This window comes from Wenjunlia tyrosinilytica (genome assembly GCF_014646055.1).
GTDB lineage: Bacteria > Actinomycetota > Actinomycetes > Streptomycetales > Streptomycetaceae > Wenjunlia > Wenjunlia tyrosinilytica.
On sequence record NZ_BMMS01000024.1, the window covers coordinates 57672 to 114994 of the forward strand.

Annotated in this window: 48 protein-coding genes, 1 tRNA gene and 1 pseudogene (2 of these 50 cut by a window edge); 19 read left to right on the forward strand and 31 right to left on the reverse strand. The window is 72.4% G+C overall.

What is annotated here, in order from left to right; genetic code table 11:
• The 3 genes in view from IEY86_RS25145 to IEY86_RS25155 are tightly spaced (at most 27 nt apart) and all read right to left on the reverse strand, a layout consistent with a single transcriptional unit that may run on beyond the window.
• On the reverse strand, nt 1-120 hold the start of the coding sequence (locus tag IEY86_RS25145; RefSeq protein ID WP_189134116.1) for a hypothetical protein. 657 nt of this gene lie to the left of the window's left edge; only the first 120 of its 777 coding nucleotides appear in the window; the start codon lies at nt 118-120; its stop codon lies off the left edge, out of view.
• Between the two features lie 10 nt (nt 121-130).
• Nucleotides 131-655, reverse strand: coding sequence for a phage tail protein (locus tag IEY86_RS25150; protein ID WP_189134117.1), 525 nt, complete (start codon nt 653-655; stop codon nt 131-133).
• Nucleotides 656-682: 27 nt separating this feature from the next.
• A complete protein-coding gene (locus tag IEY86_RS25155) occupies nt 683-2530 on the reverse strand; it encodes a phage tail sheath C-terminal domain-containing protein (protein ID WP_189134118.1) in 1848 nt (615 codons plus the stop codon).
• Nucleotides 2531-3005: 475 nt separating this feature from the next.
• Between IEY86_RS25155 and IEY86_RS25160 the strand changes: the two genes are divergently transcribed.
• On the forward strand, nt 3006-4337 hold the full coding sequence (locus IEY86_RS25160; RefSeq protein ID WP_189134119.1) for a M14 family metallopeptidase: 1332 nt from the start codon (nt 3006-3008) through the stop codon (nt 4335-4337).
• 110 nt (nt 4338-4447) lie between these two features.
• Here the strand turns inward: IEY86_RS25160 and IEY86_RS25165 are convergent, their stop codons facing one another.
• A complete protein-coding gene (locus IEY86_RS25165) occupies nt 4448-5632 on the reverse strand; it encodes a cytochrome P450 family protein (RefSeq protein ID WP_189134120.1) in 1185 nt (394 codons plus the stop codon).
• A 34-nt stretch (nt 5633-5666) separates the two neighbouring features.
• Here IEY86_RS25165 and IEY86_RS25170 point away from each other — a divergent pair, with 34 nt between their 5' ends.
• The 5 genes from IEY86_RS25170 (at nt 5667) to IEY86_RS25185 (ending at nt 9360) form a co-directional block, all read left to right on the forward strand.
• Complete coding sequence (locus IEY86_RS25170; RefSeq protein WP_189134121.1) at nt 5667-6632, forward strand: FAD-dependent oxidoreductase; 966 nt, start codon at nt 5667-5669, stop codon at nt 6630-6632.
• Between the two features lie 115 nt (nt 6633-6747).
• The gene (locus tag IEY86_RS25175) at nt 6748-7719 is read left to right on the forward strand and encodes a DUF389 domain-containing protein (RefSeq protein ID WP_189134122.1); all 972 of its coding nucleotides are present in this window, start codon (nt 6748-6750) and stop codon (nt 7717-7719) included.
• A gap of 86 nt (nt 7720-7805) precedes the next feature.
• Nucleotides 7806-7928 (forward strand): hypothetical protein, encoded by a 123-nt coding sequence (locus tag IEY86_RS37610; protein ID WP_265805462.1) that lies wholly within the window; start codon nt 7806-7808, stop codon nt 7926-7928.
• 208 nt (nt 7929-8136) lie between these two features.
• A complete protein-coding gene (locus tag IEY86_RS25180; RefSeq protein ID WP_189134123.1) occupies nt 8137-8943 on the forward strand; it encodes a TNT domain-containing protein in 807 nt (268 codons plus the stop codon).
• A 45-nt stretch (nt 8944-8988) separates the two neighbouring features.
• Nucleotides 8989-9360, forward strand: coding sequence for a hypothetical protein (locus tag IEY86_RS25185; protein ID WP_189134124.1), 372 nt, complete (start codon nt 8989-8991; stop codon nt 9358-9360).
• A 584-nt stretch (nt 9361-9944) separates the two neighbouring features.
• On the opposite strand, the pseudogene IEY86_RS25190 reads toward IEY86_RS25185, so the two are convergent.
• A pseudogene (locus IEY86_RS25190) lies at nt 9945-10243 on the reverse strand (Scr1 family TA system antitoxin-like transcriptional regulator); the annotation flags it as partial.
• A gap of 455 nt (nt 10244-10698) precedes the next feature.
• Nucleotides 10699-10786, reverse strand: a tRNA-Leu gene (locus IEY86_RS25195).
• Between the two features lie 129 nt (nt 10787-10915).
• Between IEY86_RS25195 and IEY86_RS25200 the strand changes: the two genes are divergently transcribed.
• Together IEY86_RS25200 and IEY86_RS25205 are read left to right on the forward strand one after the other, a co-directional pair.
• Complete coding sequence (locus tag IEY86_RS25200) at nt 10916-12247, forward strand: DUF2254 domain-containing protein (RefSeq protein WP_189134125.1); 1332 nt, start codon at nt 10916-10918, stop codon at nt 12245-12247.
• Between the two features lie 313 nt (nt 12248-12560).
• Complete coding sequence (locus tag IEY86_RS25205; protein WP_189134126.1) at nt 12561-14384, forward strand: AMP-dependent synthetase/ligase; 1824 nt, start codon at nt 12561-12563, stop codon at nt 14382-14384.
• Between the two features lie 153 nt (nt 14385-14537).
• Here the strand turns inward: IEY86_RS25205 and IEY86_RS25210 are convergent, their stop codons facing one another.
• The 6 genes from IEY86_RS25210 to IEY86_RS25235 all read right to left on the reverse strand — a co-directional run bounded on the left by IEY86_RS25210 (nt 14538) and on the right by IEY86_RS25235 (nt 21899).
• Entirely contained in the window at nt 14538-15029 is a 492-nt protein-coding gene (locus IEY86_RS25210; protein ID WP_189134127.1) for an AMIN-like domain-containing (lipo)protein, read from the reverse strand.
• Nucleotides 15030-15192: 163 nt separating this feature from the next.
• Nucleotides 15193-16956, reverse strand: coding sequence for an L-arabinonate dehydratase (gene araD / locus IEY86_RS25215; RefSeq protein ID WP_189134128.1), 1764 nt, complete (start codon nt 16954-16956; stop codon nt 15193-15195).
• Nucleotides 16953-17861, reverse strand: a complete 909-nt coding sequence (locus IEY86_RS25220) for a dihydrodipicolinate synthase family protein (RefSeq protein ID WP_189134129.1) — start codon at nt 17859-17861, stop codon at nt 16953-16955. The genes araD and IEY86_RS25220 overlap by 4 nt, the downstream gene beginning before the upstream one ends.
• A complete protein-coding gene (locus IEY86_RS25225) occupies nt 17858-18631 on the reverse strand; it encodes a GntR family transcriptional regulator (protein ID WP_189134130.1) in 774 nt (257 codons plus the stop codon). The genes IEY86_RS25220 and IEY86_RS25225 overlap by 4 nt, the downstream gene beginning before the upstream one ends.
• A gap of 107 nt (nt 18632-18738) precedes the next feature.
• The gene (locus IEY86_RS25230; protein WP_229698736.1) at nt 18739-19749 is read right to left on the reverse strand and encodes a LacI family DNA-binding transcriptional regulator; all 1011 of its coding nucleotides are present in this window, start codon (nt 19747-19749) and stop codon (nt 18739-18741) included.
• A gap of 65 nt (nt 19750-19814) precedes the next feature.
• On the reverse strand, nt 19815-21899 hold the full coding sequence (locus IEY86_RS25235) for a phage holin family protein (protein WP_229698737.1): 2085 nt from the start codon (nt 21897-21899) through the stop codon (nt 19815-19817).
• Between the two features lie 340 nt (nt 21900-22239).
• On the opposite strand from IEY86_RS25235, the gene IEY86_RS25240 reads away from it, so the two are divergent.
• Both IEY86_RS25240 and IEY86_RS25245 read left to right on the forward strand, forming a co-directional pair.
• Entirely contained in the window at nt 22240-23028 is a 789-nt protein-coding gene (locus tag IEY86_RS25240) for an MBL fold metallo-hydrolase (protein WP_189134132.1), read from the forward strand.
• Between the two features lie 5 nt (nt 23029-23033).
• Entirely contained in the window at nt 23034-23636 is a 603-nt protein-coding gene (locus tag IEY86_RS25245; RefSeq protein WP_189134193.1) for a DedA family protein, read from the forward strand.
• 256 nt (nt 23637-23892) lie between these two features.
• Here IEY86_RS25245 and IEY86_RS25250 read toward each other — a convergent pair whose 3' ends face one another.
• From IEY86_RS25250 to IEY86_RS25285, 9 genes are all read right to left on the reverse strand, one after another.
• Nucleotides 23893-24891 (reverse strand): MBL fold metallo-hydrolase, encoded by a 999-nt coding sequence (locus tag IEY86_RS25250; protein WP_189134133.1) that lies wholly within the window; start codon nt 24889-24891, stop codon nt 23893-23895.
• Between the two features lie 146 nt (nt 24892-25037).
• Entirely contained in the window at nt 25038-26288 is a 1251-nt protein-coding gene (locus tag IEY86_RS25255; protein WP_189134134.1) for an aminotransferase class I/II-fold pyridoxal phosphate-dependent enzyme, read from the reverse strand.
• A 507-nt stretch (nt 26289-26795) separates the two neighbouring features.
• A complete protein-coding gene (locus IEY86_RS25260; RefSeq protein ID WP_189134135.1) occupies nt 26796-28928 on the reverse strand; it encodes a DUF5107 domain-containing protein in 2133 nt (710 codons plus the stop codon).
• A gap of 108 nt (nt 28929-29036) precedes the next feature.
• Nucleotides 29037-30098, reverse strand: a complete 1062-nt coding sequence (locus IEY86_RS25265) for a methyltransferase (RefSeq protein WP_189134136.1) — start codon at nt 30096-30098, stop codon at nt 29037-29039.
• Between the two features lie 92 nt (nt 30099-30190).
• Nucleotides 30191-30895, reverse strand: a complete 705-nt coding sequence (locus IEY86_RS25270) for a 4'-phosphopantetheinyl transferase family protein (RefSeq protein ID WP_189134137.1) — start codon at nt 30893-30895, stop codon at nt 30191-30193.
• Nucleotides 30892-32370, reverse strand: coding sequence for a glycosyltransferase 87 family protein (locus IEY86_RS25275; protein ID WP_373287088.1), 1479 nt, complete (start codon nt 32368-32370; stop codon nt 30892-30894). Before IEY86_RS25275 ends, IEY86_RS25270 begins: the two co-directional genes overlap by 4 nt.
• Nucleotides 32367-33179, reverse strand: coding sequence for a class I SAM-dependent methyltransferase (locus IEY86_RS25280; RefSeq protein WP_229698739.1), 813 nt, complete (start codon nt 33177-33179; stop codon nt 32367-32369). Before IEY86_RS25280 ends, IEY86_RS25275 begins: the two co-directional genes overlap by 4 nt.
• A complete protein-coding gene (locus tag IEY86_RS36745; RefSeq protein ID WP_229698740.1) occupies nt 33176-33808 on the reverse strand; it encodes a TIGR04282 family arsenosugar biosynthesis glycosyltransferase in 633 nt (210 codons plus the stop codon). The genes IEY86_RS25280 and IEY86_RS36745 overlap by 4 nt, the downstream gene beginning before the upstream one ends.
• Nucleotides 33805-34488: a glycosyltransferase family 2 protein gene (locus IEY86_RS25285; protein WP_373287089.1), complete on the reverse strand. Its 684-nt coding sequence runs from the start codon at nt 34486-34488 to the stop codon at nt 33805-33807. Before IEY86_RS25285 ends, IEY86_RS36745 begins: the two co-directional genes overlap by 4 nt.
• A gap of 114 nt (nt 34489-34602) precedes the next feature.
• Here IEY86_RS25285 and IEY86_RS25290 point away from each other — a divergent pair, with 114 nt between their 5' ends.
• Nucleotides 34603-35349, forward strand: a complete 747-nt coding sequence (locus IEY86_RS25290) for a response regulator transcription factor (RefSeq protein WP_189134139.1) — start codon at nt 34603-34605, stop codon at nt 35347-35349.
• Nucleotides 35346-36458 (forward strand): sensor histidine kinase, encoded by a 1113-nt coding sequence (locus tag IEY86_RS25295; protein ID WP_189134140.1) that lies wholly within the window; start codon nt 35346-35348, stop codon nt 36456-36458. The genes IEY86_RS25290 and IEY86_RS25295 overlap by 4 nt, the downstream gene beginning before the upstream one ends.
• Here the strand turns inward: IEY86_RS25295 and IEY86_RS25300 are convergent.
• Nucleotides 36433-37488 (reverse strand): NAD-dependent epimerase/dehydratase family protein, encoded by a 1056-nt coding sequence (locus IEY86_RS25300; protein ID WP_189134141.1) that lies wholly within the window; start codon nt 37486-37488, stop codon nt 36433-36435. The two genes, IEY86_RS25295 and IEY86_RS25300, sit on opposite strands and share 26 nt — an antisense overlap.
• A 191-nt stretch (nt 37489-37679) precedes the next feature.
• Between IEY86_RS25300 and IEY86_RS25305 the strand changes: the two genes are divergently transcribed.
• From IEY86_RS25305 to IEY86_RS25315, 3 genes are all read left to right on the forward strand, one after another.
• Complete coding sequence (locus IEY86_RS25305) at nt 37680-38096, forward strand: hypothetical protein (RefSeq protein WP_189134142.1); 417 nt, start codon at nt 37680-37682, stop codon at nt 38094-38096.
• 119 nt (nt 38097-38215) lie between these two features.
• On the forward strand, nt 38216-39040 hold the full coding sequence (locus tag IEY86_RS25310; protein WP_189134143.1) for a GNAT family N-acetyltransferase: 825 nt from the start codon (nt 38216-38218) through the stop codon (nt 39038-39040).
• Nucleotides 39037-39903 (forward strand): lysophospholipid acyltransferase family protein, encoded by an 867-nt coding sequence (locus IEY86_RS25315; RefSeq protein ID WP_189134144.1) that lies wholly within the window; start codon nt 39037-39039, stop codon nt 39901-39903. The genes IEY86_RS25310 and IEY86_RS25315 overlap by 4 nt, the downstream gene beginning before the upstream one ends.
• Here IEY86_RS25315 and IEY86_RS25320 read toward each other — a convergent pair.
• The 9 genes from IEY86_RS25320 to IEY86_RS25360 form a co-directional block, all read right to left on the reverse strand.
• Nucleotides 39850-40779, reverse strand: a complete 930-nt coding sequence (locus tag IEY86_RS25320; protein ID WP_189134145.1) for a S66 peptidase family protein — start codon at nt 40777-40779, stop codon at nt 39850-39852. The two genes, IEY86_RS25315 and IEY86_RS25320, sit on opposite strands and share 54 nt — an antisense overlap.
• A gap of 111 nt (nt 40780-40890) precedes the next feature.
• The gene (locus IEY86_RS25325) at nt 40891-41760 is read right to left on the reverse strand and encodes an IPT/TIG domain-containing protein (RefSeq protein WP_229698741.1); all 870 of its coding nucleotides are present in this window, start codon (nt 41758-41760) and stop codon (nt 40891-40893) included.
• Nucleotides 41761-42000: 240 nt separating this feature from the next.
• On the reverse strand, nt 42001-43980 hold the full coding sequence (locus IEY86_RS25330; protein ID WP_189134146.1) for an LpqB family beta-propeller domain-containing protein: 1980 nt from the start codon (nt 43978-43980) through the stop codon (nt 42001-42003).
• A 14-nt stretch (nt 43981-43994) separates the two neighbouring features.
• Nucleotides 43995-45314 carry a M20/M25/M40 family metallo-hydrolase gene (locus IEY86_RS25335; RefSeq protein ID WP_189134147.1) on the reverse strand — a complete coding sequence of 440 codons (1320 nt, stop codon included), beginning with the start codon at nt 45312-45314 and terminating at the stop codon, nt 43995-43997.
• A complete protein-coding gene (locus IEY86_RS25340) occupies nt 45307-46140 on the reverse strand; it encodes a M55 family metallopeptidase (RefSeq protein WP_189134148.1) in 834 nt (277 codons plus the stop codon). The genes IEY86_RS25335 and IEY86_RS25340 overlap by 8 nt, the downstream gene beginning before the upstream one ends.
• A 69-nt stretch (nt 46141-46209) precedes the next feature.
• Nucleotides 46210-47718, reverse strand: coding sequence for a diacylglycerol/lipid kinase family protein (locus tag IEY86_RS25345; protein ID WP_189134149.1), 1509 nt, complete (start codon nt 47716-47718; stop codon nt 46210-46212).
• Nucleotides 47719-47757: 39 nt separating this feature from the next.
• Nucleotides 47758-50238, reverse strand: coding sequence for a SpoIIE family protein phosphatase (locus IEY86_RS25350; RefSeq protein ID WP_189134150.1), 2481 nt, complete (start codon nt 50236-50238; stop codon nt 47758-47760).
• A 172-nt stretch (nt 50239-50410) separates the two neighbouring features.
• Nucleotides 50411-52873 carry an MFS transporter gene (locus IEY86_RS25355; RefSeq protein WP_373287090.1) on the reverse strand — a complete coding sequence of 821 codons (2463 nt, stop codon included), beginning with the start codon at nt 52871-52873 and terminating at the stop codon, nt 50411-50413.
• Nucleotides 52874-53099: 226 nt separating this feature from the next.
• Nucleotides 53100-53543, reverse strand: coding sequence for an SRPBCC family protein (locus IEY86_RS25360; protein WP_189134151.1), 444 nt, complete (start codon nt 53541-53543; stop codon nt 53100-53102).
• A 125-nt stretch (nt 53544-53668) separates the two neighbouring features.
• Between IEY86_RS25360 and IEY86_RS25365 the strand changes: the two genes are divergently transcribed.
• The 4 genes from IEY86_RS25365 to IEY86_RS25380 form a co-directional block, all read left to right on the forward strand.
• The gene (locus tag IEY86_RS25365) at nt 53669-54670 is read left to right on the forward strand and encodes an ATP-binding cassette domain-containing protein (protein ID WP_229698742.1); all 1002 of its coding nucleotides are present in this window, start codon (nt 53669-53671) and stop codon (nt 54668-54670) included.
• Nucleotides 54667-55524, forward strand: a complete 858-nt coding sequence (locus IEY86_RS25370) for an ABC transporter permease (protein ID WP_189134152.1) — start codon at nt 54667-54669, stop codon at nt 55522-55524. Before IEY86_RS25365 ends, IEY86_RS25370 begins: the two co-directional genes overlap by 4 nt.
• Nucleotides 55525-55672: 148 nt before the next feature.
• Nucleotides 55673-56707: an Rv2578c family radical SAM protein gene (locus tag IEY86_RS25375; protein WP_189134153.1), complete on the forward strand. Its 1035-nt coding sequence runs from the start codon at nt 55673-55675 to the stop codon at nt 56705-56707.
• A gap of 584 nt (nt 56708-57291) precedes the next feature.
• Nucleotides 57292-57323: the 5' portion of a 3-hydroxyacyl-CoA dehydrogenase family protein gene (locus IEY86_RS25380; RefSeq protein WP_189134154.1), read on the forward strand. 1768 nt of this gene lie beyond the right edge of the window; the window shows 32 of its 1800 coding nt (coding positions 1-32); the start codon lies at nt 57292-57294; its stop codon lies off the right edge, out of view.

Sequence of the window (57323 nt, forward strand, 5' to 3'; positions counted from 1 at the left end):
CTCCTCGGTGCCGGCCTGCGGGCGGGCCACACCGTGCAGCAGGAGGGCCCGTTCGCCGTCGTCGGACGCGAGCCCGGCCTCCCACGCGGCGAGCAGCACCGCCGCCCCGAGGTGCTCCATCGGCCCGGCCTCACGCCGGCTGCTGGTACGAGGGCTCTTCCGGCTCGGGGACCTCGTAGTCCCGCTCCCAGCCCTCGCACTCGAGCTTCAGGCTCTGGATCGCCACCGCGTTGGCGTTGGCGTCCAGTTCGCCGACGATCTGGTATTCGCTGATCCACGTCCGGTAGAGCTTGTGCGAGACCGCGACCTGACCGGCTTCGTTGAGGACCTGGATGACGATGTCCTTGCGGAAGTCGGCGAGCGAGACCTCGGATCCGCGCCCCGCGCCGACCATCCAGACCTTGTTGGCCCACCGGTCGAACTCGGGGTCGTGGGTGACCCCGCGCTCGAGCGTGACGGCCTCGAACTCGGTGCGGCCCGGTGACTTGCGCGGCGAGCTGGCGTCGCCTCCGTTGCGGTGCTTGACCACTTCGGTGGTCCGCTTGAGTGGACTGATCTTGCTGACGCCTGCGACGACGCGCCCGTCCCAGACGACCAGGAACTTGAAGTTCTTGTACGGGTCGAACCGCTGCGCGTTGACCGTGAACTCGGCCATGGAGCTCCTATACCTCGATCCGTCCGGCTATACCTCGATCTGCCCGGCCATCTGCTCGATCTTGACGATCACGAACTCCGCGGGTTTCAGCGGTGCGAAGCCGACCACCACATTGACCACGCCCCGGTTGATGTCGTCCTGCGTGGTCGTGTCCTTGTCGCACTTGACGAAGTACGCCTCGCGCGCGGCGGTGCCCTGGAAGGCGCCCTGCAGGAACAGCGTGTGCAGGAAGGCGCCGATGTTGAGCCGGATCTGGCTCCACAGGCGCTCGTCGTTGGGTTCGAAGACGACCCACTTGGTGCCCCGGTACAGGCTCTCCTCGAGCATCAGCGCCAGGCGGCGGACGGGGACGTACTTCCATTGGGAGCTGAGCACGTCGGCTCCGGCCAGGGTGCGGGCGCCCCACACCACGGGTCCCACGACGGGGAAGGAGCGCAGGCAGTTCACCGCCACGGGGTTGAGCAGCCCGTTCTCCCGGTCGGTCATGGGGACGCTCAGCGCCCTTACTCCGCTGAGCCGGGTGTCGGTGCCCGCCGGTGCCTTCCACACCCCGCGTTCGCTGTCGGTGCGGGCCATGATCCCGGCGACCGCGCCCGACGGCGGGAAGGAGCGCAGCCGTCCGGTGAGCAGGTCGACCATCTCCAAGTGCGGGAAGTACAGGGCCGCGTGGGTGCCGGGCACGGAGTCGAACGCGGCACGGCCCACACGGGCGGCGTCGAGGTTCTCCCATGAGGCCGGGGCGTCGGCGATCAGGAACATCCGCTTGTCCTCGCACAGCGCGGCGGCGGCGGACAGCACGGTGGCGGCGTCGTCGACATTGCCGTAGCCGGCGACTTCCGGCAGGCACAGGAGGTTGATGTCCTGGACGTCGCGCAGTGCCTGGATGCCGGTCTTGTCGGCCTCGCTGCCGATCAGGTCCACGGGGCCGGGTGGCCCGGCGTCGACGCCCCCGGCGAGGGCGAAGGCGGGAGGCTGGGCGGAGTCCTCGAGGCCGAGCGGGCCGGCCGCGTCACCGCTGAAGTGGACGACGTCGGCCTCGTCGGTGGAACCGGCGACCACCTGGACGCGCCGGCCGAACGCGGTGACCCGGGTCCCGGCGAAGGCGCGCTTGCCGGGGGCGTCGGGCAGTGCCCTGAGCTTGCGTTCCATCAGGAGGGCGAGTTTGGCGACGGTCCCCGGCGGGTCTCCGTCCGTTTCCGGATCGAAGATCTTGAACGTGTGTTTGACGGCGCCGATTTTGACGTCGATCTCGGGGGTTAAATCGGGGAGTTGATCACCGAAGGGCTTTGAAACGGTGCCCACCGGATCCGGCCGTCCCCCTTGCGCCAGGGTTACCCGGACGAGGGAGGAGGCCGAGTCGACGAACGCTTTGACGTAGCGCGGGTGACCGGGATCCATGGACAGACCGGTGAACGATTCCCGTGATCCACCGGCGACATCGAACACCTGGAGATTGAATGTCTCCTTGGGCGTCGGGGTGTCGTGGTCGACGGCCACACGCAGCCCCGATCCCCAGGCGCCGGGCTCGCGGGCGGTGAGCGTGAGGACGTCGGCCGAGGCCTCCGTCTCACTGGACGTCAGGGTGCGGGAGGCGGATGTGCCGGTCCCGGCGGCCCCGACGCGCACGACGACCGCGATCGACCCGCCGTTGAGGAAGAACTGCTGGACGGCGTAGCTCACGGCACTGTCGGAGGCCAAGCCGCCGAAGCGGCGCTCGTAGTCCGCGAAGCTGGTGATGGTGACCGGCTGGTTGACCGGGCCCCGGCGGGTGTGTCCGAGGAAGGCCGCCACCGAGGTGGAGACCGCCGTGATGGTTCGGACGCTACTGGGGAGTTCTTCGATGTAGACGCCGGGATAGGTCGGTTGTACCGGCATTCCCCCTCCATTTCTTCCGGACGCACGTCAGGAGATATCGAGGGGAGAAGATCGAAGTCGGGCGGCCGACATATCCGCACACGCGGACGAAGCCACCGTCACTCCCCCGTCAGAAACCTCGCGACGCCCATGCCGCAAGGGACTCAAGCACCCGCTTGGGACTCCTGGTGCCTCTATGCATGCCCATCCTGAGCGCCACTTGACCATGCGTCAAGATTGCGAATGAAATATCCACGCATTCTTCAGAAGTGTCCCGATCCAAGATCCGCTCGGGTCATGGCAGCCATATTGGGCCATACGTATGAGGCATATACGCCATCGAATTCCAGTCCGAGTCGCACGTTCCGCACCGGAATCAAGCCTCAGCGGACGGAGGTATTGACGCGGCCATGCCAGGCGTTCATCATCGACGCGCGCCACGCACACGTGCGCCTCCGCCAAACCCGTCGCATCCGACACAATCCGGAGGATGTTCATGCGACTTCCCAGACGCGGCAGACGGGCATCGGCCACCGCCGCCCTGCTCGCGCTCGCTCTCGCCACCTCGTTCGTCGCCCAGGCGGACGCCGCACCCCCGACCGAGCCGCAGTCCAAGAGCTACGTGGTGGTCGGCCCCGACCGGAAGGCGGGCCCCGACACCCCGGCCGAACGGAGCTCGATCGCGCGCACCGGAGCGTCCGTCGACGAAGTGCGTGACGGCTCGGTCGTCATCACCGCCAACGCGGCCGAGGTGAAACGGGTCCGCGCGCTCGGCTACGCCGTCACCCCGCTGCCCGGCCCACCCACACGTTCGGGTGGCGCCGCGGCCACGCCGTTCGACTTCCCGCCCAGCGACTCCGGATACCACAACTACGCCGAGGCCACGGCGGACATCAACGCCGTCGTCGCCGCCCACCCCGCCATCATGAGCAAACGAGTGATCGGCAAGTCCTACCAGGGACGCGACATCGTCGCCGTCAAGATCAGCGACAACGTGGGCACGGACGAGAACGAGCCCGAGGTCCTGTTCACCCACCACCAGCACGCGCGCGAGCACCTGACCGTGGAGATGGCGCTCTACCTGCTCCACGAGTTCGGTGACAAGTACGCCACCGACAGCCGTATCGCCAACGTCGTCAACAGCCGCGAGATCTGGGTCGTCCCGGACCTCAACCCGGACGGCGGCGAGTACGACATCGCCACCGGCTCGTACCGCAGCTGGCGCAAGAACCGGCAGCCCACCACCGGCTCGTCGTACGTCGGTACGGACCTGAACCGCAACTGGAACTACAAGTGGGGCTGCTGCGGCGGCTCCTCCGGATCGCCTTCGAGCGAGACCTACCGCGGTTCGGGCCCCGAGTCGGCGACGGAGGTCAAGGTCGTCGCCGACTTCGTGCGCAGCCGGGTCGTCGGCGGCAAGCAGCAGATCAAGGCGGCCATCGACTTCCACACGTACAGCCAGCTGGTGCTCTGGCCGTTCGGCTACACCTACTCCGACACCGGCACCGGCATGACCAAGGACGAGCGGGACACCTATGCCACGCTCGGCAAGAAGATGGCGGCCAGCAACGGCTACACGCCCGAGCAGTCCAGCGACCTGTACATCACGGACGGCACCATCGACGACTGGACGTGGGGCGTCCACAGGATCTTCACGTACACCTTCGAGATGTATCCCGGCGAGAGCGGCGGCGGCGGCGGTTTCTACCCGCCCGACGAGGTGATCGGCAGGGAGACCGCCCGCAACCGCGAGGCGGTCCTGCAACTGCTGGAGACGGCGGACTGCATGTACCGGGTCATCGGCAAGGAGGCGCAGTACTGCTCGTAGGCGTGCCCCTGGGCATGGAGCCCCTGTGGCAGGTGCCCCCGTGGGCATGGAGCGGGGTGCCGCCGCCGGTCCCGGCGGCGGCACCCCGCCCTTCGCCGCGTGACGGTCGATCAGAAGGTGACAGGGAGTTCGATCAGCCCTCGCGCCCGGATCGACGGACGGCGGCGCAGTTCGTCGCGGGGCACACCCAGTGCCAGGTCCGGAAAGCGCCGCAGGAGCGTTCCGAGGGCGACCGCGGTCTCCAGCCGCGCCAGGGGAGCGCCCAGGCAGTAGTGGATCCCGTGGCCGAGTGAGAGGTGCCCGGCGCCGCCCGCGCGCTCGAAGTCCAGCCGGTCGGGGTCGTGGACACGGGCCGGGTCCCGGTTGGCTGAGGCGATGCAGAGCATGACGGTCTCCCCGGCGGGGACGGTGACACCGCCGATCTCCAGGTCCTCCAGCGGAAAGCGGCGGATGGCCAGCGCGCCCGGCGGGTCGAAGCGCGCTAGCTCCTCGACGGCGGCGGGCATCAGCGAGGGGTCCTCGCGCAGGGCGCGCGCTCGCTTGGGATCGTCGAGCAGGGCCACCGTGGCATTGCCGATGAGATGGACGACGTTCTCGTAGCCCGCGAAGTGGATCAGGAACGCCAACGAGGTGAGCTCGTCCTCGGTCAGCCGGTCGCCCTCGTCACGGGCCGCGATCATGGCGGAGAGCAGGTCGTCGCCGGGCTGCTCGCGCTTGCGGCGGATCAGCTCGACGTAGAAGCGGACCATGCTGCCGACGGCCTCTTTGGCCCGCTCGGGGCGGGTGGGGTCGGGCAGGAGCATGGCGTCGGTCCAGGCCCGGAAGTCCCGCCGGGCCTCCTGCGGCACACCGAGCAGGTCGCAGATGACGATGATGGGCAGCGGCCCGGCGTAGTCGGCGATCAGTTCGGCCCGTCCCTGCCCCTCGACGGCGTCCAGAAGTGAGTCCGCGACCCGCTGGACCGGCTCGCGCAGAGCCTCGACACGGCGGGCGGTGAACGCCTTCGAGACCAGGCGCCGCACACGGGTGTGATCGGGCGGGTCCATGTTGAGCAGGTTGGCGTCCAGGGCGGGCGGCAGGGAGAACCCGCGGTAGTTGCCGGGCAGCGCGTGCCGCTTGTCGAGCGAGAGTCTGGGGTCGGCGAGTGCCTGCTTGACGTCGTCGTAGCGGGTGACCAGCCAGGCGGGCGCTCCGTCGGGGCCGGTGATGCGCTGGACGGGCGCCTGCTCGCGCAACTCGGCGTAGACGGCGTACGGGTCGGCCAGAAGCCGGGCGTCATCGACTGTGTACGGCATGGCCCACAACCCTATGCCCCGGTAGGTTGCGGCCATGGAACGCGGTGTGATCGTCGTGGGCGCGGGCATCATCGGACTGACCACGGCTGTGGTCCTCGCCGAGGCGGGCACACCGGTGCGGGTGTGGAGCCGCGACCCCGTGGAGATGACCACGTCGGCGGCCGCCGGGGCCCTGTGGGAGCCCTACCGCGTCGAGCCGCAGGAGCTTGTGTTCGACTGGTCCCGGCGCTCGTTCCGCGTCCTGGAGGAGCTGGCGGCCAAGCCCGACGAGACCGGTGTGCGGATGGCCGACGGGATCCAGGCCCATCCGGAGGGCGAGGGCCCGCCCTTCTGGGCGGCCACCGTGCCGGGAATGCGCCGGGCCACCGCCGACGAGCTGCCGCCCGGCTGCGCGTCGGGCTACCGCGCCCGGATGCCGCTGGTGGACATGCCCACCCACCTCGGCCATCTCACCCGCCGTCTCGCCGCGGCGGGCGGCGAACTGGAACCGCGCGCCATCACCTCGTTCGACGAACCGGCGGCCGAGGCCGGTGTCGTGGTCAACTGCACCGGGCTGGGGGCCCGTGAACTCGTCCCCGATCCCGGGGTCAGGCCCGTTCAGGGCCAGATCGTGGTGGTGGAGAATCCCGGGCTCACCGAGTGGTTCGTCGACCCGGGCGGGGAGGGCGAGGACGCGCTGTACGCGTTGCCCCAGCCTTTCGGCGTGGTCCTGGGGGGCACGGCGCGCGAGGACGAATGGGGGACCGAGCCCGACCCGGAGATCGCCGCCGGCATCGTGCGCCGCGTCTGCCGCCTGGACCCGCGCCTGGCGCAGGCCCGGGTCCTGGGCCACCGGGTCGGCCTGCGTCCGTACCGGCACGCCGTTCGGATGGAGTCCGAACGGCGGCCCGACGGCACACTCCTGGTCCACAACTACGGCCACGGCGGCGCCGGGATCACGGTCTCCTGGGGGTGCGCGCGGGACGCGGCGGCGCTGGTGGCAAGGGACCGGGGTATCTGACCGCCGCGCGTTCGGGCCGGTGGCGGTACGCGCCCGTACGGCTCAAGCGCGGTTGCCGGGCTCGCGTGCCACGCCGTTAATGAAGGACCGGTCGGCCCGGCACACGGAGGTACGGATGGACATGATCCATCTGCGCGCGGTGTCTCCCCCGGACCTCACGGACCGGACCATGGAACTGCTGGCCGCGGAGCCCTGCGCCCTCAACCTGTTCCTCCAGCGGGGCAGCGTGCGCAATCCCGACGGTGACGCCATCGAGTGCGATGTGCTCACCGGAGCCGCGAACGACGTCCTGAGGAACCTTCGGGACCTGGGCCTGGACCACCGCGGCTCCCTGGTGCTGGAGCCCGTCGACGTGGCGTTCTCCGACCGCGCCGCCAAGGCCGGGGCCGAGGAACTGGGGACGGCCGGGCGGGCGCCCGTGTGGGAGCAGGTGGAGGCCCGCATCCGCACCGAGGGCAGATACGCCCCGAGCTTCTACCTCTACCTGGTCATCGCCGGGCTCATCGGCTCCGTCGGGATCATCACCAACTCCCAGATCCTCATCGTCGCCGCCATGGTGGTCGGACCCGAGTACGGGGCCATCACCAGCGTCGCCCTGGGGATCGACCACCGCGCCCGGCCGACGATCCGCCGGGGCCTTTCGGCGCTCCTCGTGGGGTTTGTGTCGGCCATCGTCGCCACCTTCCTCTTCGCCCTGCTCGTACGGGCCTTCGACCTTCAGCCGGAGGCGTTCCACCTGGGCATCAGGCCGGTGTCTAACCTGATCAACACACCCAACTTCTTCTCGGTCGTCGTCGCGGTCCTGGCGGGGGTCGTGGGCATCGTCTCGCTGACCGAGGCCAGGACGAGCGCGCTGCTCGGCGTCTTCATCTCGGTGACGACCATCCCCGCGGGGGCCGACATCGGGGTCTCCGTCGCCTTCGAGAGCTGGAGCGAGGCCCTGGGCTCGCTCCTCCAGCTCCTGCTCAACATCTTCGTCCTGATCTTCGTGGGCACCGGCACGCTCAGGTGCCAGCGGGCCATCTGGCGGCGTGTCAGCGAACGTCGGATCGCGGCCCGCCCGAGGCCGCGGATGCCCGGCTCCTGACGGCTCCTCGGCGAGGACCGCGCTCATGCGGCCGGACGTCCCGGAAGGCGCGGGAGCCGGCGCCGGACCGGGTGGTGCTCGGAGCCGTGCTGGCGCCGCAGCACGGCTACCCGTCCCACCTCGACGCCCGGGTGGAGTACTCCCTCGGCGCCCGGGGGCCGGAGGTCGCGCCGACCGCGCACAACCTCGGGGAGACCGCGGCCCCGTGACGTCACTCCGGGTCGGGCCATGGCCTCAACGTGAGGCCATCCGGGTGGAATTACATATCAACAGCTAATCCATACCCATCAGTCCTGGAACTCATGGACTGACGCGACGTCGGCGTCACCCCTTTCGGCCCCGGGATACCCATGGGCCGGCCTTTCCGCGACACCCGGTGCGCCGCAGCCGTGCCCGGGACCCCCTGGAAGGAGTTCCATGCGCCCGATGCGATGGTGGGCGACCTCGGTCGCCGCCGTGGGCCTGATCGGCTTCCTGCTCACCGGCTCCCCCGCCGTGGCCGACTCCGGCGCGGTGCACTCCGGAGCCACCGCTACCGCCCTCACGGCGCCGGCCGGGCCGGAAGGGAGCGACGACTCCGCGAGCCCGAGAGCCTCCGCGGCAGGCAGACCGGCACCCCCGGCACATACCGGAAGCCTCTCCTGCCTGGGCCTCGTACCCCCGCCGTACGCGTACCCCCAGCACTCGCCCTACCTGTGCGCCGACTGGCGGCTCGGCCCCACGCGCCTGCCCACCACCGGCGTGCTCGGAGGCATCCTCAGCGGCTACAACCGGCTCGGCGGCCTCACACCCGTAGAGTTCCTGAACAAGTGGTGGAACCCCGCACTGGACGCGGGCAGGGGCGACTGGCGCTACCCGCCGGACCGGGGTTTCGCGCGTGACTCCCAAGGCAACCTGATCGTGTCGCAGGTGGTCCTGCACCCCGGTCAGAAGATCGACAGGTTCGGCGACGAGGCGGGCACCTTCCTGGCCCCGGCCGGCACCAAGTACGGCCAGCGCTCCATCCCGCCGTCCAACCTCGACACCACCGACCCGCGGTACCCCTTCAACTACCACGTCTACAGGGTGCTCAAGGACTTCAAGGTCGACGCCGGCCCGGCGGCACCGGCGTTCGAGCAGCCGGGTGAGGGCATCCAGTACGTGCTGACCAACGCGGACTTCCCGGACGACTTCGTCAATGTGAGGTTCCTGGTGCTGAACGGGTACCTGGCACGACTGAACTAGCCCGACTGAACCAGACAGGCGCCGGACAGGCGGGCAGGGGCCGACATGGACCGGTACGAACTGCACAACGCCCTACGGGCCGCCGGTGTCGGGGCCGGCCGCTACGAGATCGAGGGCCTGAGCTCGGGACCGCACCCGGTCGACCACTACTTCCTGGCCGAACGCCCCGACGGCTGGGTGGTGGGCGTCCACGAACGCGGCCGCCGCGAAGTGATCAAGCGGTTCCCCACCGAGGACGGGGCCTGCCGCTACCTCTACACGGCCCTCACGGACGAAGGCCCACCACCCACCCCCCTCACCCCGGAGGAAACGGAGGAGCTGATCAGGAACAGCGACGCCATCCAGCGGCAGGCCAGAGAGCAAGTGAACCGCGCCCTCAAGGCCAAGCGGGAGCGGAACCCGGGCACGGAGCCCTGACACCCTCCCCGGAAGGTCACCCGGTACCCGAAGCGCCGTCGTGGAGACCTGGAGGAAGCTCCTGCCCGGCCCTGCAACTGCTGAGCCACGTAGAACGACGACACGGGGATGCGCGGGAGCAGCGACTCGATCAGGCCGCTCTGCTGGACGTCCGGCCCGAGGCATGGGCCGCGTTCGTCTCCCTCGCGGCAGAGCAGGACCCCGCGACCATATGACCCTCCGGCGTTGCCCCGTTGTCAACTGACAGCGGGGGCGCTCATGTCCGGGGTTCGCTCCGCAGGTGGCGGCCACTCGCCACGGCCAATCGCGGCATGCGGTCGAGCGGAGAAGTGGGCATGCGATTTGCGCATTGGGTGGAGGCGGTGCGGGTGATCAGTCGGCGAGCCTCCTCGTCCCGCCCCGCCGTCGGGTCGTCCGGGCCTCGACTCGGGCACCAGCCCATTAGCTGGCTGACCTGCGGAAACACGCCCTCTCGGCGCCGAGGCTGCGAGGGTCGGTCATGCTCACCTGCTGTTTCTGCCGGTTCCACGCCGCTGTTGGCCATGCGTTGGCCACGTGGCCAACCGTTCGAGAACCGCGCTCGCTCAGTCCAGGGATGCCAAGGCACCCGCCATCAGAGAACGTGCCGCAGCTCCCCGCGCGGCCCCCTGAGAGAGTCGGTCAAAGGCTCGGGCGTACAGCTCGACATGGCTGGGCTGCGTGAGGGTGGCGGCAGCGTCCAGCGTGTCCGCGTGCACTCTGGTGTCGTCGAAGATCGTGAACGTGGGCATGGGCCACATGGTCCGTTGCGTCGAAATGGGACGATGCCCACAGCGACGTTCTGGAGATCCATAACCCCGAGGAGATGGCCAAGCTGCGCCGCCATCGTCTCGACGCCGCAGAGCGGACATGAGTGCGTCGGCGAACGTCTTGACCATCGCGCGCAGCAGATCGGGACTCGCCGAAGCGAGGTTGTCTTGGCGAGGGCGTGCAGGGGCACACTGTCGGGTGCGGTCATCGTGCGGATCTCCTTCGAGCTTCGACATCTCGAAGATCAGCCGGTGGCCGTTCTTGTATCCGGACACTCACTCCGACGCCGGGGCGAACGCCCGGATCAGGTGGGAGCCCGTACACCACTTCTCAGGACGCAACCCGGCCAGCACCACTCGCCCGGCTAGACCATGACCCGCTACGGCCACTCTCGTAGGGACGGAGCGCGCCGCCTGGCCACTGCCAGGGCCAGCCGACTCACCCTGTCATCCCTGGTCCGACCTGGGGTTTCACTGCGCCGTTGGTCACGTGGTTGGTCACGCCACTGCCCAGAAAAGCAGAAAACCCCAGGTGAACTGGGGTCCCAGCTGGTGTCCGAGGGGGGACTTGAACCCCCACGCCCGATAAAGGGCACTAGCACCTCAAGCTAGCGCGTCTGCCATTCCGCCACCCGGACCGGGTCGCACCGCGGAGCCCGCGGCGACATGGACAACAATACCAAGGATCCGGGGTGGCTCTCACCTGCGTATCCGGGGAGCCGGCGGCTCCGTGCGGCGGGTCATGGGGCATGCACGTAAAGTGAAGTATGTCCCGGAATGAGTCATGGGAAGCGGGCGGAGCGAGGCGGCGGCCTCGGGCGTTGTCGCCGCTGCGGGAGCGGCTTCGCGACTCGTTCTGGTTCGCGCCCGTGGCCGGAATGGCGCTGGCCGCGGTCTTCGCCGCGGTGTGCACCGGGGCCGACGCGGCCGTCGTCACATGGCTGCAGGACCGGGGCGAGTACCAGCTGATCAGGGACCTCGCCAACTGGGGGCACGCCGGGAAGGCGATCATCAGCACGGTCAGCACCGCGATGCTGACCTTCATCGGTGTGGTCTTCTCCATCTCGCTCGTCGCCCTCCAGATGGCCGCCAGCCAGATGAGCCCCCGCGTCGTCCGGCTCTATGTGCGAAGCCGCATCACCAAGGCGACGTTCTCGGTGTTCCTGGCGACGTTCGTGTTCGCGCTGCTGGCGCAGACGGCCTACGAGGGCGAGACCGACCCGCGCCGGATCAGCTCGGTGACCGTCTTCTCCGGGCTCGGCGCCCTCGTGCTCGTACTGGGCAGCCTGGTGCTGTTCGTCGGCTATGTGCACTCCACGCTGCGGCTGATGAGGGTGACGTTCGTGATCGACCGGGTGACACGGGAGTCGTTCTCCGTGCTCGCCGAGCACATCGTGCAAGGGACGACGCAGACACCGGCCGAGCTGCCGGATCCGGTCGGGGAGATCGTGCACACCGGGGCGGCCGGGGTGCTGCGCAGCGTTGATGTGGCGCGGCTGACCCGGGTGGCCAGGAGGTACGGGACGGTGCTGCGCCTCGTCCCGAGGATCGGTGACTTCATCGTGCCGGGGACGCCGGTGCTCACCGCGCACGGAGGGCGGCTGCCGAAGGGGCACCGGCTCGGGTCCGCGCTGAACGTCGGGGTGGAGCGCACCTTCCACCAGGACCTGGGGTTCGGGCTGCGCCAGCTGTCCGACATCGCCCTGCGCGCCCTCTCCCCCGCCGTCAACGATCCGACGACGGCCGTGCAGGCGCTGGACCGCATTCACCAGTTCCTGGCCGCGCTGGCCGTGCGGCCGCTGGGCGAGGTGGACCACCGGGACAGGTCGGGGGCGCTGCGGCTGGTGCAGCCGCTGCCCGGCTGGGCGGACCTGGTGGACCTGGGGCTGACCGAAATCCGGCATGCCGGGGCGTCCCAGCCCCAGGTGACCCGGCGGCTGGCCGCGGCGCTGGAGGATCTGCTGCGGATCACCCCCGAGGGGCGGCGGGGCCCGCTGCTGCACCACCGGGAGCGGCTGGAGAGCGCGGTGGCGCGAGAGACGGCGGACGAGGCCGATCGGGTGTTCGCGCTGGTGGCCGACCGCCAGGGAATCGGATGAAAGAATTGGTTACCTGCGGTAACCAATTGCGACGCAGCAGTGGGCACGGCGAGAAGATTTGGTGCAGGGATACCGGGCAGGTACGGACCACGTCCAGCCGCAAATCGGCCAACTACCCCCAGGCGAAGCCCAGAACACATGCTGACCTGCGCTCATGCGCGTTTTGTCCTGCTGCGTCGACCCCTCGCCGTACAGTGGCGGATCGGGTAGCTTACGGCCCCGTCCGGCTCAGGGCAGGGCGATCCCCTTGAAGGAGCAGCTCGAGGAGACGAGCCGACTTCTCGGCCGCGTTCGGCCGGATGAGGAGCAAGTCTTGCGCGAGATCACCGTTGCGCCCATGGCGACGGCACCGCCGGTGGGTGGTCTGGCGGATGCCGTGTTCGACAACGCCGACCAGTGGCCCGACACCGTTGTCCTCGGACGGAAGACCGGCGGGCGGTGGCAGGACGTGACCGCCGCGCAGTTCCGCGACCAGGTGCTGGCCCTCGCGAAGGGTCTGCTCGCGCAGGGCATCCGGTTCGGCGACCGGGTGGCGATCATGGCGCGCACCCGGCTGGAGTGGACGCTCTTCGACTTCGCCCTGTGGACCGTGGGCGCCCAGTCGGTACCGGTCTACCCCACCTCCTCCTCCGAGCAGGTCCGCTGGATCCTGCGGGACGCCGGCGCGGTGGCCTGCGTGGTGGAGCACGAGGACCACGCCATGACGGTCGGCGCCGCGGTCGACTCCCTGCCCGAGCTGAACCTGATGTGGCAGCTGGACGCGGGCGCGGTCGACGAGCTCACCGCGGCCGGGCAGGACGTCGCCGAGGACGTGGTGCACCGGCACCGGCGCGCGGTCACCCCGGACGCCGTGGCCACGCTCATCTACACCTCCGGCACCACGGGCCGGCCCAAGGGCTGCGTGCTCACCCACGCCAACTTCATGGCCGAGTGCGACAACGTCGTGGAGCGTATGCACCCGGTCTTCAAGTCCAAGAACGACAGCCGGCCCTCCACGCTGCTTTTCCTCCCCCTCTCCCATGTCTTCGGCCGGATGGTCGAGGTCGCCGCCGTCCGCGCCCGAGTGCGCCTGGGCCACCAGCCGAGCATGGCCGCCGCCGAGCTGCTGCCGGACCTCGCCGCCTTCCGGCCGACGTTCGTGCTGGCGGTGCCGTATGTGTTCGAGAAGGTGTTCCACGGCGCCCGCCGAAAGGCGGAGGCGTCGGGCAGGCTCGCCACGTTCGACAAGGCCGTCGAGGTGGCGGTCAAGTACGCCGAGGCCCGCGAGGCGAAGGCCTTCGGCACCGGCCCCGGTCCCGGCGCGAGCCTGCGGATGCAGCACCAGCTCTACGACAAGCTCGTCTACGGCAAGGTCCGCGAGGCGCTGGGCGGCCGGGTGCGGCACGCGGTCTCCGGGGGCTCGGCGATGGAACGCCGCCTCGGCCTGTTCTTCGACGGCGCCGGAGTGACGATCTACGAGGGCTACGGCCTGACGGAGTGCAGCGCCGCAGCCACCGCGAACCCTCCCGAGCAGACGAGGTTCGGCACGGTGGGCAAGCCCATCCCCGGCACGACCGTGCACATCGCCGAGGACGGCGAGGTGTGGATAGGCGGCGGCCAGGTCTTCGCCGGCTACCACAACGACCCGGAGGCCACCCGCAGCGTCCTGCGTGACGGCTGGCTGGCCACCGGTGACATCGGCGCTCTGGACGAGGACGGCTACCTGACGATCACCGGCCGCAAGAAGGAGATCATCGTCACCGCGGGCGGCAAGAGCGTCTCCCCCGTCCTGCTGGAGGAGCGGGTGCGGGCCCATCCGCTGGTGGGCCAGTGCATCGTCGTCGGCAACGACAGGCCGTTCGTCGCGGCCCTGGTGACGCTCGACCAGGACGCTATCCCGCACTGGCTGGCCATGCGCGGCAAACCGGCCATCAGCCTGCAGGAGATCGTGCGCGACCCCGATCTGGAGGCGGAGATCCGGCGCGCGGTGGTGGCGGCGAACACGCTGGTGTCGCAGGCGGAGTCGATCCGCACCTTCCGGATCCTGTCGGCCTCGTTCACGGAGGAGGCCGGGCTGCTCACACCTTCGCTGAAGCTGAAGCGGCGGGCCGTGGAGAACACGTACGCCGCCGAGATCGAGGCGCTCTACGAGCCTTGATGGTCGTCCCCGCGGTGGGCGAGGTGCCGCCGGCCCGCTCCCGCGGGGCGGCGGCACCGTCGTCTCGAGGCTTCTCTGGGGGCGATGCGATGCTGTGTGGGCGTCGTCTCTGCGGACGCTGCCTCAGTGGACGCTGCCTCTGTGGGCGGTGCCTCAGTGGGCGATGTCGACCACGACCCGCTCGGGGTGGTGCAGCTTGAACGTGGTCCAGTACGGCTTGGTCTTGAACGCGAGGCCGAAGGTGACGACTCCCTCGAAGTCGCCGGTGAAGGCCATCCCCTTGAGCTTCGGGAAGTTCAGCTTCTTGAGCTTGGGGCCCTTGTAGACCGACTGCCCGGCGTCGTTGTGGGCCGCCGCCGGTGAGAGCTTGATCTCCAGGAAGTACTTCCCGGGCAGCGGCACCTTGTTCCCGGAGCCGTCGTAGCGCAGTTCCTTGACGCGCTTGACCGTCGTGGGCGGAATCTTGCCCTTGACGTCGATGACGAAGCGGTCGAAGGAGCCGTGCGCCGCCGCCCTGGCGTTGACCACGAGGGCGGTCTCGGGCGGTGCCTGCGTCTGTGCGTAGGCCGGTGCCGAGGCGAGTGCCCCGGAGGTGAGAAGGATGCTCGCGGCGGCTGCGGCCGCGAGGCGCCTGCTGTGGTTCATGCCGTCCCCCCGATTTCTGATGAGATGGGGACAAAGGATTGTCTGTTAAGACATCCGGAGATGCCGTCCGGTTGCAGAAATCAGCCAGGGAACATGTGCGACTTTGCGCCGCCACCGGCCGCTGTACGCCGCCGTACGCCGCCGGGGTCTTCCGCTACGGCGCTCAGCGCGGGTTCGGCTCCGGATCGCGGCCGGGGCGGGAGAGGAAGGCGAAGTCGCAGCCGGTGTCGGCCTGGGTGATGTGCTCGGCGTACAGCGCGCCGTAGTCGCGGTCGAAATGGGGGCTCGGCGGCTTCCACGCGGCCCGGCGGCGGGCGAGCTCGGTGTCGTCCACACGCAGGGTGAGGCGGCGGGCGGCCACGTCGAGCGTGATGCGGTCGCCGTCGCGGACGAGGGAGAGCGGGCCGCCGACATGGGACTCCGGGGCCACGTGGAGCACACAGGTGCCATAGCTGGTGCCGCTCATCCGGGCGTCGGAGACGCGCACCATGTCGCGCACCCCCCGCTCGAGCAGGTGGGCGGGGATGGGGAGCATGCCGTACTCGGGCATCCCGGGGCCGCCCACAGGTCCGGCTCCCCGCAGCACGAGGACGGTGTCGGCCGTGATGCCGAGGGCCGGATCGTCGACGACGGCCTGCATGTGCTCGTAGCCGTCGAAGACGACGGCGGGGCCGGTGTGCCCGAGCAGGGCGGGGTCGGCGGCGATGGGTTTGATGACGGCGCCGTCGGGGGCGAGGTTGCCGTGCAGGACGGCAAGGCCGCCTTCGGGCGAGAGCGGGTCGGCCAGTGGCCGGATGACGTCCTCGTCGTGGCTGGCCGCCCCGGCGATCTGCTCTCCCAGAGTCGCACCGGACACCGTGGGCCGGTCGGTGTGGAGCAGGCCGCCGAGCTGGGCGAGCAGCGCAGGCAGCCCGCCCGCGCGGTGGAAGTCCTCCATGAGGTGGGCACCACCCGGCCGGACGTTGGCGAGGACGGGGGTGCGCCGGGCCACGGCGTCGAAGTCGTCCAGTGACAGCTCGACCCCGCAGCGCCCGGCCATGGCGACGAGGTGGATGACGGCGTTGGTGGAGCCGCCGAGGGCCAGGACGGTGGTCACGGCGTCGAGGAACGCCTCACGGGTGAGGATGTCGGTGACCTTGGTGTCCCGCCACACCAGTTCGACGGCGCGGCGGCCGCTGTCGGCCGCCATGCGGTGGTGTCCCGAGTCGACCGCGGGTATCGAGGAGGCACCGGGGAGTGTCACGCCGAGCGCCTCGGCGGCGGCGGTCATCGTCGAGGCGGTGCCCATGGTCATGCAGTGCCCGGGCGAGCGGGCGAGACCGCATTCCAGCTCGGCCAGTTCGCACTCGCCGATGAGTCCGGCGCGTTTGTCGTCCCAGTACTTCCACAGGTCGGTGCCGCTGCCGAGGGTGGTGCCGCGCCAATGGCCGCGCAGCATGGGTCCGGCGGGGACGAACACCGCGGGCAGTCCCGCGCTGGCCGCTCCCATGAGGAGGGCGGGAGTGGTCTTGTCGCAGCCGCCCATGAGCACCGCGCCGTCCACCGGGTACGAGCGCAGCAGTTCCTCGGTCTCCATGGCGAGGAGGTTGCGGTAGAGCATGGGAGTGGGCTTCTGGAAGGTCTCGGAGAGGGTGGCGACGGGGAATTCGAGGGGGAAGCCGCCTGCCTGCCAGACCCCGCGCTTGACCTGTTCGGCCCGCTCGCGCAGATGCATGTGGCAGGGGTTGATGTCGCTCCAGGTGTTGAGGATCGCGATGACGGGCCTGCCCGCGTGCTCCTCGGGGCCGTAGCCGAGCTGACGCACTCGGGAGCGGTGGCTGAAGGCTCGCAGATGGTCCCCGCTGAACCACCGGGCGCTGCGGAGCTGTTCGGGGGCCAGGGTCGCCCCTTCGGGAGTCCTGGGCGACCGTTCGGGAGTGCGGGTCATCCGTGTCCCCAGCCCGCGAGCGCGTTCGCCACGGCTTCGCGGCCGCTCGGCGGCAGGGGGCTGCTCGGTGGGCGGATGTCCCTTCGGCACAGGCCCAGTTGGGCCAGCGCCTCCTTGACCACGGTGACGTTGTCGGCGGACTCGTCGGCGGCGCGCAGTTCCTCGAAGGCGCGGACGCGCTCCCACACCTTCATGGCTCCGGCGTAGTCGCCCTCACGCAGGGCGGCGAGCATGGCCAGGGAGATCCCGGGAGCGACATTGGCCAGGCCCGAGGTGAAGCCGGAGGCTCCGGCCGCCCAGTATCCGGGCGCGTGCAGCTCGGCGAGTCCGGCGATCCATACGAAGCGGTCGAACCCGGCGTCGCGTGCCACGGCCGCGAAGTGCACCGGGTTGGGCACGGAGAACTTCACCGCGACGACGTTGGGGCACAACTCTCCGAGGCGGGCGAGCTGTTCTCCGCGCACGCGGGGGCTGCGCAGGTAGGGGACGACGCCGAGTCCCGGGACGGACGCGGCGATCTCCCGGTGGTACTCCACCCATCCGTCGAGCGAGACATGGGGGTGAACGGGCTGGTGGACCATGATGAGCCCGGCTCCCGCCTCCTGGGCCTGGCGGGCGTCCTCCACGGCCGTCGCCGCGTCGTGGCCGACACCCGCGAGCACCAGGGCGTCCGATCCCGCCTCGGCGACGGCGTCCTCCACCGCCGTGTGCCGCTCGGCCTGCGTCAGGGCGTAGAACTCACCGGTGTTGCCATTGGGCGTGACCACCGTGATACCGCCGTCGAGCAGGCGGCGGATCAGCGCCCGGTACGTGGAGCGGTCCACGGTTCCGCATCCGTGGAAGGGGGTCACGGGGATCGCCACCACGTCGGCGAGCGCCGTCCGCAGGTCGGCCGTCGTCGTCACTGCTCCGTCCCTTCCGCGCGCTCATGGCTGCGCCGATCCCCGCCGTCCTCCCAGCCGCGGCTGTGCTGGTCCCGGCTGTCCCTATCCCGGCTGTCCTGGTCCCGGCTGTCCTGGTCCCGGCTGTCCTGGTCCTGGGGGAAGGTGCGGCTGACGAACCCCGCGATGTGCTCACGCATCAGCGCCGACGCCTCCTGCGGGTCCCCGGCCTGCGCGGCCTCGAGGATGGACCGGTGCTCGGCGGCCTCGAGCTCCCACGAGGGCATCGACTTCCAGGCGGCGACGGAGACGAGCGCGGTCTGGTCGCGCAGATCGTCCAGGACGCGGGTGAGCAGGGGGTTGCCGCAGGGGGCGTAGAGGGCTCGGTGGAACTCCCGGTTGGCCAGGCTCCGGGTCACGGCGTCGTCGGCGCGCTCCGCTCGGCCGAGCGCTTCGGAGGCGCGGTCGGTGGACGCGCCCAGTTCCACCGACCGGTACACCGCCTCGGGTTCGAGGAGGAGGCGGACATCGCTGACGGCGTGAGCCATGGCGGCGTCGACCGGGCGGACGGAGGCGCCCTTGTACTGGCTCATCTCGACCAGTCCGGCACCCGCCAGCGTCTTGAGCGCCTCGCGCACCGGCGTCTTGGAGACACCGAGCATGTGGGCCAGTTCGGTCTCGACGAGGGGCTGCCCCGGCTTGAGCTCTCCGGTGAGGATGGCGCGCTTGACGGCCTCGAGGACGAGTTCGGTGCGGGAGGGGACGGCGACGGTGGTCGCGTTGAGAACGTTCATCACAGATCCCCACATCGCATACGGCATCTCATATATGATGCTCCCGAACCTACTCCTTCGCCGCGCCTCCCGTAAGGGAGCGGGAATCGCCGTCATGACGCCGCTCGTCATGATGTGCGCGTCCCCGGCTCCTGGCGCACGGGACCGGTGGAGCGGCGGACGATCAACTCGGTCTCCACCCGCACCTCTTCCACGGGCGGCGGCACCTCACCGGGCGCCAGCAGATCGAGCAGGAGGTCGGCTGAGCGCCGACCGACCTCCTCCAGCGGGATGCGGACCGATGTGAGCGGGGGGCTGGCCGCCCTGGCCAGCAGGGTGTCGTCCGCGCCGACAACGCTGATGTCCCCCGGCACCGACACCCGCCGTTCGTTGAGCCTGGAGACCACGCCGAGGGCGACGATGTCGTTGTGCGCCACAACGGCCGTGGCTCCGCTGGCGATCAGCGGATCGGCGGCCCGCACCCCGGAGCTGAAGAACGGCTCGTAGGGCCCGAACTCCGTGAGCGTCATCCCGAATTCCTCGCACGCCTCCCGCACGGCGAGGCTGCGCCGCTCGCTCGACCACGAGCCCCGCGCGCCGGCGATGTGCGCGCAGTGGCGGTGCCCGAGCGCGTAGAGGTGCTGGACCGCCTGCCACATGCCCTCGGTGCTCGGCACGAGGACGCAGGAGCGCCCGGCGAGCGGGCGGTTGACCAGGACCGTGGGGGTCCGCTCGGCGATGTCGTGCAGCTGTTCCTCGGACATGCGCGGGGAGACCAGCAGGAGCCCGTCCACCTGCTTGCCCATGGCGACGGCGAGATCGTACTCCTCCCTGGCGCGTTCGTCGGTGTCGGCCAGGAAGACCGCGTAGTCCTTGGTGCGGGCCCTGCTCTGGGCGGACTTGACGATGCGTCCGAAGAACAGGTTGGCGATGTCGGGAACGATGAGCGCGATGGAACGGCTCCTGCCCACGGCGAGCGAACGGGCGATCCGGTTCGGTGTGTAGCCCAGGCTCGCCGCCACCCCCAGGACCTTCAACCGGGTGTCGCCACGCACGAGTTCGGGGGTTGCGAAGCACCTCGACACGGTCGACGTGGACACCCCGGCCGCGGCGGCCACCTCTGCGATCGTGACGGCCAACGCGACTCCCTCGGTCAGAGGTGAATGCGGATGCCGGGAAGCGTTGCACCCGCTCCCAAGGAGCGTCAATCGGTGTCGCGCAAAGAGCTTGCCGAGAATTCGGGACTGGGCAGCAGCGCGGGACCGGAGGCGGCGGAGGGGATCTGCCGATTCATGGGAACGGTTTCAGCGCGGGCGCAGGGCCGCCGCGCGTCCTCGAGCCACCCCTTCAGCACCTGGTGCACGGCCTCCGCCCCCACCAGGCCGCCCGGGGGCAGCGGCAGTTCGACCGGATGCAGCAGGAACGGCCGCCCCTGCGCCCCGCCCAGACCGCCGTGCGAGCCGATCTGTTCCTCGAAGGCGTGCACCTCGCCGGTGCGGGGGTCGTAGGCCGAGTTGACCATCACATCGGCCACATGCGGGAACGAGTCGGTGCGCAGCACCGCCTCGGCGGCTCCGGGACCGAAGGGTGCCAGCGGGTCGTCGCCCTCCACCACACCGGTCGTGAGCTCGTGCTGTCCGGAGCCGCCGATCACCAGCGGCCCCCTTTCCTCGCTGCGCACCAGCACGAATCCGATGCCCGGATGCCCGGTCAGCGTCGCCAGGAGCTTGGGGAAGCGTTCCTGAAGTTCCTCGTACGTCGTCCGGTGCGGCACATCCGGGAAGGAGACCAGGCCCAGATTGCCCGAGGCCAGGACCACCGGATCACCGGCCGGCCGCTCGGGCGGCTCGCCCTCGGGGCGGCGCAGGGCGACTCGGGCCGCCGCCCTGGCCTCGGCGCCCCGCTCCGCCCGCTCGGCGCGATTGCGCCCCTTGCGGCTGATCTCCAGGCCGCAGCCGGTGCGCACCAGGTCGTCCAGGCTGAGACCGAACCTGCCGGTGAATGTCTCTCCCTGGCTCTGCCCGTGGTCGGACAGCAGGACGAAGCGGTAGGGGCGGGGCGCGTACTGGGCGGCGCCGGTGATAAGTTCCACGGCCTTGTCGAGCCTGCGCAGCACTTGGAGGGTCTCGGGCGACCGCACCCCGGAGTGGTGGGCCACCTCGTCGTAGGCGACCAGGTCGGCGTAGACGGCGGTCCGGCCGACGAGCATGTCCCCCATGACGGCGGCGACCACGACGTCCCGCTCGACGACGGTCGCGAAGGCGCGCACGAAGGGGTAGATCCCGCCCCTGGGCACGCGGGGCCGCTCGTCCCTGACGCGCCGGCGCAGTCCCTGCCCGATCTCCCGGAGGACCTCGGCGACGAAGGCGAGGAAGGTACGGGTGGCGTTGGCCGGGTCGGAGAAGTAGGCGAAGTACCCGGAGCGGCTGCGCCTGCCCGGCCGCCCGGAGACGCTGAGCACCAGCGCGTTCTGCTCGGCGCCGCCGCTGAAGAGGTTGCCGCGGCTGGCGCCGTCGTGCGCGAGCAGGCCGGGGCGGCCGTCGTGGCGGCGTTCGAGTTCGGCCGCGTTGGTGGGGCGGTTGCACACCATCAGACGGCCGGTGTCCTTGTCGTACCAGCGGAAGGCGGGGACGTCGTCGTTGGAGCCGTGCAGGATGGCGAGCTGGCTGGCACCGGTCTGGCTGCTCCAGTCGGTGCGCCATGGCACGAGGCGGTGGGTTCCGCCGGTCAGCAGCTTCTGCACGGTGGGCAGATGGCGGCCCTCGATGGCGGATTCGAGGATGTCGTGGCCGAGCCCGTCGAGCTGGAGGAAGACCGTTCCGGGCGCGACGTGGCCCTCGGCGTCCGGCTCGGGGACTCGCCTGTGCTTGCGCCGGCGCCCGGCGAGGCGGGCGAGGCGGCGGCGGTAGGCCTCCATGTCGTACACCGACAGCCAGGCGTTGGCGGCCGAGGACGCGGCGGAGAGCACGGCCGCGATGACCACGGCGGACTCGGCGCTGATCGTTCCGCGGTCCTGCGGGACCAGGCGCAGGGCGAGCAGGAGCACGGCCCCGTTGAGGAAGAAGACCAGCACACCGAGGACCAGGGCGGGCACGAGCAGGAGCGCCCGGACGATCAGCGGCCACACCAGGGCGCTGAGCAGCCCGAACGACGCCGCGGCCACCCCGGCGGTCATGGCTATCCGGGTCGGGCTGTCGCCGTCGGGGGACTGGATCCGGAAGTCGGGCAGAACCCCCGCGAGCACCGCGATGGCGGCCGTCACCACGGCCCAGACCGCGAGCACCCGCACCAGGGACCTCCCTGCCGCTCGCCACCGGTTCACTGTCGCCCGCCCTCTCGTGCCGCCCCGTGCTTCCACTGCCCCGCGCTTCCACTGCCCGTGCTTCCACTGCCCCGCGCTCGGCCTGCCCAGCGCTCGGCATGCGCCGCGCTCGCCCTGCCCCGGACTCGGCCTTCGCTGCCTCGCGCTTGCCCGGAGCCCCGGCCCGCCGGACCAGGTCCCGCGGGGTTCGTCCCGTCCAGTATCGGGATCAGCCTCACCGTCCGGCTCGGCCCACCCCTGACATAACCTCGTGCGTGGGCCCGCGGGTACCGGTCCCGACGGATGTCCGGGACGGATCAGGGGAGGGATGCGGGTGGCGACCATCACATGGTGGGGCCATGCCACCGTGACCGTGCAGGACAGCGGGGTGCGCGTCCTGACCGACCCGCTCTTCCCCCGGCGACTGGCCCACCTTCGCCGCAGGCGCGGGCCGGTGCCGCCGCCCGATGCCGCCCGCGCGGACCTCGCCGTCGTCTCCCATCTGCATGCCGACCATCTGCATGTGCCGTCGCTGGCGCGGCTCGCGCCCGGTACGCGGGTGCTGGTGCCGCACGGCGCGCTCAAGGTCGTGCCGGGGCTGCGCAGGCTGCGCTCGCGCGGGCTGGAGCTGACCGAGGTGCGCGTCGGCGACGAGGTGGCCATGGGCGCGCTGGTGGTACGCGCGGTCCCGGCGGCGCACGACGGCCGCCGCTGGCCCATGGGCCCTGCGGTGGCTCCGGCGCTGGGATATGTGGTGCACGGTGAGTCCACGACGTACTTCGCGGGCGACACCTCGCTGTACGAGGGGCTGGAGGCGGCCGTGGGACCGTGCGACACGGCGTTGCTCCCGGTCGGCGGCTGGGGGCCCAACCTCGGCCCCGGCCATCTGGACGCCCGGCGGGCGGCGCAGGCGCTGGACCGGATCGGGCCGGGGGCCGCGGTGCCCATCCACTTCGGCACCTTCTGGCCGATCGGGATGGACGCGGTGCGCCCGCACGAGTTCCACGCGCCGGGCACGGACTTCGTCCGGCACTCCGGTGAGCTGGCCCCGAAGGTGGCCGTGCATCTGCTGCGGCACGGGGAGAGCGTGAGTCTGAACGGGCGGGTGGAGCGGTGATCGCGATGCTCGCGGCGGCGGCCTCGGAGAGCGCGTCGGAGTCGGCCCAGCAGGCGGTGGGCTTCCCTTCGCTGTTCCTGTTGATCGTGCTCGGGTCGCTGATGCCGGTGGTGCCCACGGGTGCCCTGGTCAGTTCGGCGGCGGTGGTCGGCTTCCACCACAAGGCGCCGTTCACCTTGTTGCTCGTGTTCTGCGTGGCGGCCTTCGCGGCGTTCCTCGGGGATGTGGCGCTGTACTGGCTGGGGCGGCGCGGGGTGCGTTCGCGCAATGGCTCGCTGTGGCTGCGCGACCGTGCTCCCGAACAGCGTCTGGCCTCGGCCCAACGCGGCCTGGAACAGCACGGCATCGCGGTGCTGGTGGTGTCGCGGCTGGTGCCCGCGGGCCGGATACCGGTGATGCTGGCCTGCCTGCTGTCGCAGATGCACCTGCGGGTGTTCATCCGCGGGGACATACCCGCGTGCCTGGCATGGGCCGGGCTGTACCAGGCGATAGGCATCCTCGGCGGCTCGCTCTTCCCCGAGCCGTGGCAGGGGGTGGCGCTCGCGGTGGGCCTGACCGTCGCCATCAGCGCGGGCCCGAGCGCGTGGCGGCGGCTGAGGAGACCGTAGGCGCTCAACGGGGCTCAACGGGTCCGGGAGTACGGCGCGTTCGGGAGTACGGCGGTTCGGGAGTACGGCGCGTTCGGGAGTACGGCGGTTCGGGAGTACGGCGCGTTCGGGAATTGACGGCCAGGGAATTCGGCGGGCCCGAGAGTCCGACGGTCCTATGAGGTCGTCAGGGCCCGGGGCTCGGCTGCCCTGACGCTCAACTCAACTGCCCCCGACGCTGGGCGGCCCCCGACACTCGGCGGCCCCGGCGGCCGGCTCACCGTTCCGGGCGGTCCAGCCCGCGGGACTCCCCTATCGCCAGGTCCCACAGGTCCTCACGGGGGCGGCCGGCGGCCTCCCAGGCGGCGCGCACCCGGTGCAGCGGCTCGAGCACGGGTTCGGTGGAGAGCAGAAACGTGGCCCAGTGCATCGGCGCCATCCGCCGCGCCCCCACGTCGAGGCAGGCGCGCACGGCCTCCTCCGGATCGGTGTGGACCGTCCGCAGCGCCCAGCGCGGGGAGTAGGCGCCTATGGGCATCAACGCCAGGTCGACACCCGGATAGCGGTGGCCGATCTCCTTGAACCAGGGGCCGTACGCGGTGTCCCCCGCGAAGTACAGCCGCGCGCCCGCGGGTTCGGTGATGACCCAGCCACCCCACAGGGAGCGGCAGGTGTCGTTCAGGCCGCGCTTGCTCCAGTGGTGGGCGGGGACGAAGTCGAAGCGGACGCCGTCCAGTTCGACGCACTCCCACCAGTCGAGGTCGGTGACCACCGTGAACCCCTTGCGGCGGAACCACCTGCCGAGGCCCGCGGGCACGAACATCGGTGTCTCGCGGGGCAGTTGCTTGAGCGTGGGCAGGTCGAGATGGTCGTAGTGGTTGTGGCTGATCACCACCGCGTCGATACGGGGCAGTTGAGCCCACTCCACGCCGACCGGCGTGGCCCTGGCGGGGGTTCCGAGGATCTTGGTGGACCACACGGGGTCGGTCAGCACGGTGAGCCCTCCGGTGCGCACCACCCAACTGGCGTGGCCCGCCCAGGTGACCCAGGTCTGACCGGCGGACGCCTTCGGCAGCCCGGAGCGGTCGACCGGCAGAAGGGGCAGGTCGGCGAGCGCCTGTCCGCGCGGGCGCAGCCCACCCTCCTTCACCACCCTGACCATGTCCCGCAGCCGGGGCAGCGGGTCGGTGAGGCGGTCGGCGAACGACCTGGGCCACACCCGGGCCTCGCCGAGGGGGCGGGGCTTGGCGACAACGCGTTCGGTTTGCTCAGTCATGGCGGGCTCCGTTCGGGGGCGGGCCATTGGTAAAGGGAAAATGGCTGCTGCTGACCGGGGTTGGAGGCAAACGGACGGCGCAACTCCCCCAATCTTTATCCGTCAAGGAGAAGATCCGGGGGCGGACGGCCGCCTTCGACCGTATGTCATCCATCTGTGGGTTCGGTGAAGGCCTCGGCAAATCGGCTCAGTGCCTGCGCCACATGCGGGACCCGAAGGGGCGCCGGCGCGTTGAGCGCTTCCCAGCGCTCCTCGTCCGTGGCCCCGTAGAAACCACCGGTGGTGACGCGGAAGCGCAGAGCGGACGGGTCGTCGCCGAACCGGTGGCCGCCGCGCACAGCCACCGCGTGCCACTCGAGCAGTCGGCGCTCGAGGGACGCCGCGTCCCCGGCCCCGCGCTCGGCGAGCCGCGCCTTCACCGGCGCGAGGTCGGGGTAGAGGCAGAACCCGGCCTCGGGCGGGCGGCACAGCGCCCCCGCCTCCGATACGACGCGGCAGGCCTCGGCCGCCACCACGGCGTGCAGCCGGGCCGCGGCTTCCACGTAGGCGCGCAATGGGTCGGGCTCGGACAGCGCGTAGGCGGCCGCGTCCTCCACGGGGGCCGCGGGCGCCGCCCAGACGTGCTCGGCGATCTCGGTGGCGTCGCGCAGCAGGCGGTCGCCGATGGAGCCCTCGGGGAAGCGGGCGAAGCCGGTCCGCCAGCCACCCAGGTCCAAAGAGGAGCCGAGGCCGGAGAGCACCACCGTGCGCTCGGGCAGCATCTCGGCGGGGCTGACCACCACGGTGTCGCAGTGGTGGGCCAGATCGCGGCGGCTCTCGTCGGCGACGACGACGAGGTCGAGGTCGCGGGATGCCTCGCAGATCTCATGGAGGAGTTCGGGCGGGACGACGGTGCCGGTGGGGTCGTCGGGCACGGTCAGCACGAGCACACGGGGGTTCCCGCCTCCCGAGCGCGCCCGGCGCACGGTCTCCAGCAGGGCGAACGGGTCGGGGACTCCCCCGCACTCGGCGGGGGCGGGGACGCGGTGGACCCGGCGGCCCAGCAGCGCCGCCTGGCCCGCCGCGACATGGCGGCAGGGCCTGGTCAGCAGGACATCGCCCTCGACGGCGGCGAGGACGGCGAACAGCAGTGGCTCGATCCCCGGGCCGAAGACGACGCGGTCGGGCGCGGTGTGCAGACCCCTGCGGGCGAACCATCCGCAGGCGGCGGTGCGCACGGGTTCGCCTCCGGCGGCGGGGCCGACGCTGGTGAGGTGGGCGGCGCCGCCGAGCCGTGCGGTCAGTTCGGGGTGGGCAGGCAGCCCCGCCTCGTCGGAGGCAAGGTCGAGCAGGGCAGGCCGGGCGGGCGAACCGCCCGGTGTCCGCGACGAACCGCGGTCGGGTGCGGGGTGCTGCATTCCCCCACCGTGTCAGGGCACCCCGGAATTACGAAAGCCGACACGGTCAGCACCCGGGCACCACTCGACCAGCGTGTGTCCGGCACCCGCTTTCGGGGCGGCCGGACCCATGGCCGCCCCCTCCGACAACCGACCGCACACCGCGGCCGAACCACCCCACCCAGCCACCCGACCCATCCGCGGCACAAGCCGATTCCAGCACCCAACCACCGCCCGACCCACTCCGAAGCAGCCGAACCCTTCGCCGCCCCTCCGGCGGCCAGCCCTTCCGGTGGCCGGGCCACCCACCCAGCCACCCGACCGGCCTGCGGCGGGTCCCGCAGCGGCCCCGGTGCCGCCCGGCTGCCCGCCGCGGGCGCCGGATCGGCGCACCCATGCCGCCCGGCCCGCGGCGGGGCGCGTCGCGGCCGCGGCTCCTCGCAGCCGGACCGCCCGGCCACCCGGCCGGGCGGCGTCGGGCCGGGCGGCGGGCGTCGCGCCCGCGGCCACTCGGGCGCACGGCGCCCGTCAGCGCTCCTCTGCCCGTTCCGGCCTGTTCGGACGCATGCGGAAGTCGTAGCGGTGGGGAAGCGGGTGCTGGGCGCGGGCGCGTTCGCGGTCGGTGTCCGTGTCGGCGTCGGTGGCCGGGGTGTCCCCGGCGACCAGCCGTTCCACGATTGCGTCCCAGGTCTCCTCCAGTATCTCCTCGCCCTCTCTCAGGTCCTCCACCTCGAACCCCGCGTCGAAGACGGCCTTCGCCCCCGTCGCATTGCCCGAGGCGAGCAGGGTGCGGGCGTGCAGGAGCATGAAGCGGCCCCTGCGGCGCACTCCGTCGGGGAGTTGGTCGAGCACCGTCCGCGCGTCCTCCGCCCTGCCGACCTCCAGCAGGGCCTCCACCGCCTCACGGCCCAGCGCCGCCAGCGCCACCGCGGGCGGGCTGCCGGTCGGTGCGTGGTGCACCACCCGGTCGATCAGCCCGAAGGCGTCCAGAAGCCGCTGCGCCCCTCGGGCGCATTCGCCCGCGTCCAGGTCCGCCAGCGCCAGGCAGCGCAGGGCCCAGGGAGTCTGCCCCCGGTCCATCGACCGCTCCCAGGCGCGCACGGCCTGCGCCTTGTCGCCCGCGTGCCACGCCGCCACGCCCAGGTGGTACTCCGTACGCCACGAGGGGGCCGCGGTCTCCAGCATGTCCCGCCAGTGGCGCCCCACGAGCGAGGGTCCCGGCGGCTCCTCCACCCGTGCCTCGCGCATCCCCCCGACCTCCAGGAGGTCCCGCCAGGGCTGCTGGTCCGGGCCCACCGTGTCGGCGCCGAGTTCCACCGCTCCGAACGGCGTTCCCGGCAGGTCGTACTGACCCACCGCCACCTCGAGACCGCCCCATCCCGAGCCGACCGCGAGGACGTCCTTCGGCGGGCTGTCGGCGAACGGCAGCCACATGGCATGGGCGGCATCGACATCGGCGCGCGGCAGGACCTCCTCCAGCCGCCGTGCCACCGCGCCCCGCGCCGCCGCCCAGTCGTCGCCGTGCACGGCTGCCGGGTCGGCGCTCACCGGCCCGTACGCCTCGAGCCAGGAGAACTCCGAGGCCGCCTCCAGCGGCACATGCTCCAACTGCGTCCGGGCCAGGCCCGCCTGGATCTCCAGATAGCCGCCGGTGCCGGGCTCGGTCAGCCACTCCTGCCACCGCCGGCCGCCGCTGCCGCTTCCCCACAGGAAGCATTTGCGCCCGCGCAGGGTGTCGGTGGAGGTCTGCACCAGGCCGAAGCCGCTCTCGTCCACGGCGGCGATCCACCGCCGCTCACCGTCGGGCACGTCGTAGAAGTAGTCGGCGGCGTACTCGGCCCGGCTGGGACGGGTGCGGTCCAGCCCGTCCCACTGGGGGACGGGAACGCTCTTCAGGGAGCGTTCGTAGCCGAAGTGCCAGGCACGGTCTGCGGGGGCCAGGACGCGCGTGCCGGGGGTCTCGGGCACGGCGGTGTTGGACCACCAGTAGGTGGCGGCGTCGTGGGGGTGGGGGTTGCGGATGCGCACACCCACATGGAGGAACTCGGAGTCGGCGGGCAGCCACAGGTCGACTTGGAACGGCAGGTCGCGCAGCCGTTCCCACTCCCACAGCCGGAGCATCTCCCCTCCGTCGGGGGCCGTCAGCCGGGCGGCGTGCACGGGCGCGCAGGACAGCGCGGTGTGGCCGGTGGCACCGATGTTCCACTCGACGCCGCCGGAGAACCAGGCGCCGTTGAGGGCGAAGTTCGCGGGCTGGAGGACGGGATTGCGGTACAGGAGTTCGCGCTCGCCCTTGTTGGCGACGCCCGCCTGCGCGGCGTAGTGGTTCCGCTCGTGGGCCTGCCCGGAAGGCTTGTGCACCAGGGAGTACAGCCGCCCGCCGAGCTCCGGCAGCACGGTGGCGCGCAGCCGCTCGTTCTCGAGGACGAGGGCGGTCAGGCGCAGGGGCCCGCGTCCGCGACCGTAGGCGTCGAGCGTCCGGTACGGCAGAACGGATTCCACCGGGGCGAATCCGATCTGGCGCGCCATGTCCCGGGGCAGGCCGCCGCGGTTGTCGACCCGGTGCGCCTCACGGGGCGCGAGCAGCGGCGGCAGCGGGTTCTCCGGCCCGGGACGTACACCGGGGACGGTGATGGACGTACAACGCACGGTTGCAGGCAAGGCCACCTCGCTCGATCCGTTTGCGGCCGCACCCCGCCGGGCGGCCGCCCCACCATGGAACATCGCCAGGGGCCCGCCTGAACAGACCGTCTGCCCGGGCCCGGACGATCAGCTTCGGGCCGCCGGGTCGGGCACGCGGGCCTCGATGAGGGCCAGTTGGCCGCCGGTGACCGGGGTGACCCCGTGGTGGACGAGCCCCGCCCGTTCGAACAGCGTGGCGAACTCCGCTTCCGTGCGCTCTCGGCCGCCGGGGCTGAGCAGCATGAACAGGTCGAGGAACGAGTGGTACGTGGCATACGGACCCCCGCCTCCGATCAGCATCTCCAGGACCAGGACGCGGGCGCCGGGGCGCGCGGAGGCGGCGATGTTGCGCAGAGCGCGCACCGAGGTCTCGTCGTCCCACATGTGGAGGATGTGCTTGAGCAGGTAGACGTCCGCCTCGACGGGTATCTCGTTGTGCGCGTCGCCCGCGACGATCCGGCAGCGGTCGGCCAGGCCGCCGCCCTCGGTCAGGTCGGCGACGGCGCCCTTGACGACGGGTTCGAGGTCGAACAGCACCCCGTACACGTGCGGGTGGAGCCGCAGGAGGGCGGCCAGCAGGGCGCCGTGGCCGCCCCCGATGTCGGCGACGGTCGTGGCGCCGGAGAGGTCGACGGACTCGGCGGCCCTGGCGCCGAAGAGCTGGGTGTTGGCGGTCATGCCCTCGTTGAAGATCCCGCCGGACTCGGGGTCCTCGGCGAAATGCTGGAACATCGGCCGACCGAACACCTTCGCGAACACGGAGCCGCCGGTGCGCACCGCCTCGTCGAGGTGGGTCCAGGGGTCGCGTATGGCGGGCAGGGCGCTCAGGCGCGCCATCCTGGCGACACCGCCGGGGGCGTCGGAGCGCAGCAGGCGGGAGAGTTCGGTGTGCTGGTAGCAGCCCTCGCCCGCCTCCTCGAGGACGCCCTGGACGGCGAGGGCGCGCAGCAGGCGGTTGAACGCGTCCGGGTCGGCGCCGACCGAGGCGGCGAGCTCCGGGGCGTGCGCCGGCTTGCCGTCGTTGTCGTCGATGAGGTCGAAGACCCCCATGCCGACGGCGGTGTGCACCATGGCGGCGGTGGCGTAGCCGAACAGGAGATCCTGGAGCCTGCCCACCGCGGCGGCACGGGGGGCGTCCGCTTGCGTCATTGCTGTCCCTCTCCCAAGTGGGTTTGTTTACTGGGCAGTCAAGCAACCCGTGGGACCGCTGGCGAGCGCCGCGGGGCGTACCTGGGCTCGGTTCAGCGCCTCGCGAGCGCCACACAGGCGGCGTGCCCGTCGGGCACCGCGCAGTCGGTGAGGGCCCAGCCGGGCGGTTCGACGGGGCGCGGCCCGGAACCGAGATAGGCCTTGGCCAGGTCGTCTCCGCCGAGGCCCTCCCCCGTGCCCTTGAGGTATGCCTCCTTGCGCGCCCACAGCCGGGCGAACGCGACGGCGCGCGCCGGTGGCGCGAGGGCGCGCAGCTCGGCCTGCTCGTCGGGGTGCAGGGTCGAGACGACGTCGTCGACGACGTCGGCCTCGGGAACGGGTTCGATGTCCACGCCCACGGGGCGCTCGGCGAAGGCGAGAAGGACGAGGTCGCCGCCGTAGGAAAGGGAGTAGTGCAGCGGGGCGCCGCCGTGCCGGACGGAGGGGCGGCCGTGCGCCCCTTGGCAGTGCGGGCAGGGCTCACGAGTGAGCTCGACCCGCTCGGGCGCCTGTCCCAGGTACGCCCCGAGCAGGCGGCGCAGCCCCAGGTGCGCGGCCCGGTAGCGGTCGGCGAGCTCGGGCCGCGCGAAACCGGCGGCACGCTCCCGCTCCGCCGGACCGAGCAGATGCCCCGCGGCGGCGATGCCGCCCCTGTGCTCGGAGGCGGAGAGCAGCCACAGATGAGGTGACTCCCCTTCCGGCCGGGGCAGCTCTCCCAGGGTGGGTTCGGGTTCGAGAACGTGCGGAGCGGGTTTCATGGCCTCTGCTCTACGTCGTGACGGGTCCCCGGGTCAACCGGGCCTGCCGTGGACATGGCGCCGTGGACATGGTGCCGTGGGCGCGGTTCGGCGGCCTTGGCGCTCTGCCCACCATGCGCGTCCGCCCGCCGGCGCCTGATCGCCCCGCCCGCGACGACCGCCGCTGCCGCGAGGGCGTAGGCGGTGGTGCCCACGGCTGTCCGGTCCGGGCCGGCGGGGCCGCAGACGTAGTGGGCCGCGCCGGCGATGGGGATGCCCAGCCACTCCCAGCGGCCGTCCAGGGCGGCGAGGGCCACCACCAGGAGGGCGTACCAGGGGTAGCCGGGGGTCAGCAGGAGGAAGGCGGTGCCGGTCACCAGGAGCGCGCCGTGCCAGGGGCGTTCGGGGTCTGCTCGGCGCAGGACGTGCAGGACCACGGCGGCCATCGCCACGACGACCACCGGGAACGCCCACGACGGGGGCAGGACGAGGCGCAGGAGCGCGTAGGGGTTCTTCGACGACGAGTCCTCGTATCCCTCCTCGTGGACGTATCCGGACAGGTAGCCGAGCACGGACGAGTGCGAGACCAGCGCATACGGCAGATAGGCCAGGGCGACGACCCCGGCGGCGGACAGCACCGCCTTCGCCGCCTCCCGCGGCCGGGCCCCGGACAGCGCTCCCGGGATGACCACGGCGGGCAGGAGCTTGGCGGCGGTGGCCGCGCCGAGCAGGGCGCCGCCGACGGCCCCGCGGCTGTTGACGGCACCGAGGCCCACCACGGTCAGGAGGATGCCGAGGCTGTCGACATGGGCGTTGTTCACGGCCTCGATGGGGACGGCGGGGCACCAGGCCCACAGCGCGGCCCACTGCGGGGCGCCGCGTCTGCGCAGGACGGCCAGCAGGGCCCCGGTGGTGGCCAGGGACAGGACCGCCCCGCCGATCTGGAGCGGCTTGTGGCGCGCGTGCGGCGGGGACAGGGCGTGCACGGCGAGGAACCAGCCCTCGGCGACGGGCGGGTAGATGGTGTGGACGGACGGCCGGTTGATGCGGGTGCACAGGTCGCCGGAGCGGGACAGCCCCCGCCCTTCGCAGGTGGCGGGGAAGAGCCAGCTGTCCCGCAGGGGCGCGAGCTCCCTCGCGTCGGGGGCGTGGTCGTAGGGGGAGGTCCCGGACGCCTGGACCCGGCCGTCCCAGGCGTAGCGGTAGGAGTCGGTGCTCGTGCGCGGCGGGCCGAGCAGGCCGGTGGCGGCCACGGCGATGCCCCCGACGAGCACCAGGGCCGCCGCGTGCCGGGTGGGGACCGCGCGAACGGCCCAGAAGGCGCAGGCGAACACCGTCCAGGAGGCGCCGTACCACCACAGGAGAGCCCCGGGATCGTCGCCGTAGAAGCCCTTCTGGCGCATGGTCAGTGCGAGGACGGTGGTCAGGGCGGCCAGCAGCGCCGTGGCGAGGAGGGTCCGCGGCGGCGGCGAGTGCCGGTCGGGCGTCCGGTTCACCGCTCACCGTCCCCGTGACGCGTTCCGGCACGGGGAACGGCGCCACGGGGAACCGCGGCGCGGGGCACGCGAGCACCGGGCACGCGAGCGTCGGGCACATGGGCGCCGGGCGCCGCTGTGCCGGGCACTTGCGCGCGGGCGACGGCGGCGTGGGGCGCCGCGGCGCCGGGCAGTTCGACGCGGCGCAGCTCCAGGAAGCTCCGACCGCCGGCCGTCCACTCCCGCGCGGCCCGCCATCCCGTGGCCTCGCTGTGGCGCCGCAGGGCACGCAGGCCCAGCCGGGCCCAGGGGAACGACCCGCCCAGGCCGCCGCGTCCGTCGTCGACGCGGACCCGTACCCGTTCGTCCACGTCCGCCGAGGCCGCCTCGACGAGCAGGAGCCCTCCGGTGTCGACCAGCCGGGCGACCCTGCGCAGAAGGGCGTGCGGGTCGCCGCCGATGCCGATGTTCCCGTCGAGCAGGAGCGCCGTCCCCCAGCGGCCCTCCCCCGGCAGGCGGTCGAAGACCGAGCGGCACAGGGCCGTGCCGCCCGCGCTGACCGTGCGGGCCACGGCTGCGGGGCTGAGGTCGACGCCCAGCGCCGGATGCCCCTGGCGCGCCACTGCGGCGACGAGCCGTCCCGGACCGCAGCCGATGTCGATGACGGCGCCCTCGCACCGGCGCAGCACGGTCATGTCGGCTTCGTCGGCGTGCGCGCACCATCGTTCGACCTCCAGCGGCAGCAGCCACCCGTCGTCGCGGCGCAGGAAGAGCGGCCCGCGCCCGGCGAGCAGGGCGTCGGCGTAGGGGTCGGTGCACCAGGGCCTCACCGCGTCAGCGCCCGGGCCAGCCGCCGGTGCTCGGCGGCGAACCGGCTCTCGGGCGCGTCCCGCGCCACCTGCCGGGCGTCCTCGGCGGTGTCCACGTCCCTGAGCACGCCGAGTTCGCGGACGGTGAGCCCCGCGTCGGTCAGCCGGGCGCGCTGGGCGGCGCCGGTGAGGGGGGTGGACATGGGCACGCCCCGCAGCAGGTCCGGCCGCGGCCGCGCCATGCCGAGCGCCCAGAAGCCGCCGTCCGCGGCCCGGCCGAGCCAGGCGTCGCAGCCGTTCCAGGCACCGGGGCCGAGAGCGGGGGCGAGCAGTTCGCCGGTCACCTGGGGGGTGTCCATGCCGATGAGCAGCGTGGGCCCTTCGCAGCCGCCGAACGCCGCGGCCAGCCGCTCGTCCAGCCCGCCCCTGCCCTGCGGCACGACCTCGAACCCGGTCGGCAGCCACCGCCCCACCCGGCCCTCCAGCACGAGCACCCGGCGCCGGGCGGACAGCCGGGAGACGGTCCCCAGGGTGTCCACGAGGGCGGCTTCGGCGAGGCGGGCCGCCTCGGCGGGGGTGTACGGCGGGGTGAGCCGGGTCTTGACCCGTCCGGGCAGGGGCTCCTTGGCGATCACGAGAAGGGTGGTCACCGCAGCACCGCCCGCATGTCGTTCACGGTGTGCCAGGTGCCGCGCCAGGTGCCGGTCACCTTGGACCTTCCCCTGCGCGGCAGGTACGGCACCTCGACCTCCTCGATCCGCCACCCGGCGTCCGATGCGCGCACCACGGTCTGGAGCGGGTAGCCGCAGCGGCGGTCGGTGAGCCCGAGTCCGAGCAGCGCCTCGCGCCGCCCGGCGCGCATGGGACCGAGGTCGCGCAGGCGGAGGCCGGTTCGGCGGTGCAGCATCCGGGCGAGGGCGGCGTTGCCGAGGCGGGCGTGCAGGGGCCAGGCGCCACGGGTCACCGGGCGTCTGCGGCCGAGCACCAGGTCGGCCCGGCCGTCCAGCACGGGTTCGGCCACGGTGGGCAGCAGACGGGGGTCGAGCGAGGCGTCGCAGTCGCAGAAGCACACCGTGTCGGCCTCGGCGGCCAGCAGTCCCGCGTGGCAGGCGGCGCCGAAGCCTCGTCGCGGCTCGTGCACCACATGGGCACCGAGGGCGCGGGCGAGGTCGGCGGAGCCGTCGTCGGAGCCGTTGTCGACGACGAGGGCCCGCCAGCCCGCAGGGATGCGCTTCAGCACCCAGGGCAGGGCCTCGGCCTCGTTCAGACAGGGAAGCACCACGTCAACGGGGTGGGCGTGGTGACTGGTCGAGTCGGTCACGGCCACCACACTACGGAGACGAATTACGCATTCCGGACTTCGGATTCTTACGAAACGCGGACGGCGGGCGCCCCGGAGGCTTCGAACGGCGCCCCGGACGGCACCCGGTGCGAGACTGCACGCATGACCCACCGTGTGCTCGTCGTCGACGACGACCCGACCGTCGCCGAGGTCGTCGCGAGCTATCTCGACCGGGCCGGTTTCACCGTGGACCGGGCCGCGGACGGCCCGGCCGCCCTGGCGCGCGCGGCGGCCGAACGGCCGGACCTGGTCGTGCTCGACCTGATGCTGCCCGGCCTGGACGGCCTGGAGGTGTGCCGCAAGCTGCGGGACGAGGGGCCGGTGGCGGTCATCATGCTCACGGCCCGCGCCGACGAGGACGACCGTGTGCTGGGGCTGGAGGTGGGCGCCGACGACTACGTGACCAAGCCGTTCAGCCCGCGCGAGCTCGTGCTGCGGGTGGAGTCGGTGCTGCGCCGCACCACGGCCCGGGCGCCGTCCGGGCCGCTGCTGCGCGGGGGTTCGATCAGTCTGGACCCGGCGGCTCGGCGGGCGGCCCAGGGCGACGTGGAACTCTCGCTGACCATACGGGAGTTCGACCTGCTCGCGTACTTCCTGCGCCACCCGGGCCGGGCGCACCGGCGCGAGGAGCTGATGCGGCGGGTGTGGGGATGGCAGTTCGGCGACCTGTCCACGGTGACGGTGCACGTGCGCCGCCTGCGCGAAAAGATCGAGACCGACCCGGCCACCCCCACCCTGATCACCACCGTCTGGGGCGTCGGCTACCGCTTCGACCCCCCACCGGACCCGGACACCTCACCGCACCCGCCTCGCACGCCGGACCGCCCGGAACAGGACCCACCCCTGTGAAAGACCTTCTCCTCATCGCGCTCTTCGCGTTCCTCGGTGCCGCCGCGGCGGGGCTGGTGGGGCTGGTCGCGCTGCGGGTCCTGCGGCGCAGGTCGGTGGCGGTCTCGCTTGCCGTGGTCGCCGCCGTCGCCGTGGGGGCGATGCTCGCCGGGACCATGGCCGTGGCACAGGCGATGTTCCTGTCGTCCCACGACCTCAAGGTCGTCACCACGGTCTGCGCGATGGCCGCCGCCGTCTCGCTCGCCACCGCTCTCCTCCTGGGCCGCCGGGTCGTGGCCGGGAGCAGGGCGCTGACCGCGGCCACCCGCTCGTTCGGCGACGGCGGCAGCTTCGCTCCGCCCACCGGAGCGCCGACCGCCGAACTCGCCGCCCTGGGCAGGGAACTGGCCGTCACCAGCGCCAAGCTCGCCCGGTCCCGCGCCCGTGAGCAGGCCCTGGACGCCTCGCGCCGCGAGCTCGTCGCCTGGATCTCCCACGACCTGCGGACCCCGCTGGCGGGGCTGCGGGCCATGGCCGAGTCGCTCGAGGACGGGATGGCCGAGGACCCGGCGCGCTACCACCGGCAGATCCGCACCGAGGTGGAGCGGCTCAGCGGCATGGTCGGCGATCTGTTCGAACTCTCCCGTATCCAGGCCGGGGCGCTGGCCCTGGCCAGGGCCAGGATCTCGGTCTACGACCTCGTGGGCGACGCCATCGCCGGGGTCTATCCGCTCGCCCGTGAACTCGGTGTGCGGCTCGACGGCGGCAGTGTGGACTCGGTGCCGGTGGAGGTGGACGGCAAGGAGATGACCCGGGTCCTGGGCAACCTCCTGATCAACGCGATCCGCCGCACCCCCGCCGACGGAACGGTCGCCGTGGCCGCCCGCCGCGAGCGGGACGAGGTCGTGCTGTCGGTCACCGACGGCTGCGGCGGCATCCCCGAGGAGGATCTGCCCCGCGTCTTCGACACCGGCTGGCGCGGCAACGACGCCCGCACTCCCCCGGCCGGCGCGGGGCTGGGCCTCGCCATCGTGCGGGGCATCGTCGAGGCCCACGACGGCCGGGCCGGTGTGCGCAATGTCCCCGGAGGCTGCCGGTTCGAGGTCACGCTCCCCGCAGCGCTGTGGTAGAGCGCGCGAACTCCGCCATCCCGTCGAGGAATCCGACGCCCGGCCGCCACCCCAGTTCCTCGCGCAGCCGCTCGGAGGAGGCGGTGATGTGCCGGACGTCGCCGAGCCGGTACTCACCGGTGACCACCGGCGACGGGCCGCCGCACGCCGCGGCCAGGGCATCGGCCATCTCGCCCACGGTGTGCGGCTCGCCGCTGCCGGTGTTGTAGACGCGCAGCCCGCCCGAGGGCAGTTCGTGCAGCCCGACGAGCGCCGCCAGGTTCGCCGCGGCGACGTCGCGCACATGGACGAAGTCCCGCCGCTGACCCCCGTCCTCGAAGACCCGGGGCGCCTCGCCCCTGGCCAGCGCCGAGCGGAAGAACGAGGCCACCCCCGCGTACGGCGTGTCGCGCGGCATGCCGGGTCCGTAGACGTTGTGGTAGCGCAGCGACACCGCCCGGCCGGCCGTTGCGCGCGCCCAGGACGCGGCAAGATGCTCCTGCGCGAGCTTCGTCGTGGCGTAGACATTGCGCGGGTCGGTCGGCGCGTCCTCCCGGACCAGGCCCGGCCGCATCGGGCTGCCGCAGCGCGAGCACGGCGGCTCGAACCGCCCGTCCTCGAGGTCGGCGACCTGCCGCGGCCCCGGCCGCACCTCGCCGTGCCGGGGGCAGTCGTAGCGGCCCTCGCCGTAGACGACCATCGACCCCGCGAGCACGAGGTCGCGCACACCGCCGTCCGCCATCTCGGACAGGAGCACGGCCGTTCCGAGGTCGTTGCAGCTCACATAGTCGGCCGCGTCGCCGAAGTCCCGGCCGAGGCCCACCATCGCCGCCTGGTGGCAGACCGCGGCCACCCCGCGCAGGGCGCGCCGCACGGCCGCGCGGTCCCGGACGTCGGCGTGGATCCACTCGGCGTCCGGCATCGGCGGCACGCCGGTGTGGACGGCGGGCAGGAGGGCGTCGAGCACCACCGGACGGTGCCCCGAGGCGAGCAGGGCTTCGACGATGTGCGAGCCGATGAAGCCCGCGCCGCCGGTCACAAGTACGCGCATGCCCCTGACGCTAGGCCCATAGGCGCCCCGGCAGCCCCGTACTCACGCTCGCGTCATCGGTATGTAAGGCCTTCGGCCAACGCCACCCCGCGGTCCGATCGGCTCTGGTACGTACCTTTACGTATGACGAATGGTCAGACCTATTGACGACCGCCGGGGAGGAGTCCAAAGTTCCGCACCGAAGGGGTCGGATGACTTGTGGACTCGCCTGGACACCTCTCAGGGGCGGCGCCGCCCGGCCGCCGCCCGCCGAGACCGGCGGGCGGGCTGGAGTTCGGCCCCGACGGCCACCTCCACGCCCCAGCGGGCGGGCCCATGCCCCGGCGCTCGCCCGGGAAGGAACTCCCTCAACGGCAAGGCCGCGCGGTGAGCGGCTGCGGCGCGTCCCACTCAACGGGACGACGGCGGGCACGCCCAAGGCGTACCGCGTCGGCGCGTACGGGCGCCCGCGCACCGTCGAGAAGGTCCCCGGCTCCAGCGGCCCGTGCCTGTCGAGGGCCAACGCCGACCTCCTCGGCGGGCAGCCCGCGGGCTCCGACAAGGTCTTCCGGGTGACGCTCGGCGAGGCGGGCAGCCGGGCGCCTCGGACGTTCGGGTTGTTCCCGTAGGGGCGATACCGGGCGGGACTTCAACGGCTGCACATCTGGACTCTCCGAAAACGACATGCCGTCGCCGTCCGGCTCGGCGAAGAGATAGGTGAGCTCCTTCACCTTCCCGGAGAGACGCCATGACGACCGCTGTCGCCCGCCCCGTACCCACCGCTGCCCTCCCCGCCCCGGCCGCCCCCGCGGCGGCCCCCGGCGACCGCCCCCGCTACTCGGTTTCCTTCGCCCAGGACGAGGCGGATGTGCGGGCCGCACAGCGCCTGCGCCACCAGGTGTTCGTCGAGGAGATGGGGGCGGTCGTGCACACCGCCGCTCCCGGTCTGGAGACCGACCCCTTCGACGCCTTCTGCGACCACCTGCTCGTGCGCGACGACGTGACCGGGGATGTGGTGGGGACCTACCGCCTGCTGCCCGCCGCCCGCGCGGCCGTGGCCGGGCGGCTGTACTCGGACGGCGAGTTCGATCTGAGCGCGCACGCCCCGATCCGCAAGGACCTCGTCGAGGTCGGCCGCTCCTGCGTCCACCCGGACCACCGCGACGGCGCCGTGGTCGCCCTGATGTGGGGCGGCATCTGCCGCTACATGGAACAGACCGGCCACACCTGGGTCGCCGGGTGCTGCTCGGTCCCGCTCGCCGACGGCGGAACGCAGGCCGCGGGCGTGTGGGACAAGGTCTCGGCCACGCACCTGTCGCCTCCGGAGTACCGGGTCCGGCCGCTGCGTCCGTGGAACCCCGAGGGTGTGGCCCGTCCCGCGCGGACCACCCTGCCGGCGTTGCTGCGCGGCTATCTGCGCCTGGGAGCCTGGGTCTGCGGCGAGCCCGCACACGACCCGGACTTCAATGTCGCCGACCTGTATGTGCTGCTGTCGCTGAAGCGGACCGACCCCCGCTACCTGCGGCACTTCCTGTCGCTCACCTCGCCCGCCACGGCCGCGCCCCTCACATGAGCGCCTGGTCACCGGTGGGCCCCTGCACCCCGTTGGCCTGCCTCGACGACTCGGCCACCGCGGTGGTGGGCCGTGCGCACCGGATCGCCCGCTGGACGGCGGGAGGCGCGGTGATCGTGCTCGGGGTCGTGCTGTCGCCGCTGGTCCGCAGGCTCGGCGCGGCGCGGCGGGACCGGCTGATCCGGCTGTGGACGCGGTCGGTGGCCCGGGGGTTCGGGGTGCGGGTGCGCGTGCCCGCACCCGTGCCGTCGCCCACCGGGCTGCTCGTCGTGGCCAACCATGTGTCCTGGCTGGACATCCTCCTGCTCGCCGCCGCCAGGCCCGGCCGCATGGTGGCCAAGAAGGAGATCGGCGGCTGGCCGGTCATCGGCCGGCTGGCCGGGCGAGGCGGCACCCTGTTCATCGACCGCGACCGGCTGAGGACGCTGCCGGACACGGTGGCCGAGGTGGCACACGTCCTGCGCGGGTCGGGCGCGGTCGCGGCGTTCCCCGAGGGCAGTACGTGGTGCGGCAGGAGGCAGGGCAGATTCCGTCCCGCGTTGTTCCAGGCCGCGCTGGACGCGGGCGCGGGGGTCCAGCCGGTCCTGATCCGCTACCTGCTGGCGGACGGAAGGCCCACCACGGCCCCGGCCTTCGTCGGAGAGGACACCCTGCTGGACTCCGTGCGCCGGGTGGTCGCCACCCGGGGCCTGGTCGCCGAGGTGGTCGCCCTTCCGGTGATTCCGGCCGGCGCCCATCAGGAGCGGCGGTCGCTGGCCCGTGCGGCCGAGGCGGCCGTGTACTCGGCCACGGGCGGGCCACCGCCTCCGCTAGAGGAGCGCGGGCACGTCGAGCGTGAGCGTGCCGTTGCCGGCGTCCAGTAGCGCGGGCACACCGAGAGGGACGGTGATGTGGCTGGGGCAGTGCCCGAACCCCAGCTCCCACAGGACGGGCACGCCGAGGGGGCCGAGGCGGTCCAGCATCAGGCGCCGCACCTCGTCCTCGGGCGAGCAGTCCTGCCAGGAGCCGAGCGCTACCGCGGCGACGCCGTCGAGCAGGCCGGAGCGAAGGAGCTGGGTGAGGCAGCGGTCGAGCCGGTAGGCCTCCTCGGCGACGTCCTCGATCACCCAGATCGCTCCGCGCAGCGAGCGGCGGGCGTGCGGGGTGCCTGCCTCGGCGGCGATCAGGGACAGGCAGCCGCCCGCCGTGACCCCGTGGGCGGTGCCGGGCACCAGCGGGGCGGCGGCCGGGGAGGTGAGCACACGCGCGTTCTCGGGCTCGAAGAGGGTGCGGCGCAGATGCTCCTGGGTGGGCCCGTCCTTGACGAACGCGACCCCCGCGGCCATCGGCCCGTGCAGGGTCGCCAGGCCCAGGCGGACGGCGAACGCCTCGTGCAGCGCCGTGACGTCGCTGAACCCCACGAAGACCTTGGGGCCCGCCGCCCGCATGGCGTCCCAGTCGAGCAGGTCCACCATGCGCTGGGCGCCGTAGCCGCCGCGGGCGCAGATCACGGCGGCCACGCCGGGGTCGAGCCAGGCCCTCTGGAGGTCCCGGGCGCGGTCGGCGTCGCCACCCGCGAGATAGCCGCTGGAGTGGGTGTCGAGGACGTGCTCGCCCACCTCGACGTCGAGGTCCCAGGCGCGCAGGATGTCCACGCCCGCGTCCAGCCGTTCACGGGGGATCGGGCCGCTGGGGGCGACGATGACGACGCGGTCGCCGCCGCGCAGCCGGGCGGGACGGACGAGGGGGACGGTGCTCATGGCGGCCCATCCTCCCAGACGGGACGCACCCGCGCCCCGGCGGGAATCCACCGGGGCGCGGGCTGCCGTGGGCTTCGGCTCACACACGGAGTCGGCTCACACGGAGTCGGCTCACACGTAGGTGTACCCGCCCACGACCGTGGCGGTGCCGCCCGGCGTGGTCACGACGACGGGCACATTGCCCGCCGCGTGCGCCGGGGTGAGGCCCACCAGCACGGTTCCTCCGCCGCCGACACTCACACCCGTGGCGGGGGTGCCGCCGAAGGTGACGGTGGCGCCGGTGAGGTTGGTGCCGGTGATGACGAACGCCTGGCCACCCGCGACCGGGCCGGTGGTGGGCAGCAGGATGGTGACCGTGGGCGGCGGCACCACGTAGGTGAAGCCTCCGGGGACGGTGGCGGTGCCGCCGGGCGTCGTGACGAGGACGGTCGCGAGGCCCGCCGCACCCGGCGGGGTCACGCCGGTGATCACGGTGCCGGCCGCGTTGACGGTGACACCTGTGGCGGGGACGCCGTTGAAGGTGACGGTGGCGCCGGCCAGGTTGGTGCCGGTGATGGTGAACGCCGTGCCACCCGTGGTCGGGCCACTGGTGGGCACGATCGACGCCGCGGTCGGGGTGAGGACGACGTAGGTGTAGTTCCCCGGGGCGCTGACGCCCACGGGCGTGGTCACCACGACCGGCACGGTGCCGGCGGCGTGCGGCGGCGCGACGACCACCAGCAGGAACCCATAGGGGTCGCCCCCGAGGATGGTGGCCGGGGTGCCGCCGAAGGTCACCGAAGTGGCGTTGTTGAGGCCGACCCCGAGGAGAAGGACGGGGTTGCCGCCGGTGGTCGGACCGCTGGGCGGGATCACGGCCAGGATCGACGGCGGCATGGGCGGTAAGGGTCCTCCGGGGGGATTGGGGAATCCCGGGCCCGGCTGTCCCGGTGAGGGCCATCCCGGCTGCGAGGGGTCGCCGTACTGCAGGATTGCGGACATGGTTGCTTCCTCCTTGGCGCGACACATTTACACTCGTTCGAGCGATAACGTCCGCTAAGGACGTGCGCCAAATTCACGGTAGAGTGCCCGACTTGCCACTCAAAGGCGCACATTGCCCGTCCTGCTGCATTCGATATCTTATGCGATATTAGGCAAAGGCGCGGCTGTGCCTTCGCCCACAACCGGCGCACGCCCCCGTCCCGCCGACGCTACGGACAGCCAACTCCCAAGCGGGGATGCCTACTTGACGAGATCGAGGACAGGCACTCCGGGTGGAGTGAATCCGAACACCTGTCCGTACAGGGACAGTTCGGCCTCCAGGCAGGCGACCATGGTCTCCGCCCGGCGGAAGCCGTGACCCTCGCCCTCGAAGGTGAGATAGGCGTGCGGGACGCCCCGCCCGGCGACTCTTTCGAGGAAGCGCTCGCACTGCACGGGCGGGCAGATGACGTCGTCCAGGCCCTGGAGGAGCAGGAACGGGGCGGTCAGCCGGTGGGCGTTGTCGGCGGGCGAGCGCTTGCGGTAACGCTCGGCGGTGTCCGGCAGCGGTCCCACGAGGCTGTCCAGGTAACGGGACTCGAAGTCGTGCGTCTCCCCCGTCGCCCACCCCGTCAGATCCAGGATCGGATAGATGATCACACCGCAGCGGTAGGTGTCGGTCATGGTGAGCGACGCTCCCGCCGTCCAGCCCCCGGCGCTCCCGCCGCGCACGGCGAGCCGGTCGCGGTCCGCCGTGCCCTCGGCGGCCAGTGCCTCGGCCACGGCGGCGCAGTCCTCGACGTCCACGACGCCCCAGCTCTCCCGCAGGCGGTTGCGGTACTCACGGCCGTAGCCGGTGGAGCCGCCGTAGTTGACCACGGCCACACCGATGCCGCGGCTGGTGAAGTAGGCGATCTCCAGGTCGTGCACGAGGGCGGCCCGCCCGGTCGGACCGCCGTGCGCCCACACCGCGTAGGGCGGCCGCTCACCGCGGGGCGCCGTGTAGTCGGGATTGCGCGGCGGATAGATGTGGGCGTGCACCTCACGCCCGCCTGGCCCGGTGAACGTGCGTTCCTGGGGCAGCGGCAGGCAGGAGGGCTCGACCGTGTCCTCGTGCGGGCACCCGACCACCTCGGCGCGCCCCGAGGCCGTCTCCACCCGCACCACCTCGAACGAGCGCTGGGGGCTCGCGGCCACCCCGAGCACCGCGTCGCCGGTGACGGCCAGACAGGAGGCCCACTCGGTCCACGGCCCGGCAATGTCCTCGAGCGTGCCGGTGCTCGGGTCGAGGAACGCCAGCCGCTGGGCCCCGCGGCCATGCGTCACCGCGATCCGCCCGTCCGGCAGCGGGGCGAACCACTGCAGGCCGAGGCGCCACAGCGGCCCGGCGAACTCCTCCTCGGCCGGGCACAGGGGCACCGCCTGCCCCGTCCGCGGGTCGACCCGGTGCAGATTCCACCACCCCGAGCGGTCGGTGGCGGCGACGAGCGTGTCCTCGTCCGCCCACTCCACCTGCGCCACGGACTCCTCGGGCCCGCCCCCGACGGTCCTGGGCTCGCCGAACGTCCCGTCGGGCAGGAGGTCCGCCACGCACAGCCGGGTGCCGTCCCACGGCATCGCCGGGTGGTCCCAGGCCAGCCAGGCGGCGCGCCGGCCGTCCGGGGAGAGCCGGGGTCCGGTCAGAAACCGGCCGCCACCGCCGAGTTCGCGGACCGCGGAGCGGTCGTGCGCCGCCGACTCGTCCAGCGGCACCGCCACAAGGACGCGCCGAAGATCCCCGGAGCCCGGTCCGGTGCTCTCCTCCAGGACGCACCACACCTCGCCCCGCTCGGGCACGACGGCCAGATCCGCCCAGCGCAGCCCCGAGGGCCTGACCGGCGCCGGGGTCAGCGGGCGCGGCTCGGCCCCCTCGACGCCGGGCTCGAAGCGGTACATCCGCTGGTCGGCGAAGTTCACGAAGACCACCAGCGGCCCGCCGTCGGCGACCGTGCCCGCCCAGGGCCGCCCGCCGTACTCGATGACGCGGCTGCGCACATTCCACGGCGGTGGCAGCACCGACTCCGCGGTGCCGTCGGGCCCGCGGCGCACCAGCGCGGCTCTGCCCCGTTCCGCCGGGCGCGGCTCCGTCCACCACACCTCGTCGCCGATGGCGCCGACCCAGTCGGGGCGGCCGTCGTGCCCGGCGGCGAGCCGGGCCGTGACGGGGGACTTCCAGGAACCGTAGCTGGCGGTCGTGGGCACAGGTCACCGGCCTTTCACTCGACACCGCTGAGGAAACGGTCCATCACGCGTACGCCGAAGTGCAGCGCCTCAACGGGGACGCGTTCGTCCACTCCGTGGTAGAGCCCGAGGTAGTCGAAGCCCGGCGGCAGCTTCAACGGGGTGAACCCGTAGCCGGTGATGCCGAGGCGCGAGAACTGCTTGGCGTCGGTGCCGCCCGACATGCAGTACGGCACGGGATGCCCTTCGGGGTCGAAGTGCTGGACCGCCTCGCGCATGGCCAGATACGTGGGTGAGTCCAGCGGGGCCTGGAGCGGCACCTCGCGGTGGACGAACTCCCACTCCACATCCGGGCCGGTCAGCAGGTCCAGCGTCTCGTGGAACTCGGCCTCCCCCCGCGGCAGCATCCGGCCGTCCACGAAGGCGGTGGCCGATCCGGGGATCACATTGAGCTTGTAGCCGGCCCGGAGCATGGTCGGGTTGGCGCTGTTGCGGACCGTCGGCTCCACCAGCACGGCCGCCGATCCCAGCTTGCCCAGGAGTACGTCCACGTCGAAGCCGGGGGCGTCCAGGTCCACGTCGACGCCGCTGAGCGCTCCGAGTTCCTCCAGCGCCGCGCGGACCACGGGTGTCAGCCGCACCGGCCACTGGTGCTCGCCGATACGGGCGACGGCGGCGGCCAGGCGGCTCACCGCGTTGGCCCGGTTCACCTTGGAGCCGTGTCCCGCCCTGCCGTGCGCGGTGAGCTTGAGCCAGGCCGTGCCGCGCTCGCCCGCGGCCATGGGGTACAGCCGCAGGCCGTTGTCGCCGTGGAAGGTGAACGCCCCGGACTCGCTGATGCCCTCGGTGCAGCCCTCGAAGAGGTCGGCGTGCTCCCCGGCGAGGAAGCCCGATCCATGGACGGCTCTGTCCTCCTCGTCGGCGGTGAAGGCGAGCACCACGTCCCGCTTGGGGCGGCGGCCCTCCCGGGCCCAGGAACGCACGACGGCGAGCACCATCGCGTCCATGTCCTTCATGTCGACGGCGCCGCGGCCCCAGACCACCCCGTCGCGGATCTCGCCGGAGAACGGATGGACGCTCCAGTCGGCGGCCTCGGCGGGAACGACGTCCAGATGACCGTGGACCAGCAGCGCGTCCCGCCCGGGGTCGGAGCCCTCGACACGGGCGACGACATTGGCCCGGCCCGGGGCGGACTCCAGGATCGCCGCCTCGATCCCGGCCTCGGCGAGCCGCTCGGCGACGTACTCGGCGGCGGGGCGCTCGCACGCGTCGCCGCCCCCGCGGTTGGTGGTGTCGATACGGATGAGCTCCGAGGTGAACCGCACCACCTCGTCCAGGGCCAGGGCGTCAGCCATAGTGCTGCTCCACCGCGTTGGCGACGAGCGTGGTGACCGCCTTGAAACAGCGGATGCCCTCGTACATGTCGTCGGCGGTGTAGGAGACCCTGCGCTCACCGACGCGCCGCACCGAGGGCACCATCGTGGCCGCCCCCGTCAGATGGGAGGCATCGAACTCCAGCTCGACGGTGTAGGGGCCCGCGGCGCGCGGCTCGCCGCGCCGCGCGAGGGCGGCGGCGCCCTTGGCGGCGGCCCGGATGTCGGCGGCGGTACGGGCCGGGGGCCTGCAGACCGCTGCGTAGCGCGAGACATAGGTCTTGACCGCGACACCGACCGCCTCGGGCGCGTACCCGGCGGCGTCCTCGCAGGTGCGGTCGTCCCCGGTGACCAGGACGACGGGCACGCCGTACTCGGAGACGACCAGGGTGTTGAGCCTGCCCTCACTGGCGGGCTCTCCGTTGACCCACACTCCCGTGATGGAGTTGGCCAGATAGGTGTGGGCGAGCACGCCCTCGGTGCCCGCGCCCGTGTGGTAGCCGACGAAGGCGATCCCGTCCACGTCTGCGTGCTGGACGCCCTCGACCATGGAGAGTTCCTTGTGGCGGCCGGTGAGCATGGTCGCCCGCTCGTCGAGGCGCTCCAGCAGGAGGTTGCGCATGGTGGCGTGCGCCTCGTTGACCAGCACCTCGTCGGCGCCGCCGTCGAAGAACCCGGCGATCGCCGCGTTGACGTCCGAGGTGAACATCGAGCGGCAGCGCTGCCACTGCTCCGTGCCCGGCTCCACGTCGGCCGGCCAGGTGACACCGGTCGCGCCTTCCATGTCGGCGCTGAGAAGGATCTTCATGGAATGCCACCGTACGCTCATCGCCGCGCGGGGCACAGCATCCCGGACGCCATCCCGTCAGTGCCCGGCTCAGTCTCCGTCGAGCAGCGGATTGGGCACCGCGGGACGGTAGACGGTCAGCGCGCTGCGGCGCTTGTCGAGCACCAGGCTGCCGTCCGCGGGAGCGACCTCCCCGTCGAAGGCGTAGTGCTCAACGCCCTCCAGTCCGTCCAGGCGCAGCCGCCGCAACTGGACCGCGACCAGCACCCTTGAGCTGCCGAGGGTGCCGGTCAGCGCCGCGAACAGCAGCCGGGTCCTGGCCAGCGGAGCGCTGCCGTCCACGGCGCGGATGTCCAGCAGCCCGTCGTCGAGCCGGGTGCGGTAGGTGGGGGCGAAGCCGGGCGGCTGGTAGACGCAGTTGCCCGCGAAGAGCAGCCACAGCCGGCGTTCGCGTCCATTGATCCGCACCGTCCGGGGGCGGGCGCGCGCGAGCACCCTGGCCAGGCCGATGGCGACCGCGGGCCATTTGCCGATGGCGCCCTCCCAGCGCTCGCGGGCGCGGACGAGCTCGGGGTAGACCCCGATGCTGAAGGTGTTGAGGAACGGCCTGACCTCACCCGTCCCCGGTGACTGGACGATCGCCATGTCCACCGTGACCGCGTCGCCGTCGCGCACCGCGCGGGCGCAGTCCTCGAGCGTCTCCACGCCGAGGTCCATGGCGAAGTGGTTGAAGGTGCCGCCGGGGAAGACCGCCAGCGGCACATGGTGGCGCGCGGCCGCCTCCGCGGCGGCGTTGACCGATCCGTCGCCGCCGCACACCCCGAGGGCGCCGTCACGCCCGGCGGCCTCACGGGCCGCCTCGTCCAGGAGCGCGAGCAGGTCGTCGTCGGGCCCCCGCTCGACCACCTCGGCGGACGGCAGGAGGGTGCGCAGCCGGTCGGCGGCGACCGCCGCGGCATTGGGCCCTATCGGCAGTCCGGCCCCGGAGTTGACCACGATGGACAGGCCCTTGCCCTCGCCCAGGGCGGGAGCGGGACGGCGGGGGCGGACGGCGGCGGCCGGTGTCTCGGGCTTGACCGGCCACCAGCGGCTGGTCAGCGCGGCCGCGGCCACCCCGATCGCGGCACCGGCCAGGACGTCCCCCGGATAGTGCACCCCCACATACACCCGCGAGGCGGCGACGGCGGCGGCCACCGGGACCACGGCCAGCGCGTAGCGGGGTGCCTCGAGGGCGACTCCCGCGGCGAAGGCGGCGGCCGAGGCCGAGTGGCCCGAGGGGAACGAGGTGGTGATGGGCTGCCGGGTCAGCCGTCGCACTATCGGAACGCTGTCGATGACCGGCCGGGTACGGCGGGTCGAGGGCTTGGCGAGGGTGTTGGTGATCGCCGAGGCTATGGCCAGCGCCCCCACTCCGCGCAGCGCCGCCCGCCGGGCGGCGCGCCCACCGGACGCGCCGAGCACGGCGGCGGTGCCGAACCACAGCAGTCCGTGGTCGGCCGCCCGGCTGAGCTTGGGCAGCAGCGGGTGCGCCCCGCGCAGGCGGGAGGCAGCCACCCGCGCGAACAGCCGTTGGTCGAGGTCACCGATCCGTCGTCGCATGTCGGTGCGGCTACCCGCATACCGACGCCCACTAACGGGTCATCGGGGCGCCACAGCCTGCTCGAACCACACGGTCTTGCCGACGGAGGTCCGGCTCGTCCCCCACTGGAGGGCCAGTCGGCTGACCAGGCGCATCCCCCGGCCGAACTCGTGCTCCGAGGTGGTGTTGAGCAGGACGGGCACCGAGTGGTTGTCGTCGGTGACCTCGCACAGCAGATTGTCGGCCTTGAGCAGCCGCAGCTCGACATGTCGGCGGTGGGCGTGGCGCAGGGCGTTGGTGACGAGTTCCCCGACGAGAAGTTCGGCGGTCTCCACGGCCTGGTCCAGCCCCCACTCCTCCAGCTTGGCGCGGGTCACGCGGCGGGCCCTGCGCACCTCGCGGGGGTCGAGCGCGAGTTCCCAGGAGGCCACACGGTCCTTGGGGATGCCATTGAGCCTGGCCATCAGCAGCGCAACGTCGTCCTTGCGGTCCCAGGACTGCTCGGGGGCGGCGGCGAGCGCGCGGATGATGGTGTCGCAGGCGTCGTCCATGGAAGCGGCCGGGTGGGCGGCGCTCTCGCACAGCGCGGCGAGTCCTTCGCCGATGTCCTGGCCGCGCACCTCGACGAGGCCGTCGGTGCACAGGACCAGCCGGTCGCCGCTGCCGACCCCGAGGGTGGCCGTCTCGAAGGGCACTCCGCCGACTCCTATCGGCGCCCCGGTCGGGATCTCCAGCAGCTCGCTGCTGCCGTCGGCACGGACCACGACGGGAGGGATGTGGCCCGCGTTGGACAGGGTGATGCTCGACTCCACGGGGTCGTAGACGAGGTAGAGGCAGGTCGCCAGGTAGGTGTCGCCGAGGCGCTGGGCGAGGTCGTCGAGGTTGCGCAGGAGCTGGGCGGGCGGCAGGTCGAGGGCGGCCATGGTCTGCACGGCGGTGCGCAGCTGCCCCATCATCGCGGCCGAGTGCATGCCGTGGCCCATCACATCGCCGACCACGAGGGCGACCCGGCTGCCGGGCAGCTTGATGGTGTCGAACCAGTCGCCGCCGACCCGGCCGAGCCGGGTGCCGGGCAGATAGCGGGTGGCGATGTCGACTCCGGCCACGCGGGGCAGGTTCTGCGGGAGCATGCTGCTCTGCAGGGTCTCGGCGGCCTGCTCCTGATAGGTGTACAGGCGGGCGTTGTCCAGCACCAGGCCCGCGCGGGCGGCGAGTTCGGCGGCGGTGGTGCGGTCCATCTCGTCGAACGGCGGGCGGTCGGGCCGGCGCATCAGCACGGTGAAGCCGAGCACGACCCGGCGGGCGAGCAGCGGCACGATCAGCAGGGAGCGCCCGGTGATCAGGGGGCGCAGGTCCCGCTTCTCGAACCGGCCGGCGATCCGTGCGGCGAGTTCCTCGTCGAGGCGGGGGATCAGCACCGGCCGACCGGTCGTCATGCACTGGTAGAAGGGCGTGTCCTCGGGGAAGGCGAAGGTCTCGCCGACCGGCACCGTGTCGTCCCAGCGTCCCGGCTCGTCGTTGTGCGTGACCCACACCCGGTGCATCAGGGTCCGGGTGTCTGGCGGCCCGTCGGGGAAGCCCTCCCCGGCGAGGACCTGGTCGCGCAGATGGGTGCCCGAGAAGTCGGCGAACCTGGGCACGCAGGCGTCGGTGACCTCCTGGACGGTGCGGGCGAGGTCGAGGGTGGCGCCGATGCTGGCGCTGACCTCGTTGAGGAACTCCAGACGCTCACGAACGGCGGCGTTCTCCAGGCCGTCGTCGTCCTCGGGCGCCCGCCGGGGCGAGGGCACCGCCCCCGGGCCGCCGCCGGGACCGGGAAGGCCGTCCATGGCGGAGCGCGGGCGCCTCAGCGGGACTCCCCAGTCCGGGGTGACCGGGACCCGGGAGTGGAGGCTGAACTCCAGCACCGGGTAGCCGAGGTCGAGCACCTGGGAGACGATGCGCGCGCTGTCGGCCGGGCTCATGCTCGGCAGGATGTCGGGCAGCCGGCTGACCAGCTCGTCGGCGCCGGAGAACTCCGTGTGCAGGGCGAACCCGGGCGCCACGTCCTCCGGTGCGCCCGAGGAATCCTCGCCGTCCCGCGAACGGAAACGGTCGGCGTCCGCGGCGAGCACCAGCAGCCGCTCGGGACCGGTGCCGTACAGCGGATAGGCCCACCACAGGACTTCGCGGGTGCCTCCCACGGGCATGGGCACCCTGGCCCGGCCCGCGCTGGGGTAGGAGGCGCGGTCGTCGAGGCAGTCGAGGCCGTCGTCGAGATCGGACAGGGATTCGCCCGCCACCGCGCTGTCCGCCGGGTCTTGGGGCCGGTCCCGCTCCGTGCCGTCCGAGGCGCCGTCCGGTCCGCCGTCCGGCAGATGGCCGAGGGCGCCCGCGATCGGCAGCAGGTCCACGGCCGGAGCCCCGACCGCCTCCTGCCGTGTGCAGCCGAAGAGGGCTCTGGCGCCGCTGCTCCAGTGGGAGATCGTCCCGGTCTCCTCGACCACCACGACCGCGAGCGGGACACGGCCCGACAGCGCGGCGCCCTGATGACGCTCCATGGCTCGCGGACCCCTTCCCCGGCCGGGCGCACGGCACAAGATCTGTGGCGCTCCGAATACACGGTACGACCAGCGGCGGGCGCGTCGTGGCCCAACGGCGGAATCCGGCGCACAACACCCGCGCGCGGCCCGTCGGCAGCCCCCTCGGCAGCCCCCTCGGCAGCGCCTGCGATCAGTCCTCGTAACCGAGTTGGAGGTCGCGTTCGGTGCGGCCTCCCCCCGCGACCTGGAGGACGGTGGCGACGGGCGGATAGCCGGAGGCGATCACCGTGTACTGACCCGTCGCCAGGTCCGTGAAGCGGAAGACGCCGTCCGCTCCCGTGGTCGTGGTGTCGAGGACAGTGCCTCCGGCGTCGAGGAGCGTGACCCGGGCGTCCTCCACCGGCCGCCCGCCCTCGCCGCGCACGGTGCCGCGCAGCACGGCGCCTCCGGCGAGTTCGATGTCCTGGCGGGTCTCCCTGGACGCCTGCAGGCTCACCGGGAGGGCGGCCGGCCGGTAGGTGCGGGCGCTCGCGGCGAGGGTGTACTCGCCCGCGATCAGCTCCTTGAGCACATAGCCGCCGTCGTAGCCGCCGCGGGCGGTGGCCACGACCTCGCCCCGCACGTCGGTGAGGGTGATCGTGGCGTCGGGCACGGGGGCGCCGTCGGGCGTGCGCACGGTTCCGGCGAGGCGCCCGGCCCCGCCGAGCAGGACGTCCACGTCCACGGGCCGGTCGGCCACGGTCACCGTGACCGCCTGCGGCCGATACCCGCCCGCCGCGGCGATCAGCACATAGCTGCCCGGCCCCGGCGTGCTCAGCGCGTACCGGCCGTCCTCGCCCGTTGCGCCGCGCCCGATCTGACGGCCCGAGACATCGATGAGCGTCAGGGCGGCGCGGGCGATGGCCGAGCCGTCCGCGTGGTGGACGCCGCCGCACACGGGAACGCCCTGGAGGCGGCTGGGCGCCGGGGCCTGCGAGGGAACGGTGATGCTGATCGAGTGGACCTCGGGCTGGGCCGCCGGCGCGACCGCGGTGCCGCGCTCGCCCGAGGGCTCCTGGCGGGATTCGGTGGAGTTCACGAGGGGCTTCTCCTTGAGCGCGAGGGCCAGCACGACGCCGAGCGCGAGCACCGGCACCAGGTAGAGGAAGATCCGGGGCATCGCGTCGGCGTACGCGGCCACGTAGGCGTCGCGCAGCGGAGCGGGCATCGCGTGCACCGTCCGCGGGGTGATGGACCGCGGGTCGGGCAGGCCCGCGCCGTGCGGCAGGCGTTCGGACAGGGCCCGGGAGAGCCGGTCGGCGAAGACCGTGCCGAAGACGGCGGCGCCCACCGAGCCGCCGATCTGCCGGAAGTAGTTGTTGGCGGAGGTGGCGGTGCCGAGGTCCGAGGGGCGCACGGAGTTCTGGACGGCGAGGATGAGCACGGGCAGCACCATGCCGATGCCTGCACCGAGCACGGCCATCCAGGCGCTGTACTCGGCGGGGGAGGTATCGGCCTTCAGACCTGACAGCAGCCACAGGCCCGCGGCCGCGGCCGCGCAGCCGAGGACGGGGAAGAGCTTGTACCGGCCGGTGCGGCTGATCAGCTGCCCGCACGCGATGGAGGCGAGGACGATGCCGCCCATCATGGGCAGCATCAGCAGGCCGGACTCGGTGGCGGTGGCTCCGTCGACCATCTGCAGATACGTCGGCAGGTAGCCCGCCGCGCCGAAGAGCGCGACGCCGATCACCGCGCCGACCAGCCCGCTGACCGAGAAGACGCTGTCGCGGAACAGGCGCAGGGGAATGACGGGTTCCGAGGCGAAGCGCTCGACCAGGAGGAAGAGCAGCGCGGCCGCGACCGCTCCCGCGCCGAGGCCGAGGACGGCCTCCGAGCGCCACGCGTAGCGGGAGCCGCCCCAGCTGGTCAGCAGGACCACGCAGACACTGGCGGCGGTCAGCAGCAGGGCCCCGAGGACGTCGAGGCGGGGGCGGGTGCGCGGCCGGGGGAGCTTGAGCACGACGCTGACCAGGGCGAGGGTGGCCAGCCCGAACGGCACATTGGCGTAGAAGCACCAGCGCCAGCTCGCGTGGTCGGTGAAGAAGCCGCCGAGCAGGGGTCCGGCGACCGAGGCGACGCCGAACGCCGCTCCGATCAGTCCCATGTAGCGGCCGCGCCTTCGGGCCGGGACGATGTCGGCGATGATCGCTTGGACGCCGATCACGAGACCGCCGCCGCCGATGCCCTGGACGGCGCGGAAGGCGATCAGCTGGTCCATGGTCCGCGACCATCCGGCGAGCGCCGATCCGACCACGAAGACCGCGATGGCGAACTGGAAGACACCCTTGCGCCCGAGGAGGTCGCCGAGCTTGCCGTAGACCGGCAGGCCGACGGTGGACGCCAGCAGGTACGCGGTGATCGCCCAGGACATCCGGTCCAGGCCGTGCAGCTCCCCGACGATCCTCGGCAGGGCGGTGGCCACGATCGTGTGGTCCAGGGCCGCGAGCATCAGGGTGAGCATCAGCCCGAGGAAGACCAGGCGGGTGCCGCGCGGGGTCAGCGGCGGGGGGCCGGGGGCCGGGGCGGGCGGCGGCGTCGGTGAGGGGGCCGGGGCCGCTGCCGGTCCGGCGTGCGGGGCGGGGCGCTCGCCCTTCACCACGGTGGTCCTGGCCAACTTCAGCTCCCGTCGTCACGCTCCCTGCCACCGCCCATTTCTCGCATCGCGCGACAACGGGGAGCAACCGCGACGATTTCCCGGACAGCCGTGAAGTCGCCTGTGACATGCGGGCTTGATGAGGTTTGGAGCGGTCAGGACCACCCGTACCGGTGAACCGGCAGCGCGCCATCGCGGGGCTGACGGATGCGAGTGGCGCCCGCGGGGCCCGGTGGGCCCGGTGGGCCTACTTCTCGACCTCGGAGGCCAGGTTGGCCAGCACGGCGTCCTGGATGCGGTTGAGGCCCTTGGGTGCGAAGGTCCGCTCGAAGAAGCCGCCCACACCGCCCGCACCGGTCCACGTCGTCTCGACGGCGACCTTGGAGCGGCCTTCTCCGGCGGGGGTGACGGTCCAGGTGGTGACCATGGAGGAGTTGGTGTCGCGCTCCACCAGCTGCCCCGAGGTGGGCTCGGTGACATCGAAGAGGCAGTCCCGCGCGCGCTTGGAGGTCGCCTGGAGCCTCCAGTGCACCGTGGTGCCGGCGCCGGTGCCGCCCTCGCGCACCTCGTACTCGCTGAACTGCTCGGTGAGCAGGCGCGGCCTGGTCTGCGCGTAGTCCGCGAGCGCCGCGAAGACCCTCTCGGGGTCGGCTGCGATCGTCCGCTGAGTGGCCGCCTCGACCTTTGCCATGCTGATCCTCCGGTTGTGGTCGACTGAGGTTTGCGGCTAGCCAACCACGGGGAGGAAGAGGTCCGCGCTCGGGGGCTGTGCGGGCGTGGCCGAGCGATTTCCCGGGGGCCGATACACGGGAAGTGATGCGGATGGCGGTACCGGCGGGGGCCGCGGCTGTCGCGGTGCGCGGTCTGGCGAAACGCTACGCGGAGGTGGAGGCCGTCCGCGGGGTCGACTTCGAAGTGGCGCCGGGAGAGACCTTCGGCTTCCTCGGGCCCAATGGCGCGGGCAAGTCCACCACCATCAAGATGCTCTGCACCCTGGTCAAGCCCTCCGGCGGCACCGCCACGGTGGCGGGGCACGACGTCCTGAGCGAGCGGAACGAGGTCCGCCGCAATATCGGCCTGGTCTTCCAGGACCCCACCCTCGACCTCTACCTCACCGCCGCGCAGAACCTCCGCTTCCACGCCGAGCTCTACGGCGTTCCCCGGGCGGTCGTCCCCGAGCGCATGGCCGCGGTGCTGGAGATGGTCAACCTCGCCGACCGCAAGGACAGCAAGGTGATGACGTTCTCCGGAGGGATGCGGCGGCGGCTCGAGATCGCCCGCGGCCTGCTGCACTCGCCGAGGGTGCTCTTCCTGGACGAACCGACGGTGGGCCTGGACCCGCAGACCCGCAGCTCCATCTGGGACTACATCGGTGAGCTGAAGCAGACCGAGGACATCACCATCTTCATGACCACGCACTACATGGACGAGGCCGAGTACTGCGACCGGATAGCGATCATCGACCACGGCCGGATCGTGGCGATCGACACTCCGCAGGCGCTCAAGGCCAGCATCGGCGAGGACCGGGTGCGGGTCTCCACGGCCGACGACCAGGCGGCGATGGCCGCGCTCAAGCAGCACTTCGAGCTCGAGCCCCGGCTCAGCGAGGGCCAGGTCATGTTCTCCGTGGCCTCGGGCGAGCAGTTCGTGCCGCGCCTGTTCGCGGAGCTCGGTGTGCCGATCCACTCGGTGAGCGTCTCCCGGCCGTCGCTGGACGACGTGTTCATGGCCTACACCGGCAAGACGATCCGCGACGCCGAGGAGTCCGCGCCCGCGGGCGCCGAGCTGATGCGGATGATGGCGAAGGGGCGCCGATGACCACGTACGCGCCCGTGCCGCCCGTCGCCGTGCCGGCCGGCGGCATGGGGAGCTTCTACCGCGGTGTGCGCGTGGTGTGGCAGCGCGAACTGCTGCGGTTCTGGAACGACCGGCTGAGGATCTTCACCGTGCTGGTGCAGCCGCTGCTGTTCGTCTTCGTCCTCGGCAATGGGCTGGGCTCGATCACCCGCAGTGTGTCCGGGGTGTCGTACAAGACGTTCGTCTACCCGGGCGCGCTGGCGATGTCGGTGCTGTTCACCGCGGTGTTCTCGGCGGGCTCCATCGTGTGGGACCGCGAGTTCGGCTTTCTGCGGGAGATGCTGGTGGCCCCGGTCAGCCGACTGGCGATCGTGGTCGGCAAGTGCCTGGGCGGGGCGACGACGGCCACCGCGCAGGGCATCCTGGTGCTGGCGCTGGCCGGTCTGGTGGGAATCCCGTATTCGCCCGTGATGATCCTGATCCTGCTCGGGGAGCTCGCGCTGCTGGCCTTCACGGTCACCGCGTTCGGGGTGATGATCTCGGCGCGGGTGCGGACGTTCCAGGGGTTCATGGGGCTGACCCAGATGCTCCTGATGCCCCTGTTCTTCACCTCGGGTGCGATGTTCCCGCTGTCCGGCCTCCCCGGCTGGCTGCACGTGGTGACCCGCCTCAACCCGCTCACCTACGCCGTCGACCCCATCCGCCGGGTGGTCTTCCACTACCTGGACGTCGGCGCCGCGGCGCGGGCGGTCTACGCCCCGGGAGTGACCTGGGGCGGCTACCACGTGCCGATCTGGCTGGAGCTCGTCATCGTGGCCGCCTCGGGGCTGGCCATGCTGGGGGTGGCAGGGCTGGAGTTCCGCGACTCGGAGTGAATCACCGTCCGTCGGACTCACGTCCGCCGCTCGGTCTCGGCCGGACGGGTCAGCAGCGGTGGACGACAGGGCGGTCCCGCGCGGTCATCACGGTGGCGGTATTCGAATAAACGTTCTACCGTGGGCGCCGTACCACCAAGGAGGCACCATGCGCTGGGACAACCTGAGCCTCGACGACAGGCCCGCCGCACCGCCGTCGCTCTTCGGCCAGGACGCGGTGACCAGGACGTTCGACACACCCGAGTTCCGGGGAATCACCTTCCACGAGGTCAGGGCCCGGTCCATCGTCAACCGGGTGCCGGGTGCCTCGCGCATGCCGTTCGAATGGACGCTGAACCCCTACCGGGGGTGCTCGCACGCCTGCGTCTACTGCTTCGCCCGCAAGACCCACAGCTATCTCGACCTCGACACCGGCCTCGACTTCGACTCCCAGATCGTGGTGAAGGTCAACGCGCCCGAACTCCTGCGCCGCGAGCTGGGCTCGCGCCGCTGGCAGGGCGACCACATAGCCATGGGCACGAATGTCGACTGCTACCAGCGGGCCGAGGGCCGCTACCGGCTGATGCCCGGCATCCTCGAGGCGCTGCGCGACTTCGCCAACCCGTTCTCGATCCTCACCAAGGGCTCGCTGATCCTGCGCGACCTCGAACTGCTCCAGCAGGCGACCGAGGTGACCCAGGTCGGCACCGCCGTCTCCGTCGGCTCCCTGGACCGCGAGCTGTGGCGCACGGTCGAGCCCGGCACCCCGTCACCGCACAAGCGCCTCGAGGTGTGCCGCACACTCAACGACGCCGGGGTGCCCTGCGCGGTGCTGATGGCCCCCGTCCTGCCCTACCTCAGCGACTCCCCCACCCAGCTGCGCGCCACCGTCCGCGCCATCGCGGAGGCGGGCGCCACCTCTGTCACCCCGCTGGTGCTGCATCTGCGCCCGGGGGCGCGCGAGTGGTACATGGCCTGGCTCGCCGAGCACCACCCCCGACTCGTCCCGCGCTACGAGGCGCTGTACGCGGGCGGTTCCTACGCCCCGCGCTGGTACCAGCGCCGGGTCACCGGCCGGGTGCACGAGCTTGCCGCGCAGTACGGCTGCGGCCCCTCCCGCAAGGGCGCCTCCCGCCGTGTCCAGCCTCCGCCCGCCCCGGTCCCGGAGCCCGAGGAGGGCCCGACCCAGCTCACCCTTCTCTAAAAGGCGCCTCTCCAAAAGGCGCCCGCTCTCCGAAGGCCCCCGCGTTCCTCCTCCGCCGCCGCGGGCACCTCTCCGAAGCCGCCACGACCGGGCGCCGACGCCACCGGGACTCCGAAGCACCGGCACCTCGACGACGCCACCGGCACCTCTCCGACGCCACCGGCTCGTTTCTGACGTCATCGGCACCTCAACGACGCCTCCGGCTCCTTTCTGACGCCTCCGCGACCTCTCTGACGCCTCCGCGACCTCTCTGACGCCTCCGCCACCTCTCTGACGCCTTCGGCGCCCAGGCCGCCCCGGCCTCCGGTTCGTGCGGGCCGGGCTCTGGCGCATCGGTTACTCCCGAGTTACAGTCGAGCGATCGGTCCGTGCCCACCGCCACCGCGGGGGCTCGGCGGTTTCCCGCATGCGGCGGCCAGGTGACGCAGCCCCCGTGCGGTTCGCAAGGCAGTGCCAGGTCCGACTCCGGGACAGAGTCGGCCGCTGTCCGGCACGCCTGCTCTCCCCCATCAGGGCCGTGCGGCCCTCTTCAGCCGTCACCTCCCCCGCCCCGCGGGGGGAATCACCTCAATCAGGAGCATCTGATGGACCGCCAATCCAGTACGGCGAAGTCCTG

What these genes read in the sequence shown, in the direction of transcription:
- IEY86_RS25360 (WP_189134151.1), bottom strand. Translation starts at nt 53,543, where the DNA reads ATGGCAAAGGTCGAGGCGGCCACTCAGCGGACGATCGCAGCCGACCCC.
- IEY86_RS25325 (WP_229698741.1), bottom strand. Translation starts at nt 41,760, where the DNA reads ATGTCCGCAATCCTGCAGTACGGCGACCCCTCGCAGCCGGGATGGCCC.
- IEY86_RS25265 (WP_189134136.1), bottom strand. Translation starts at nt 30,098, where the DNA reads ATGACGCAAGCGGACGCCCCCCGTGCCGCCGCGGTGGGCAGGCTCCAG.
- IEY86_RS25300 (WP_189134141.1), bottom strand. Translation starts at nt 37,488, where the DNA reads ATGCGCGTACTTGTGACCGGCGGCGCGGGCTTCATCGGCTCGCACATC.
- IEY86_RS25255 (WP_189134134.1), bottom strand. Translation starts at nt 26,288, where the DNA reads ATGCAGCACCCCGCACCCGACCGCGGTTCGTCGCGGACACCGGGCGGT.
- IEY86_RS25155 (WP_189134118.1), bottom strand. Translation starts at nt 2,530, where the DNA reads ATGCCGGTACAACCGACCTATCCCGGCGTCTACATCGAAGAACTCCCC.
- IEY86_RS25320 (WP_189134145.1), bottom strand. Translation starts at nt 40,779, where the DNA reads ATGAGCACCGTCCCCCTCGTCCGTCCCGCCCGGCTGCGCGGCGGCGAC.
- IEY86_RS25335 (WP_189134147.1), bottom strand. Translation starts at nt 45,314, where the DNA reads ATGGCTGACGCCCTGGCCCTGGACGAGGTGGTGCGGTTCACCTCGGAG.
- IEY86_RS25315 (WP_189134144.1), top strand. Translation starts at nt 39,037, where the DNA reads ATGAGCGCCTGGTCACCGGTGGGCCCCTGCACCCCGTTGGCCTGCCTC.
- IEY86_RS25345 (WP_189134149.1), bottom strand. Translation starts at nt 47,718, where the DNA reads ATGCGACGACGGATCGGTGACCTCGACCAACGGCTGTTCGCGCGGGTG.
- IEY86_RS25185 (WP_189134124.1), top strand. Translation starts at nt 8,989, where the DNA reads ATGGACCGGTACGAACTGCACAACGCCCTACGGGCCGCCGGTGTCGGG.
- IEY86_RS25210 (WP_189134127.1), bottom strand. Translation starts at nt 15,029, where the DNA reads ATGAACCACAGCAGGCGCCTCGCGGCCGCAGCCGCCGCGAGCATCCTT.
- IEY86_RS25150 (WP_189134117.1), bottom strand. Translation starts at nt 655, where the DNA reads ATGGCCGAGTTCACGGTCAACGCGCAGCGGTTCGACCCGTACAAGAAC.
- IEY86_RS25240 (WP_189134132.1), top strand. Translation starts at nt 22,240, where the DNA reads ATGCGGGTGGCGACCATCACATGGTGGGGCCATGCCACCGTGACCGTG.
- IEY86_RS25270 (WP_189134137.1), bottom strand. Translation starts at nt 30,895, where the DNA reads ATGAAACCCGCTCCGCACGTTCTCGAACCCGAACCCACCCTGGGAGAG.
- IEY86_RS25225 (WP_189134130.1), bottom strand. Translation starts at nt 18,631, where the DNA reads ATGAACGTTCTCAACGCGACCACCGTCGCCGTCCCCTCCCGCACCGAA.
- IEY86_RS25175 (WP_189134122.1), top strand. Translation starts at nt 6,748, where the DNA reads ATGGACATGATCCATCTGCGCGCGGTGTCTCCCCCGGACCTCACGGAC.
- IEY86_RS25370 (WP_189134152.1), top strand. Translation starts at nt 54,667, where the DNA reads ATGACCACGTACGCGCCCGTGCCGCCCGTCGCCGTGCCGGCCGGCGGC.
- IEY86_RS25365 (WP_229698742.1), top strand. Translation starts at nt 53,669, where the DNA reads ATGCGGATGGCGGTACCGGCGGGGGCCGCGGCTGTCGCGGTGCGCGGT.
- IEY86_RS25245 (WP_189134193.1), top strand. Translation starts at nt 23,034, where the DNA reads ATGCTCGCGGCGGCGGCCTCGGAGAGCGCGTCGGAGTCGGCCCAGCAG.
- IEY86_RS25180 (WP_189134123.1), top strand. Translation starts at nt 8,137, where the DNA reads ATGCGCCCGATGCGATGGTGGGCGACCTCGGTCGCCGCCGTGGGCCTG.
- IEY86_RS25200 (WP_189134125.1), top strand. Translation starts at nt 10,916, where the DNA reads ATGTCCCGGAATGAGTCATGGGAAGCGGGCGGAGCGAGGCGGCGGCCT.
- araD (WP_189134128.1), bottom strand. Translation starts at nt 16,956, where the DNA reads ATGACCCGCACTCCCGAACGGTCGCCCAGGACTCCCGAAGGGGCGACC.
- IEY86_RS25340 (WP_189134148.1), bottom strand. Translation starts at nt 46,140, where the DNA reads ATGAAGATCCTTCTCAGCGCCGACATGGAAGGCGCGACCGGTGTCACC.
- IEY86_RS25290 (WP_189134139.1), top strand. Translation starts at nt 34,603, where the DNA reads ATGACCCACCGTGTGCTCGTCGTCGACGACGACCCGACCGTCGCCGAG.
- IEY86_RS25250 (WP_189134133.1), bottom strand. Translation starts at nt 24,891, where the DNA reads ATGACTGAGCAAACCGAACGCGTTGTCGCCAAGCCCCGCCCCCTCGGC.
- IEY86_RS25165 (WP_189134120.1), bottom strand. Translation starts at nt 5,632, where the DNA reads ATGCCGTACACAGTCGATGACGCCCGGCTTCTGGCCGACCCGTACGCC.
- IEY86_RS25170 (WP_189134121.1), top strand. Translation starts at nt 5,667, where the DNA reads ATGGAACGCGGTGTGATCGTCGTGGGCGCGGGCATCATCGGACTGACC.
- IEY86_RS25160 (WP_189134119.1), top strand. Translation starts at nt 3,006, where the DNA reads ATGCGACTTCCCAGACGCGGCAGACGGGCATCGGCCACCGCCGCCCTG.
- IEY86_RS25310 (WP_189134143.1), top strand. Translation starts at nt 38,216, where the DNA reads ATGACGACCGCTGTCGCCCGCCCCGTACCCACCGCTGCCCTCCCCGCC.
- IEY86_RS25350 (WP_189134150.1), bottom strand. Translation starts at nt 50,238, where the DNA reads ATGGAGCGTCATCAGGGCGCCGCGCTGTCGGGCCGTGTCCCGCTCGCG.
- IEY86_RS25375 (WP_189134153.1), top strand. Translation starts at nt 55,673, where the DNA reads ATGCGCTGGGACAACCTGAGCCTCGACGACAGGCCCGCCGCACCGCCG.
- IEY86_RS25305 (WP_189134142.1), top strand. Translation starts at nt 37,680, where the DNA reads ATGACTTGTGGACTCGCCTGGACACCTCTCAGGGGCGGCGCCGCCCGG.